We start from the raw sequence: 57,671 nt of genomic DNA, 5'->3' as shown, positions 1-57,671 counted from the left end.
CCTTGCGCATGCACGATTCGTGCAAGTAAGCAAGCCATCCGGAACAAGACTTCTCGTGCTTCCACCACTGGTATGCCATTGGCAAACCCCGTCTCCATAATACGTCGGACAATCTCTTCTCTTCGCTCCTCTTCGCTGCCCGCCTCGATCACCGCCTCAAACTCACGTTCGATCTCTTGCAGTTCATCCCAAGAATCCTCCTCAGGTGCATCGTCACGATACGGAATGGCAACGCCATTGCCAAGAATTAGCCTCTCTTGCAGTGCAAGACGGCACATCTTGTAAGCCCGGGGCAACGAAGCGCTCTCAGCCACAGGGGCACCGATTCCAGCGCTTGCAGTTAACTTCAGTGTGTCCTTGACCGTCTCAAGAAGCGCGAGAATCTGACCGTTCGCTACCCCTTTCATCGATTCGTCCCCTTCGTCCGTAGAAGCGAAGAAGATAGCTGCTGTCAGGCTGTCATCATCCTGCACGACAATGCAGTTCTCATTCTCCAGCATATCCCGAGCAATCGTAAACAGTGAGAACTGCACCAACTGGCGATCCTTCACCTCAAAACGCTCATTGCCCTCGGGGATCGGATCCATATCCAGAATAATGGGCAGCACCTTTCGATTCTCTAGTTTGATGGCAAAGTCACGGCCTCGCCGATCGATTTCCCAGGCGGAATATCGGCCGTTCAACCAATTTTTATAAAACAACTCCTTCAGATGAGGCAAATGTTCGTTCCACCGCATTTCAAGCAGCTTGGTATTATGCTTTTCGTTCAATTCTTTTTCCCTTAGCTGCTTTGCCTCCAACACAGCCTCTATAATCTGCTCATTCTCAGCCGGCTTGATTAAATATTTGAATACACCTTGCTCGATACTTTCCCGTGCATAGTCAAAGTCATCGTGACCAGTCAGAATCAGCAGTTTTACATGCGGGTACTGCTGTTTGACGATCTTCGCCAATTCCAGTCCATCCATCTCTGGCATCCGAATATCCGTCAGCACGATATCAATATGATCGTTCTGAAGGACGGACATCGCTTCTTTGCCCGTGGACACGGCAGCTGCCAGTTCAATTTGCACCTCTGCCCATTCGATGCCCTCTGCCAATCTCTCGCGAACATAACGCTCATCTTCCACAATTAACAACTTCATCACGTTTCATCCTTTCCGATTGGAATCTTAATTATGACCCGAGTTCGCTCATTAACCACGCTGTACACGTGCAAATCCGCCTGTTCGCCGTAGTACAGTTTGATCCGTGACTTAACATTCTTTAGTCCAAAATACAAATCCGGCGGGCTGCTTTTCGAAATCCGATACGTATGGCTTGTAATCGTGCTCAGCTCGCTGGTCAGGTGATTCATCTTCTCTGGTGAAATCCCCAAACCGGTGTCTTCCACCTGTATGAGCAGAAAACCGTCCTCCAAGTTTGAGCTAATCCTCAGTTCGCCCCCTGACGGATTGCGTTCTAATCCATGGATGATCGCATTTTCGACTATAGGCTGTAAGAGTAGCTTAAGGATTTGAATCGACTTGGTAGATTCCTCTAGTGTGATCCCAACTGTAAAATGATCTGAACGAATCTGCTGCACTCGGATATAGTACATCAGGTGTTGCACAGTCTCTTCCAGCGTAAATGTCTCACGTCCCTTACCGAGACTGACCCGGAAAAATCGAGCAAGATTGATCACCATTTCACTAATCTCGTGAATTTTATTCTTATAAGCAACGGAATAGATGGAATCTAACGTGTTATATAAAAAATGCGGGTTAATCTGCGATTGCAGGAGGCTGAATTCCGATTTGGCGAGTCGGAGCTCTTTCACGTAATCCTCCTCGATGAGTAGCCGTTGAGCTTCCGCCATTCGGTTAAAACCGTTCATGACAGCGCCGAATTTATCCTTGCGTCGGTGTACAATCTGCGTGTTCAGACTGCCGCCACTGAACTGCTTAAATGCTGCCAACAGCTTCGACAGAGGCTTAGAAATTTCCACATACACGAGCCACGCAATCCACACCGCCATGATGATACTGATAACGATAATCAAATACGTAAACTGTTGTAATCTATGCGTCAGCTTGAACAATTCCGCGCGCGGCTGCTCTAGTTCGATCGACCAGAAGTTACTCTCTTCTTTGATTGACATCACATCTTTCTCGCTGCCATTCCCGTGAATGGCATTCGAATTCGTTTCCAATACGAAACCGTTATTATAGGACAATTTAATGTTCATGTTGTCAGATGTCTGGAGGTGTTGGATAATTTTGCGAACGGAGATTTTGTCCACGGCAAGCACGAGCACGTTCGGCTCTTTGCTTGTGCTTTGCATATCGAGCAGCCGAGAATAATAAATCATATCGTTATTCAAATAGGCAGACGCGCCACCGATTTTCGCCGTCGGCACATGCACCACAAGTCCGCCATTCGAGTTCACGGTTTGGTTGAACCAGAACTCCTGTTTCACATCCGGCCATCTCAAACCGCCAGTCGTCGTGGATACACCATTCCCGCTTTCACCATGAATGATAAACGCCTCTTTGATGGAGCCATTCACATTGGTAAGTGCGCTTAGTTGCTGCTGGACTGTGTGCAGTCCGTACAGATGATCTGGACTGAGAGGGTTATCAATATTGTTCCAAATATCCACAATGGACGAATTCAGTGAGATAAGCAGCGTTTGTTGATCCATGTTTTTCGTCAGTTGATCCACGTACTCGAGAGTCGTCAATAACGCACCTCGGGTACGGTCATTAATCTGATCGTCCAGAATGGACTGGGAATAATTATTGGCAAAAACACTGACGCTAACGAGCGGCAGCAAGATAAGCAGAAAAGTAAGCGTTAGCTTGAATTGGATCGAATGCAGCCGATTAAGCAGCTTCATCGCAGGCCACCTCTTTGGACTTCCCGCTGCACAGCTGAGGGCGGGTGGCCCATTATTTTTTTGAACACACGGTTGAAATGAGCCTGATCGCTATAGCCCAAATACTCCGAAATCTCGCCGATTGTCATTCTTGTATTAAGGATCAAATCGCGTGACGCATGCACCCGAATGTGATGTAGATAAGTAATCGGTGTCATGCCCGTTACTTCCTTGAACGTTTGCGTCACATAGTTGGGAGCACGGTCTACAAGTTGGGACAGCTCCTCAATGCGGATGCGATCACGGTAATGAGCAGAGATATAGTCTTGCACCTCACGCATGAGCCTTAGCTTCGCATAACCAAATCGCTCTTCCGAGGTTTCTTGCACAAAATATCCGAACAGCTCGGTTGCAATCCCCGTGCAGATGATATCGGCATGCTCACGCTGGCCGAACCAATGCTGCGCAAGTGTACTAAACCGTTGCTTGATATAGTCGAATTGCTGGGCTTTCACCTTTCGATAAGGTTCAAGATTCGTGAACGCTTTCATTTCTTGTCCAGACTGCCCAGGGTGCAAATGAAAATGCGATGAATACTTCACATGCGGGCCGTCTGGTGCATTTGTTCCTGAGCGCATTACACCTTGTCGAATGTACAGAAAGTCACCTTTTTCCAAATACACCGGATCATTCTCCACCATATATGTCACTTTGCCGTGAGTCACCAGAATCAACATGTCCGTTAAGGTCGCTGATTCCTCCTTCTGCCAATCTACGTTCATATCATCAATAAACACAGAAACGAGCTGTATCATAGTAAGTACCCCTCCTTGCCTCTTACCTTAGAATTATACAAAAAACAGTTGTTTCCGCAATAGTTTTTTTTCGGCTATTCCCTTAAGATTGAACTAACAAAGCTTAAGGGGGCTGAACATTATGGCCATATATCCGGTCGCTTCCACAGAAGATATTCCAACCGGTTCATTTAAAATCGTACAAATCGAACAACGCTCCATCGGGGTCTACAACGTCAAAGGTGACTATTACGCTGTTCATAATTATTGCCCGCATCAAGGGGCAGAGTTATGCAAAGGCGTAGTCTGCGGAACAACGCTTGATTCTCAAGTGTATGAATTTATTTATGGGCGCGATCAAGAAATTTTACGTTGCCCATGGCATGGATGGGAATTCGATCTCAAGACGGGCAAATCATTGTTCAGTGATAAAGTGCGGACACGCACCTACCCCGTCGTCGTAGAAAATGGACAAATTGGCATTGTGATTGGCTAATAAGGAGGAGATATAAAATGAATCCCAACAAAGAGAAATTGCCTGTTATCGATTGTGATGTGCACAATCAGTTCCGTAGTAGAAACGACTTGATCCCTTACCTTGATGAGCCTTGGAAAAGCCATGCTGAGAGATTCGGTTTACCCGGAGCTGGGCTCCCCTACTCGTCGCCAATTGGCAGTAAGCGCAAAGATGCAGATCCACCTAGCGGACTGCCATTAGGATCCGATCCGCATTACATGCTCGAGCATCTGGTTGAACCCTTCAACCTTGATTATGCACTGCTGTGCTCCGATTCAATTATTGGCGTGTCTGGTTATGCGGACACCGATCACGTGGCAGCTGTATGCCGGGCCTACAACGATTATCTAATCGCCGAATGGCTGCCCGTTAGCCCGAAATTCAAAGGATACCTGTGCATCGGCACGCAAGATCCCGTGGAGGCTGCACGCGAGATTGACCGAGTCGGTCCACATCCAGACATTGTTGCTGTCAGTGTGATCGGCGGCGCTCGGATGCCATACGGTCAGCGTTTCTTCCATCCGATCTACGAAGCTTGCGAACGCAACGGTCTTCCACTAGTCATCCATCCGGGTGCCGAAGGTTCAGGTACCTTTAACCCTCCGACGGCGGTAGGGTACGTGTCGAACTACTTGCAGTGGCACACTTGCTTGCCACAAACCTTCATGGCGCATCTGGTAAGCTTCGTGTGCGAAGGTGTGTTTGAGAAGTATCCAGGGTTTAAAGTGGTGTTCTGTGAGGGCGGCGTCACGTGGCTACCTCCACTACTATGGCGCTTGGACAAAAACTTCAAAGCGTTACGCTCCTCCACACCATGGCTGAAGCGAATGCCAAGCGAATACGTGCGCGATCACTGCTTCATGACGACGCAGCCGATCGAGGAACCTGATGACTTCAAGCATCTCGAAGCCATGTTCAATATGTTCGATGCTGAGAATATGCTGCTCTTCTCCAGCGACTACCCACACTGGGATTTCGACGATCCCACGAAGATTCTGCAGCGGCTTCCAATTGAGAAGAAGAAGAAAATTTTCAGCGAAAATGCTCGACAGTTATTTAAACTGAAGTAAATGTATAAAACTCCCCTACTCCTCTTGCATTGAGGGGCAGGGGAGTCTTTGATTTCAACTTTAACTGGAAAATATACAGGTATTTACGAGATATTTCTCTGAAATGTGGATTTAACTGGAAAATATGTAGTTAAAAGCACCTCTTTCGATCAGATCGGGTAAAATCGTACATATTAACTGTATATTTTCCATCTATTCTACGTTTGGCCGGAAAACTAGCCATATTACCTGTATAAAATCCAGTTATTCGCCTGGGCGAGGGGGATGGGTGAGTTCAATCTATGGCGAATGGAGATGGGGGAGTTCCACCCAGGGCTAAGGGAGATGGGGGGAGTTTCATCTATGTCGAAGATGGTGGGGGGCGTTCCACTTAGGACGAAGGAAGATGGGGGAGCCACCCAGTAAATTCGGATCTGAGAGGTCCGGGGGCATCTCGGTACGATACATAGCCGCACGCGAAAGAGCAGTTCACCATTAAGGTGAACTGCCCTACTCTTTTTCCCGCTGCTATTTCTTGTTCAATTTGTCATAAATAGCTTTGCCGTCTTTGTTAAACCAATCCTGCGATGCTTTAATAACTTCTTGTCTGCCAGCTGCGTCCGCTTTTTTGAAATACTCATCCAATGCCGTCAGCGGTAATGCACCGTTGATGATTTTGGCAACATACTCATTTCTCAAGTCGATCAACGCTCTTCCTTTGGCAAGTTCAGCTTCCGTCTGCGGTCTGTATTGGTTGATATTGAATGCTGTCAACTGCGCGCCTGCTTGGGCAAAGCTCTTCATAGCTGGCTCATATCCGCCAAGCAATGCGTTAGGTAACCAAATGTCCGGTGTATTCCACATTCTGTAATACAGTTTATAAATGATTTGATCATAAGCAGGCTTCTTCGGAGTCAGGGCACCATTGACTATGTCATAGTGAACGCCTTCTTTCCCGAAATTCACAAACTTCTGCAAATCCTTATCTTTCAAATAAGTGTTCAGTAGATCCACAGCTTCATTCGCATTTTTCGAACTTTTCGGAATGATGTAGAAGTTGGATACAGGTGCAGGCATTGTATAGCCTTTCTGCCCATCTTTCCCTTCTACTGTAGGCAAGAAGCTCAACTTCGCATTAGCATCCGCTTTACTTAAGCCTGCTTGGTAAGTAGCTGGGTCCCAGTAACCTGCAAACACAGTAGCTGCTTTCCCTGACGACATCTTCTCCGTCACTTGCTGTGTTTTGTTGAATAAGTACTCGTTGTCAATCAAACCTTCTTTGTAGAGTTTATTCAAGTAGGTTAGCAAATCCTTCAGATTCACATCTTGTGCATCAACCAATTTGCCATCCCTTACGATGAAAGGAACAGCGAGGTTATTGATGCCGGACATTCCGAAAGCTGCCGTAATAACATCCAGTCCATCCAGCGGATTCCCGTTATTGCCAGCTGCTGCTACGTAAGGTATGGTTCCTTTGCCGCTTGGATCTTTATCCTTCAACGTCTTCAAGAACGTGTATAATTCATCCAAATTCTTAGGTGCCTTCAATCCCAATTTATCCATCCAATCTTGTCTAGCTAGAAATCCTGCACCAAGATCTACATTTTCAAATTTTTGAAAAGGAGGGACAGGGATGGCATATTTCTTCCCTTCCAGGGATACAGCCGTCCATGCATTCTCGGTCACTAATTTATCAACCTCGCTGCCGAATTGCTTGATCGTATCGTCCACTGGCAGGAGAGCTCCCTGTGCGCTGAACCGTTTGAAAATATTCAAATCACTCGTATAAATCAGATCATACACATCACCAGAGGCAAACATCAAATTGTAAGTATCCAATTGATTAGCAGCCGGAATGACATTCCATTCGATATTCGTGTAACCTGTCTTCTCTTTAATCATGTTCAGGAATTGATTATCGTTTGCGCTTGCCCCTTGCTCGTAGCCCTTGACTCCTGAGTTATCAGGAACAGCAATTCTGATCTTAGCTGCCTTATTCAGCTTTGGTCCCTGTGTAGCAGTAGCCACTTTCGTTTCCTTGCTTTCTGGTGTCGCCTCTTTACTACAACCAACAAGTGATACCGATGCTGCAACTGCGACTACTAATGTTGTCGTTGACCATTTTTTTAATTTTGTACGCATGTTACTTCCCCCTTTATAATAGTGAACTATTGTTTTACAGCTCCAAGCGTCAACCCTGTGACAAAATATTTTTGCAGGAATGGATACACGAGTAGAATCGGTATGGAAGAAACGAAAATGGCTGCGGCCCTGAATGTCTCAGAGGCAATATTGGCCAATTGTTCGGGATTCTCCATCCCGTTCTTGTTGGAAGCTGCCACGACATTTTGCAAGAATAAAGGCAAGACCTGAACTTCTTTTTTCGTTAAATACATTAAAGGGTCCATATAGTTGTTCCATATCCCTACCGCGCTAAAAATGGCGACTGTCGCAAGCAAAGGCTTGGAGATCGGAAGCATGATGCGGAACAGTATGGTCAGATTTCCAGCTCCGTCGATTCTCGCTGACTCCTCTAAACTGTGAGGCAACGACTCAAAGTAATTCCGTACTAGAATCAAATTGAAAGCGCTCACCATCCCCGGAATGACAAGCACCCACAGATGATTAATTAATCCTGTATTTTTAATAACCATATACGTAGGAATCATTCCCCCGTTGAACAACATCGTGAACACATACAGAATATTGATGGCCTTACGACCTACCAAATCCCTCTTCGCGATGGCGTACCCGACACAGGCTGTAAAAAACACTTGAACGGCTGTACCAATAACGGCGACAAACAAGCTGTTCGTAAACGCAGTGCGAAAATCAACGCCTGACAGCAACACTTTATAGGCTTGTAACTGAAAGCCCATTGGCCATAAGCCTACTTGACCGCTGACGACGTAAGCTTCTTCACTAACCGATTTTGCTAAAAGTGTGATGAACGGTAGGACGCAAATGAGACCTACTGTTATCAACAATGTGTAATTAACAACCGTAAAAACCTTTTCCCCGGTCTTCATCCTCTTGTCGAACAAAGCTATTTGCTCCTCTCTGCCTCTTATTTACCATATCCCTCGGTTCGAGTACTTCCGACTAATCTTATTGGCCGTAACCATCAATGTAAATCCGATAATGGATACGAACAAACCAACTGCCGTTGTATAGCTGTAACTACCATTCTGGATCCCTTCCCGGTACACGTAGGTTCCAATGACATCCCCAACACCGTAAACAAGAGGATTATACAGGAGTAATACCTGTTCCGTATCGCTGCCCAATAAGGTAGACACCCTTAGAATAATAATGAATACGATGGTACTGGCTATGCCTGGGAGCGTAATATGCCATGTTTGTCTGAGCTTACCCGCACCATCAACGCTGGACGCGGCGTACAGATCAGGATCGATAGACGTTAAAGCGGCCAAGTAAATGATGGCGCTCCAACCGGTTTCTTTCCAAGCTGTTGATGCAACGAGAACACTTCGGAAGTAACTATCATCACCAAGGAATGCTATCGGCGAGATATTAAATACCTTTAGCATCGCATTGATAATACCTGTACTTGGGGAGAGGATATCCACAAAGATTCCTGCGATAACAACCCATGACAGAAAATGCGGCAGATAGGTAAGCGTTTGCGTCATGCGTTTGACAAAGCCCGTCCTAACTTCATTCAATAACAGCGCCAAGATAATAGGCAATGGAAACTGAAAAATAAATTTGAACATATTAATCAGCATCGTATTGCTCAACACACTAAAAAACTTTGGATCCGATAACAATGTTCGAAAATGCGTTAATCCTACCCACTTACTATCCAGTATGCCATCAAATACCCGATAGTTCTTAAATGCGATGACGATCCCCAGCATCGGGACATAGCTGTAAATCAAAAGCACCAGTAAGGGGATCGAAATAATCAGATATAAATCTAGATTATGAACGATTCTTGCCTTCAGGCGATTTTTTGTCTTGGGGATCACACCTGCGTCTAGTGAATCTATCGTGTGGGAGGGTGTAATCTTTGCCATTTCATCACCTCAACTCCTTGTTGTATAGCTTTATTTTACGTAAATAAGCCTATCAACCACAACAGGACAGAAGTAAGATATCACTGACAAAAATACGGATTATACGCTCCCCGAAGCCTTTAGTTTAGCGACTACACGGCAGCCACTGCCAGGCTCGCTGTGAAACTGTAGGCCACATTCCTCACCATAATAGACTTGTATACGCTGATGCACATTCTTCACGCCATATCCTCTACTCTCGGTTTCAAAGAGTTGCTGCAGCCGCTCCTCCGTTATCCCCACGCCATCATCTATAACCTCTAAATACATATAGGCGTCTTCCCGATAAGCTCGGACGGCAACCATTCCAGCCTTCCCTTTTTTGGGCCTGATTCCATGAATAACTGCGTTTTCGACTAGCGGTTGCAGGATCATTTTGATCATAATCATCTGTTCCAGACCTTCCTCAACGTCCGTTATGAACTGGATAGCCCCTCTATAGCGGTAATTAATAATGTGCATATAGTTACTAACTTCCATTATTTCTTCGGCGACGCTAATATGTTCCTTGCCTTCATTCAGACTGAGCCTCAGAAACTTCGCAAGTGATTCCGTCAATTCCGCGATTTCCTTGGCGTCGATTCGCAGGGCACTCCATTGAATAATATCCAAGGTGTTATACAAAAAGTGAGGGTTAATTTGCGCATACAGCAGCTTCATTTCCGCTTCTTGCTTGCTGATTTGTGCTTGATAAACCTCTTCGATAAGAGCTTTAATTCGCGTACTCATCTTATTAAAAGAGCGCTGTAGTCGCGCATACTCATCATTTCCTCGAATGTTGTCCTCGGTCTCAAAGTTTCCTTTTTCGGCATGTTTGATGAGCTTAACTAGCTTTTTCAACCGTTTGGTAATACTTCCTGAAATGATGAAAGCCGTAATAATCGCTATAATCGAGACTACCCCTGCTAAGCCGAGCATGAAGTTCTGAATCCACCTGCTGTTCATCCCTAAATGCTTCTCCGTCATGAGTAAGGCAATTTGCCAATCTAAACCCTTCGCCTTGCTGAAAACAGCATAATTCGATCTCTCCGCAGGTCCGAAACTGGCAATCCCTTCTTCTTCTTCCGGCAAAGACTCCAAGAAGAGGTCGCTTACATCGCCGCCCCCTGCTAGTAATTGTTCCTGCCCAATTCGCTGGTTGGGGGACATAACCAGTGTTTCCGCCCCGTCTGGTAGCCGGATATCATTCAAAATAGCCCAAATAAATTTGGCATCCAGCTCGACCATCACATAGCCAAGAACGTACTGAAATCGGTTGATATCCTTGATTTCTTTAATAAAGAGAACCTCGTCCTTCTGAACGATGCTCAAATGTTCCACGTCACTGGCATAAAACCACTTTTCTTTGACTGTGCCTTCCAAAAGTGGCTGTAGACCACCTTCACGTTGAAGCTGGTCTATGCCAAAAAAATTAGAGCTTGCCGAAACGAATGTTGGATTCCCTTTCATAAAATAGCTAACCTTGAGCACATTGCTCTTCCCCACGTAATTGCTCACATTTTTGTTAAGCAGATTGAAAAAATCGATCACTTCCCCCGACGTCAAAGCCCGTTCAGATATCGTTCTAAGAATTTGTTGAATATCATAGTTACTTTGCGTCAGATCAGCAATGTTATAGGCAGTTTCGATGCCGAACGCGATGTTTTTCTCTGCCTGCTTCAAAGTTTCCAAATAGGCAGTGCCTGTCTGCTCAACCACAGATTTATGAATTGTAATATAGGAGAAATAGACCAGTACCATAACCGGAATAATGATCAGAATTAAATAGGAAATAACCAGCTTGGTTCGCAAGTTGATGTTATAGTACATGCCGCTAAGCTTATTTAGCACTATTCTCATAGCATTTTCTCCCGATATTCCATAGGGTTGACGCCTACGACTTTCTTGAATATTTTGGTAAAATAATGCGTATCTTGGTACCCAACCTGATTGGCTACTTCATATATTTTGATGGAGGCGTCCTTGAGCAGATCCTGCGCCTTCTTTAATCGTACATGCGTGATATAATCGTTAATCGTGTGGCCTGTTTCTTTCTTGAATAACGTCTGAAGATGTCCCGGAGACATGAATACTTCCGCCGCCAGCTGCCCAATGGTGAGATTCTGATAGTAAACTTTATGAATAATGCCCTCAACATCCCGAATGATTCTTCGGGACTTGCTGTTTCGCAACTCATTGGAAGCAGACTCCAAATAGGTTAGCTTCTCGATCACAAACATCTCGATTTGCTGCGGGCTCTGCATCGTTCTGAATTGGTGCAGGGACTCTTTCACTTCTTGTGCGATGGCAGAATCAATTTGCATGGATGCTTTGCGTATCGCTTTAATCAGAAGCTCAGAGCAGATGGTTGTTAGGAATAGCATGCTTTCCATTTTCAATTGCCGAATCGTAATAAAGAGTTGCTGGACTTCCTCAGTCAGTGCTTCTGTTTGCCCTGAGCTGCACAATCCTACGATCTTCTCTATGAAATCCACGATCACTGGCAACCCTGTAGATGAGATACTCCCTGAATAATATTGGCTGACGTCGTCTTTCAGCTGCTTCTCGGCTCTTTCTTTATCCAACTTCGTGACAACTTTGGCGACAACTTGCTTTAATTCCTCTCGATTAAACGGTTTCAAAATATAATCGATTGCATCCAATTTAATGGAAGCCTTCACATACTGAATATCTTGATGAGCGCTAATCATGATTACCATGACTGCAGGCTGTTCAAGTTTCAACTTGTCTATTAATGTAATACCATCCATGACTGGCATTACGACATCTGTAATTAAGATATCTGGTCTCAGATCACGAGCAACAATCAGCGCCTCTGCACCGTCTTCTGCTTCACCTACAATCTCGATACCTAGACGATCCCAGTCGATGAGATCTCGCAGGCCTTCCCTCGAAATATAATCGTCATCGACAAGCATCATTGTATACATGGGTAGGACCTCCTAGGTAATTTGAGAGCGTTCTCTTAATTGTAGCTTACCCCCTAGATTTGCTCAAGCCACTCTTATTGAAGGATCCGCTTACTCATTCATAAACGAAAGCTTCATCAACATACGTTTCAGCATAACAGCCGCTTCAGCACGTGTCGCAGGTTGAGAAGGGTGTATTTTCTGCTCCTGATCCCCCGTCATGATGCCGAGTCCGAGCATCTTTTCAATAGCGGCTTTAGACCAGTCGTTTAGTTGTTCCTTCTCTAAGGGTTGAACGAAATGGGTAGGTAAATCGTATTTATATCCCGTCAGGTGAATTGCACGATCCAGCATAACGGCAAGTTCCTCCCGTGTAACGAATGCATTTGGACGAAACAATCCTCCGTCATAGCCTTCAATTAGGCCGAAAGAAACCGCCGTACGAAGAGAAGGCGAATACCAAGCGGATGGGTCAACATCACTGAAGGTCGTGCGGGCATCTTTCTTCGGCAGGGCAAGCGCATCCGTTATCAGCTTCGCGAATTCGGCTCTAGTTATAGCAACATCCGGACGGAATCGGCCCTCCGAGTCCCCATTCACGAGCAAGCGACTTGCCATGGTTTCAATATCATGCTTAGACCAATGACCGCTCAAGTCCGCAAATGTTCGGCTACCTGTAATAAGCCCATACGTACTATTGCCCATTCGGTGAATAAGTGCCATATAAGAACCGTCTGGCTGCTTGACGAATAAGGTTGGAACCGGGGCCATAGTACCATCTGATCGAATTAGAACAGCTGCTGATTGCTCTGGATCCAGATGCCCAGCCGGTAATGTGCGAGCGGCAAAGGCGCTATCGTAGTCATGCAGCTCCGTTATTTGACCGGAGGAAAGTTGGATTGAAACAGAGAAGTCGACTGGCGTTCCTGTTAGTGTGAAACCTTCTTCCTCAACAAATGAACCTATCGCATGTGCTTGTTCTTCTGAAACGGTCGCCATCGTTATCGTTACTTTCGCATTCGCATCAAGTTTCATTTGATTAATTGGCAGTTTATACATCCCTACGGAGCTCGAAATGACGAGAGAGCCATTTCCACCGCTTGCAGATTGGATGGCTTGCAGTACTTCAGAAGGGATATCCACCGAAACGGACGAAGACTCCTGCGTTGGAATCCTGATAACGAACGTGGAGTTCTCCTTAGCAGCTCCCTGAATTTCTTGCAGAACTTGCGCCATGTCCAGGACGGCATGTACACGATTCCCAGATTCGGATGTGACCCTAACCGCTTGGTCAGACAATTGCATGGTTTGGGCAGGATTCGTGATTATAGCGACTTCCGGTGCTACCGTAGCGGGTTCTTTCCCCGTTCCGTCCCCTTTAGGCGCACTTACACCTCCCGTACTTCCTCCCGTACTTCCTCCTGTACTTCCTGCATCATCAAGACTGGATTTAGGGCGCACATGAACCTGAAATGAACTATTCGGCGTTCCGGCAACTTCCTGCAAACTACGGTTTGCAATCCTGAGCGATTGCCAGCTGACCTCCGTCTCCCCTTCTTTCAGCACTTCAAAAGTAAGCTGGCCCATTCTTACGTTACCATTAAGGGGCTCCTCGTTGCCTTCCTTTGACCACGCAAGAATGATCGTCCCCTCACCACCGTCAGGTTTCAGCAGATTTCCATTGGCAGCACCATCTGCACGAATCAGCTTAACTTTCAGTGGGTCATATCGGAATATGGCTTCGAAGGCAAAAAGCTCCGAAACCTGCGCTGTCGCAGTTACCGTAAAATTGCTCCCTACTTCAGGTAGACTTGTATTACCCAATAGGTTGTAATTGGATGCCGCTGGCAACGAATTGGCATGAGCTGAGAATGGAGCTATGAGCATACATAGCAGCGCAAATATAGATAAGGGAATCCTGTTTTTCCAACATTTCGGTTGATAAATTGCTGTCATTTCCATGCTCCTTTGCACAAAATAAACGGCTACTCCGTCCTTCACGGACGTCTGATAGGACTATTCGGCCCTTAGAGGGTTACTCGCACCCCTGTCTGATTAGATCAACAAGATTAACTGGATTTTCTACATCTAATTCTGAGGAAAACTAGCTTATTCGGAGTTTAGATGGATTTCCTACATCTAATTTTGCTCAAAATGACCCAGTTGACGCAATTCCCTATAAATAACGGGAGGAAATCCAGTTATTTCGCAAAATCGCGACAGTACGCTTCAATTAACTGTAGAAATTACAGGTAAATGACACCTCGCAGGCTTCATGAAACAAAAGATTCGGGAGATTGGGTATTCTCATACCCATCTCCCGAAATCTAGATAACTATTCCATTTTCATAGCAATTGCGGCCATATCAAGATAATCAATCTTCTGATCCTGATTAACATCGTACCTAAGAACAATCGACCAATCGGGGCTTGCTGATGTTTTGCCATAATGAATCAATACCCAGTACAGGTCGCTGACGCTAATCCGATTGTCACCATTCAAATCCTCAGGCTTCCGCTTATTCACGGTCAGTTTAAAGGCGTCTACAGCCCCTAAGAGTACGCTCGTTGCCGCATCAATCTGCGACTGAGTCACGGCAGTGTCCGCCTCTACGGCCTTCGCTGCGTTAATCGCCGATTGAAGCGTCGCTTTGGCACCTGCTGGATACTGTCCGATCAGCGTTCCCTCTACCGAAGCTGTATAAAGTGCCTCTGCGGCAACAATGGCTGCGGTTAAGTTTGTTTTGTTTGCATATTGCACGTTGACCGTAAGCTTGTGGGAAGCCAACGTGCTTTCAAGACCTGCGCCGACAACGGCAATGGAAGCGGCTTGAAGATCTACACTGCCATTCGTTCCATTCGCTTTGGATGTAAAGTTCAGTTCGAACACATTACTGTTCGCCTTAATGGCTTTGGCTGCACCTAAACTTGAAGCAATGATGCGCACTTGACCCGCAACTGGGGTTTTCGTTGAAAGTATATCGAAACCTTCCTTCAACGACGCAGCTGAGATGAAATCCAGTTTGGTTGCATCATACGTTACAGTCGCATCCAGCGCATATACGCTGTCCGTCACACTGTCCAAACTGTACGTGACCTTGAAGCTTTGACCTCCATCTACCGTTGCCGGACCTGTCAACTTATTGTTCAAGTTCTGATTCGGAATCGGTATTGGACCCGTGCGCGTAAAGCGAACGCCATCAGCTAGAATGAAGCTGCCTTGTGTATAAGCATTAGTGACAACTACGCTTCCTGATTCCCCTTTATGGAAAGGGTAGCTGCCAATTTTGTACCAACTCTTCCCATTTTGCGATTGATTCACCGGTACTGTTTCGGAACCGTTTGCATGATGAATGGTAAAAGGTGCGTTCTGCGTTGCAGTCGTAAAATGCTGCCATACATAAACATCATATATACCATCGATTGGAATGACTGGCTTGTAGCTCACGCTGGAGGCTCCGTCTTTGGTTGTATTTAAAGCGAAATTACCTTTGTTTGCATCTGCATTTGTTCTGCTTTCCCATTGGCCCAAGAGGGTTACGCCAGTCGAATCCGAATTATCCATGGAGATAGTAACGTTCTCTGGCACCAACTCAAAGCTAACGTTATCAAACACAACTTTACCTACTCCTGAAAGGATGCCCACATTAAGCACTAAGTTTATGGGCCCAGTGACTTCATAAGTTTGACTGTATTTGACATACTGATTCGTTAACGTAACAGGGGCAATCTGATGATCGACAGTCCCATCCCAAATGTTCAATTCAGGCTGCACATCGCTGCCTTCCAACTTTTTAATCTGCGCAGAGAGTACGTATGTACCAGGCTGGGTGATAGATACTTGCTGGTACAAAAACGTTCTATTACTCGGCGCTCCTGCCGAATTGAATTCAGCCGCGTTTTGTCCTGCGAATTGAGAAGTCTTCGTTACATAGGCATTAGTTCCATAAACACCTCTGTTCCAGCCCATCATCCAATCTGGTAATAACACTGCGGACGGGCCGCCTGCTGGGTCTCCGCTTACGCGTTCGAAGTCCCCATTCTTCACTATCGCAAGCGGAACATCTCCCGTAACTTTCGTGATTTGTAATGGAGCTTGAGAGACAATAAACAAGCTATTCTTTTTCAATAACCGTTTCGTTCCTTCGAAATCCGTAACCGGAACGGCATTGCCATAGGCATCCTGCGCGCTAACGATTTGCTCTGCGTTGGCTACTGTGGCATATAACGTTAAGTCATCCGCTGATAGTACACTTAGATATTTACCATCCGCACGTCTCAGATAGTGATTGACTTTCAGGAAATTTGCCCCTTCAAAGCCAGTATAAGAACCTAAATACTCGTCAGCTTTACGAATATGGTGCTGCAACGTCGCCATTGTCTGATACATTTCAGTTGGCGACTGGGAATGACGTGTAACGAATGTATCCTCGGCGGGTGTACCCATGTTGAAATATTTGCTTGTACCTGCAGCAAGAAAATCCATGTATTTCGACACGGTGTCGTAGATGCGCCAGGGTGTATGGGTGCTATTAAGTGCGTACACCTCTGACTGCCACAGCTGCAGATTCGGGTGCGTCGTTTTCGCTTGCCCATAAGCAGTAAGAATATCCGCTATTCCTTGTGTTCCGACATACCCATGCACATTGTAAATATCGTAGTAATTAACATTATCCCCCTTCAGCATATCAATCGCCAGTTGGCGATCCGCAGCTGGGTTAGGGGTTGCAAAACCGCTTGTAGTTACGTATAACTCAAGGTCATGACCTGTTGCTAGCTTATATTCAGATTTCACTCGCTGTGCTTGTTCATAGGCGATTTTTTGCATTAGGATATATTCTTCCTTCGTACCTGAGAAGGAAGCTGCGAGTGTATCCGGATTTGAAGTTGGATGGAAATTCACCTCGTTAATGACTTCCCAATACTTCACCTTCCCCGCATAACGCTTCATCGTCTGATACACATAATTGCTCCAATCGGTGCCAGTTCCAGGTATGCCATTCGCATACTTGATATCCTTAGGCACCCAACGTTCCGCTCGATACATAAGATCCTTCAAGCCTGCTGGAATATCCTGTTCAGAAGGTCTGCTGGATGCCCAATCGGAAGGGTAACCAAGCACGGCGAGCACATCCATTCCCGCTTCTTGTGCTTTCTCGACGTAAGCATCGCTTTTGTCCCAAACGAAATTGCCTTTGATGGGCTCTACGACATTCCACAAGAACACAAGTGCTGCTTCCCAACCGCGCGTTGCACTCGTATGAATTTTGGTCCATGCGGACATATCATAGTCGTAATTCGCGTGCTGCCCATAATAATTGGCATATTTACCATCAGCTACTCCCGATTCATCAGCGGGTACTTTCGATATCCCACTCTTATAGACAATGGGGGCGGAACCACTTGAACTTACCGTCGTTTCCAAATACCAGAAACCTACCTTATTCTTCAACATGGGAAGGGCCAGGTTTTCGATTTGATACGTACCTCCAACAGCTACTTGCACATTAGGGTAGGACTCGGTAAATTCCACCTTCCCGTAAGGATCAGTTGCTTTAATGCTTACGTCGAAGGTCTTGGTGCTATCCCCATAATTCACCGTCATCACCGGATAGACCGCATCTTCTCCCGCATAGTAAATTTGTTTCTCATTGCGAAATGCGGGCTTGACTACGCTATATTTGGAGGTGTTATGCCATGGTGTAATAAACTTTTGAGATTCAATGTCTTGACCATAGGTAATGTCAGCAAGAAGTGCTGTATCCGTCCCTCGGCTGAAAGTCTGTGCCGTATGCTCCAGTTCACTTGCGCTTAGCGCTTTGGTCGAAATCTTAACCTGACTGATATTGAACGGATTGCTTCGGTCCACCATGAATTCGTAAGGCATGAATTTCTCCATTACTGCTGCAACCGTTGTAGGCGATGGAGGTGTGATTGCAACACCATCTTTATAAATGGCGACATAACCACCTGTTCCCATTTTCCAGGAAAACGCCAGATTAAACGGCTGACCGACTTGATAATTAAGCTGATTCGGCTGCGCATAAGCCCAAGCTCCGTTGGTTCCTTCGCCGTTCTTGACAAAGAAGGTAATTGGTTGCTCATACACCGCGTTAGGGCCTGTCGGTTTGACCGTCGGCGGTGGAATATGAGCCTGAATCAACGTATTACCAGGACCGCTTTGTTCCGGAATTAATTTAAACAGGAAATCCCAATTGTTACCGAATTCCTCGTAAGGCTTATCCAGACGCACCCGAAGCTCAATCGTCCCCTCATTCGGATTGAATATTCCCGGTGCATAATCACGGTACCAAGTTGGTGTATCCGTGAAATTGCCTTCATCACCAACGTTCGTGACTGGACTTGGCGCAATCGTTACTGCGAGGTTAATCGTAGCTGATGCATTACCCATACTCAGTTTAATGACAGCGTTTTCATTTGCATCCGAAGTTGTCACATTCTTAGCTTTTAGTAAGAGCTTACCGTCTACCACTTTCAAATATGTACCATCGACAGGAGCTACTGCGGTAATTTGAACATTGGGATTACTTGTATTTCCCGTCTTCAATCGAAGAACCTGTTCATACACGCTCGAACCAACTGTCGTACTAGCCGCAATTGTGCCTGTCACTTCGTACTTCGCTTTTTCCAGATCAACTGCCCATTGGTCCGTGGATGCCGTCATGTCGGCATCACGCGCAACTTTGATTGCATCCAGTCCTGCTTGGTCTGGCAGCTCTCCGACTTTGATGAACTTAATGCCGTCAATGGCAATCGGAATCGTGCCATTCGCAGCAGGAGCTACTGGCGGGAACGACTGATACCCAGTTCCACCAGCTGTAACCGTATAAGTCTGTCCGCTTCGGAAAGGGTATACGCCGTATTGCACCCATGCATCTGTCCCATTGCCTGAATTCGGGTTGTTAATCACATGTTCGCCTGCGACATGTGTAATCTTATACGGGACGTTGCCGGCATACCAACGCGTCGTAGCAGGCTTCCTTACGTAGAATGCGTACATGCCATCCTGCGGAAACTGAGGTGCAAACATCATGCTTTGAGGCGTTGCCTTGTTCAAATTCGCATAAGTAAATCTGCTTTGATACGTTCCACTTGCTCCCTGTATGAAGTTCGCCACGCTTGGCGGAGCTGCAAGCCCTGTGTATGTTACACTTGGGTCTTGATCGTCAATGATTACACCAATCTCCTCAGCACCCAGCACATCACCTGTCGCTGCATAAGCAGCAGTCATGCCAATAGGTACGATACTAATTAGCAGCGAAGCAAGCATAATAAGGGCTACTACCTTTTTGCCAACACGACTTCTCCGTACTCTTGTGAACCTGTTCAACATTTCCTAACACACCTCCATGAATTATGATCTCACCAGGAATAAGACTTCAGTCACCTCAGCTCTTATGGGTATGTTCTTATTCTAAGAAATGGATGTATACGTTCACAACAGGACAGAAGTAAGATATCTATGACAAAAGGACGGACTATTTCACAGCTTGCCAATATTAGAATTCATCGCCATAAACTGGCTGGGCATAACGCCGACTGTAGCCTTGAATGATCGACTGAATAAATAAATGCTCGAAAAGCCCACCTGTTCAGCAATAGCGGTTAAGGTTTGTGTCCCTGCAATTATTCTTAACTTCGATTGTTCGATGCGAATATGCGTCAAATATTTATGAATCGTAATACCAAGCTGTTCTTTAAAAAGAAACGATAAATGATTGGTCGAAATTCCGACATGCTCACTTATCGTATGATTATCCAATTCAGGATCCCAATATCGTTCATTAATGAAGGAAATGGTGTTTTCAATAAACACCCAGCCCTTCGTCATCTTTCCCTCTCTATCGTGATGATCCGCTTGTCCCTCCATAAACAGGACTAACAATTCCAAACAAATCCCCTTAAGAATCAACGAATAACCGGATCTCCTGTCCAAGAACTCCTTCTGCATGATCAGGAATCTCTTCTTTAGCTCGATCCGGTTCGGTAAGGCTAGGTGGGATATTGGGTTTGTAGATGCGAACTGCATCTCTTTGGCTGGAATCGCTTTACGCTCTTCCGTGATCGCTTGGTCCTTCCAAGAGCTTCGTTCTTCTTCATAGTACAAATCAAAATGAACGATATACTGGATGAGTGGTACCTCTGACGTAGACCGAATAATATGCGCCATAAAGGGTGGCATAAGCAGAATGTCGCCTTCCTTCACTTTGTATTTGACACCATCCAAAAAAAACTCCGCTTCCCCCTGTTCGATATACGTAAATACATGGTCATAATCCATCCATTCACCCGCTATAGAGAAGGATTTGTGAATTTTGACCACTCTGACGAAAGGCGTTATGCTGTTCATCCAATTCTCCATGTACATCCCTCCTGCGTCGCATCTCCATACTCGAAACTTGGGGACGGATCGGTATAGGTTGAAATGGTTTGCATACACGCTTAGAACCCCGCTTACCGAATTCATCCTCGTCCAAGTATAACTGAAGGGCATTCCTATTTTCCATATCCCAGCGTAAAGAACCTTGCAGAACTCATGTCTCACTCCAGTCGAATAACACACCGCTATATTGATCCTTACTCAATCGGAGACCTTCATAAGCTGTCTTGGCTTCTTCTGGCTTCAGTACATGGCTAATTAAAGGTTCGATTTGCAGCCGTTTCTGTTTCATCAGCTCGAAGATAATACTTGAATTTCTGACCAAAGAATGTTTAACAAACTCGTTGGGTTCAATCGGATAACGCCACTCATGCGCTCCTTTGAAGGTGATACACCCTCTGTTATACAGATGACAGTAATTCAAAACCTCCGTCACGTCCGTGTTATATGCACCGCGAGGACTGCCTAAGAATATAATTTCGCCTAGTTTGGCAATATAGGGAAGGCTTTGGATGGCCACTTGCGGGACACCCGTTGCTTCAATGTGGGTTGAAACGCCTTTCCCATGGGTGATCTCGGCAATTTGTTCCTGTACGCTGCCAAGTCCACCATGCACACCATAGCTCAGACCACAATTCTCGGCAATGCGAAGTCGTTCCTCAGACAAATCTATACCAATCACAGTAGCGCCTTGAGCCTTCGCTAGCTGAGCCGCCATATTTCCGATGAGACCAAGCCCCGTTACGCTTACATAATCCCCGAATTCAATATTCGAAACACGAATCGCCGTTGTTGCAACGGTAGCCATACGAGTAAAAGGTACCCATTTCAAATCCAGATTCTCTGGAACTTGAAGAAAGGTTCCCCTGATCGAAACTACCTCATACTTACAGTGGCTTCCATAATGAAATACAATATCACCTGGTGAAAATCCCGCTACGCCTGCTCCAACTTCCACAATTTCACTTACTGCCGCATAGCCAGGAATGCCTGGCATCGGGAACCAAGCTTCGTTCCCTGACAGCATGGCCAGTTCCGTCCCTGGGCTGATTAAGGTATACAGTTTCTTAACTAGTACCTCTTCTACGCCAATTTGCGCAGCGAAGTTCTCTTCCACCGTTTCAACTTGCCATGGACTTTGGAACATTACTTTTTTGTTGATCATCGCATCGACACACTCCTTTTATATGGATCTCAGTTTCAATATAAATGTTTTTACTCGGAGCGTCTTTAATGGAAAGCATGATTTTTTATCTAAAAACACGATGGATGCCAATTGCTCACCTGCCCTGCCGAATAAGTGCCTATACGGTGGTAATATCGCCAGAACATCCTCTGACGTCTAGCCCTTACCGATCCTTGAGTTTAACTGGATTTCCTCCATCTAATTCCGAGTAAAAACAAGCTTGTAGAGAGTTTAACTGGATTTTCTACATCTAATTTGTACTGTGAGCGCCCCTTTTGCCGAAAATGTTCTGAAATAACGGGAGGAAATCCAGTTAATTTCCAAAATTACAAGATTTTACTTGAATTAACTAAAGAAAATCCAGTTATTTATTGAACAAGAATGTCTTGGGTTTGCCACCGCAACTGTACATGCACCTCATCCCATTTCAATTGAGAAACAGCCGTTGCATAAGAAAAAACCCGCTGCACTTGGCAACGGGGCATTAAGACAAATGTATCCGCTATGCATTGACCTTTAGCAGCTCCGCTCGGTACTCACCTGGCGTCTTCCCGGTTTCCATTTTAAATGCTTTCGTGAAAGATTGAACCGTCAAGTAACCAACTTGATCCGCAATTTCCTGGATTTTCAGTCGAGGGTCGCCGAGAAGCGTCCTGGCAGCTGCAAGTCGACGCTCCGATACTCTGTCTTTAATCGTCATGCCGGTTTCATCCTTATAGATTTTGCGCATATGGGATGTGCTAATTGTAAAAATTTCACTTAAGCGCTCAATCGTTAAGTCATCTGCCAGATGTGCATCGATATAAGCCGTAATCCCATCGGCCAATTCCTGATTTTTCAGGGACCGTTTCTGCTCTAGTTGATCAAGTACGAGCTCGTAGAGCTCCTGCATGTAAGCGACCATGCTCTGCATTGTTTCCATTTCCAACAGGTCAGTATGCCTTAACTGCTGAATAACCGGCTGAAAGCCGAGGTTGGCGTCGATATCATACACACAGCGCAGTGATGAAGAAAACAATTGCAGGAAGTAATGCCTGACTACTTCAATTTGCCTCGCGTGATGCTCAATCATATGGCTTTCAAATTCTTGTAAGCCAGCAATGACGCCTTCACGGTTTCCCGTTTTAAAATGCGTCAACAATTGCTTCTCCAGACCCAAAGGGTACATCACAATTCCTGTATCAGGACGGACGGCTTCGTAAAAGATGACCGTATTGCCGCCATAGATGAGCTTCTGACGAAGCGCTGATCCAGCCTCCTGATAGCAATCACTCAGCTCCTCGATCGTCATGTGTAACGCACTTACGCCGATTGTAAACGTCATCGTCGATTCCTTGCATAGAAGTTCCAGAAGCTGACGCAGCCAAGTTCGCAGACTGTCTGGCAGCATATCTGATGCACTCTCCTCTTGATCTAGATGGAGTACCAGCACCATTTCGTTCGGCTCAGTTTCCACCAAGAATCCTTGATACGCCTGTTTGCCAAAAGCCTCTTCCTGTAATCCTTCGGAAAGCTGTAGGAGTCTTGAATTTCGCTCGGACTCATGAATCCCCTGAGAGAACTTGGTATATTGATCCATGGAGACAAGTACAACAACGAAAGCCCCTCTCTCGGGCAAATTTAAGCCGTAATAAGCCAATCGTTCCATCGTTTGAGTCGTTATCTGCTCGTCACCACAAACCAAACGCTGCATAAATTTATTCCGACTTTGGATCTCATAGTCCTTTAACAACGTGGTCAAATCGCGATTCTGGTCCATCAGACGGCTAACGTTGCGCTCAATCTGGACGATCTCTTTGACATGCTCAATCTTCCTATCTTCAGGTTTCTGATCCGTGCCACGCATCATAATCAACAGCCGATTCATTGGATTGACGATTCGTTTGGACAACAGCAGTGAACCAATCAGACTCAGCACAACCGCCATCACGCTGATAATAATCGTCATTCGGCTCCATAAATGCAAACTGTGAGTCACCACAGACTTCGGAATCATATACGTGTACACCCAACCACTTGTGACGGATGTCACGTAACAGACCAAAGAGTCTACACCACGCACTTTGGTAAATAAGCTGCCCGATGAGCCGTTTAATTGGGAAATATCCAGATCGCTTACAAGTTCGCTAGTATCGAACATCTCTACCTCGGATGCCTTTTGCGAAAGAATATGCCCTTCCTTATCGGTTATGATCAATTGAACATCGGGGTTCGTATTCAACGACTGCATGATCTGTGCCAAATAGTCGCCTTTAATGTTAATGACCACATATGCGGATGGTGTGCCTGCGTGAATAATGGGCAGCGTCTTGACCATTGAGATAACCGTTTCTTCCTTAGCTGCGGAAATGCCCGGCAAAGATCTCGTGCGGACGAGTGATTTACTCGGCGTCTGTCCTGCCATGGAGCGGATGAAGTCCCTGTCCTGGAAACCGCTGAGCGGCACCGCTCCCTCTAATGAGGACAGAATTAACTGCGAGCTGGTATAATAAATGGAGACGGAATGAATATAGTCACTGGACAGAACGACATTCTCGAGACGCTGTCTCAATTGCAGCTGCATGTAAATATCGGCTTGCTCATAATAATCCATATAATGAAGAAAAGAGGAATCCAAGAATACCGATTCCATCGCTTTATCGACTTCAGCCAGCACAATTTCCTGTCCATTCTTGAGCAATTGAAGTGTGTTGCTGCTATTCTGGATAGCATCCCTCCAGAGTAAGGAGGAGGATGAATAATACAGCGCCCCCCCTGAAATTGCTGCCACAAGCAAAGAAAGCACTAGAAAGTAGTTGAAATATTCAAATAAGCTGCTCTTCATGAAACGCTTTTCTTTTCTCTCTTTCATTTTTGCAGCCCCCACACTAGATACCTGGGCTTACATTGCCCGATCTCAGTTCGTTATATGTTTTTATTTTGGAATCCATCAAGGCTTTACCGCCCTTCTTCTTCCATGTAGCCACATATTCGTCCCATTTGGACAACGGCTCTTTCCCCGTAACAAATTTGATAAACATCTCCTCTTCGTATTTGGCCACATCTGGGCCGTACGATTTCTGCTCATCGGTCAGTGGAATCCCATAGAATATATCCTGATACAAGGTGTATTGAGCTGCCGATTCGATGAAGCGATTATTATCAATTTGCACCGGATCCTTAGATGAATTGCTCACTTGCACCACTAGCTCTTGTCTCGAAATAATTTGACTAAGCGGGTCCAGCCATTTCTCATCGAACGCCTTCTGTCCAGCTTGTGTCCGTGCCTCCGTAATTTCACGATAGTGCTCGCCTTTAATCCCATAATGACTAAGCTCCCAGCCCTCATCTGTAGACAAATAATCGAGAAACCGTAGGACGGCTTCCGGATTTTTCGTCTTAGATGAAATGGCAATTACTCCGCCTAGATTACCAAAAGACAACATCCCGCTTTTCCCTTCTGGCCCCTTAATGCCCGGAAAAATAGGCTCCCATTGTGCATTCGGCACAATATCCTTCATTTTAAGCTGCTGTCCAAGTGTTTGCGGGGCGATGGACCACCAGGCATTGAAATAGCCGATTTTCCCTTGAGCCACCTTTTGCATCGCTTGATCCGCCTTAATCGTAAACATCTCCGGATCGATGACCTTAGCATCCCATAGGTTTTTGATATAGCTCAACGCAGACTTATATTCTGGTGAAACGGCAACGGGATAAATCTTGTTTTCCTTTAAATAACTATTCATAGGCACACTATTAGCAAACATGCCTGGTGAGATGCCAAATGCCCCGAAAATCGGCATAAAGCTTTCCGCATAAGTGTTCGCGTTGCCGATGCCGTACGTATCATTCTTGCCGTTCTTGTCAGGATCATTATAGGTAAACGCTTTCAGCATCTGCTCAAATTCATCCAGATTAGTGGGCATTTTCTTATTTAGAACATCCAGCCAATCTTGGCGGACGACCGGAACTTCCTTACCTGCCGCATTCTCATAGGGAATGGCGTATTGCTTTCCTTTGTGCTTCGTTAGCTCCCACAACTCAGGCTTAACATTCTTCATCAGATTAGGCGCATATTGAGCTAAATAAGGAGTTATGTCCAGGAACAAACCTTGATCCACAAATTTCTGATAGTCGAACGAGCCCAGCCTACTCATATCCGGAATTTCACCCGATGCGGCAAGCGCGTTGTACTTACTATTGAAATCATTATTGGGCAACATGTTCACGTTCAGCTTCACATGAGTCCTTTTCTCAATTTCTTTGGTTACCGGATTGTCGTCTCGCCAAACCCGACCCCCATCGGGCTGAATAAGCGAAAGGGTCACCGGAGTCTCAGATACTTGACCACCCTGATCACTGCCACTTGGAGGTTTCTTGGTTTCTGTGCTGCTGCAGGCCGCCGCCAGAGCTGCAGCTAACGAAACCATACATACCAAAGCGGTAGCGCGCTTAGTTGAGTTGGTTTTCATTAATGGCCATCTCCCCCTTTGTCATGTTTTTATTATAAGCCATAACTGCCAATGATCACAGACTTCCCCTTTATAAAACTAGTTCCACGATTCATCCTGCGTCACGCCACGATTTGTGCGAAGTAATTGATAACTCCATTTTTTCACGAAAGCGATTACATTTATAGATAACAATGTGCTTTTTTGTGCCCGTATTGCCGAATCGTCAGTTTGGATAAATAAAAGCATTTTTTTTCATTGCCAGCTCACGATTGGGGCGAGGAGCTACTTTTTGAAGGGTTTCTCTCATGTGATCGAGAGGGGAAGGGGGCGGCGCAATGGCGGGAGCGTGTGGCCAGTACAAGGGCAGGGGCGCGGTGAGAGCTGGCTACGATGGGGTGGGCGGGAGCGTGGTGAGAGCGGGCGGGCGACGGCGGAGCCCCAAAAGTGCAAAAATACAACCTTTTCCACTGATTTATAGCTAAAATTGGAAAATACGTGCAAATAGGCATCCTTTATGGGCATTTTCACAATAATCTCGTGAAATCCCTCCAAATTGATGCCTATTTGCATCAATTTCCAATAATAGAGGAGAGAACCCATTCGAAAAGTGCTTATTTGCACTTTTGATCAGGGGAGAGGACTTGAAACCTTACTCTATCGCGCAATACATTTGTTTCATCGACTATCTAGCTAGTTTACTTCTTACTACATACTCTACTCTACTCTACTCCTACTCCCACTCCTTCACAATACTTTACACGACTCCACTTACCAACACATTCCTCGTCTTCCCAACTATTCAATCCGACTCAATACTCTCCCATTGCTCACTACTCATACTAGTTGGAGCATCTGGGCAAAGTTGCGGGTACGGATGGGAAAAACAAATGATTGCCACACACCCAGCCTTTTTGACTAGGTGAGTGACAATCCTTGTAACTAGTTATTCAATAGCTGGTATCCCTTCTTTGCTTAGCCTCCGGAGCATTTGGGCTGCTTCCGCTCGCGTTGCATAGCCTAACGGTCTGACGGTACCGTCCTCATAACCGCTTAGCAAGCCCGCAAGAGCTGCTTGCTGCATTTCTTGCATCGCCCACTTCGAAATATCATGTTGATCGAGAAAAGTTGGTCGTTGGGCAGAATCCTCGAGTTTAGTGACTTGGCGGTCTGTATAGGCCAGCCCCCTCATCAACATGACGACCATTTCCTCCCGGGTAATTTTCGCTTCAGGCACGAATAATCCGTCCTCTTTCCCTGTTACAATCCCTGCTTGCTGCGCTATCGTTACTGCTTTTGCATAATACGCTGATGCTGCTACATCATGGAAGCTTGCTCCTTTTACGTAAGCCGAGTCCCGCTTCACTGACTCCAATCCCAATGCCCGTATGACCAGCGTAACAAATTCAGCTCTCGTAACCGACCGCTCAGGCACATAGAGGTCGGCACTGTCGCCATTTACGACATGGGCTGCTGTTAAGCCTCGGACTGCCGAATATGCCCAATGGTTTTTGGTAACATCCGTGTAGTTTTTCGTATACCCCAGCAGTGAGTAAGTGCTGAAATGGTTAAGGCTAGCTGTTATCGTATGTTTGGTCGCGTCATATGTGCTCCGCACATATTCTGGGGCTCCTGTGTCCGCATTCCAGTAATAAATACCCGCTACGTCCGGATTTGCCAGATGATCTGTATTGAAAATAAGCATGACTGGTGCCGCAAAAGAATTGACAGACACTTGCTCGCCACTCGCATCTACTGCGTGAAGCGTCAGCTCTATGGGCTTGCTTATCGAAGTCAAACTGCCGCCCCACTGGGCTTGTGTCCCCGATAATCCCGATAACTGCGCTGGCGTATAATCTCCCAGACCTTTGACGCCAATCCGAATACTTGTGTAAGCATGTTCTTGCCCAAATAGTGCTTGCAAGACAGTCTGTGGAATGATCAGACTACCCAGTTCCGTTTCGAGCTGTAACCCTTGGCCGTTCAACTTACCGAAGAGTTCCGACCCCATTTCCACCAAATTCGCTCCAGGTGGAATAGTTATAAGGAGTGTACTGCCATCCGTTGGCTTCAGATCGTTTGCCGTTAACTTTTTCACAGAATTGTCCGACGGACTTCCTTGTGTTCCCCCACTCGATGTGTTCACTGGTATAGATGGTGTTCCTGCAACAACGTTCACAGTGGATTTCACAGACATGAGTCGTCCAATCGCGTCGAACGCTTTCAATTTCAAGTTGTGAGTGCCGGGCAATAGCACCGTAGAAGCTGTAAGGGTTTGGCCGTTAATCTGATAAGGAACTACGGTTCCGTCTACTAGTAGCTCAGCCGTCCCCGCTGCGAAAGGAATCTCGCCTTGCACCAAGTCGGCGGAGATCGTAGCATTCCCTGACTGAAGCTCTTGATTATTTGCCGGAATCAGATTGTTGATTTTACTGTACAGACCTATATCAGGCTGCGTATAGACGCCGACATCCCCCACCTTGAAAGAAACATCGGTTGCCGTCCTGGAATTGATGCCGATACTGAATCTCTTAATCTGATCAGGATCCAGATGGAAATTGTCATCTGGCATTCCGAAAGCAGCGAAATCCGACCACGGTAATTTGACTTGCTGCCATCCACCTACAGGCGTAATCCCCGTTCCAGTGAAATACCCTGAACCATTACTTTCATAAATAAAACTTCGAACAACTACACCGTCTATAGGTGCTGGGAAATACACATTGAAGGTAACCCCTTCCGTCCCAACGAATGACAAATCACTTGGCAAATAATAATTCGGATACGTCCACTTGTCCCCAACACTAGCAAAATGATAATCAAACTGAATAATCCCAGGGCTCGGCTGAGTCACCGTAGCGGTGGCACCTGGCGAAATATTTTCCACCCACTTCGCAGGAATATCATATTCAGGAACCAACAAACTCGGCGTTACTGCCTTGTTTTCATTCGAAGCAATCAACGTCGTCGACTTGGAGGTAGCCTCTCCGCTGAACAATCCTTGGAATACGACTGGGAATTTCACATCTGCCGCAATATTCTGGCTTCCTGTTAAAGTAAACGTCAGTGTCTCTTTCGAATATGGCGCAATGGTCACGACCTTGGAAGGCGTTGACAAGTTCCAACCGCCAAATACGGATCCGTTAATAGTCCCACTCATCGGTGTCGCATTAAAATTATAAACTTCCACCTCAATCTCTGTTGCAGTGGTCTTATCCAATAAGTACCCTTTGGCTTTGGCCTTAGCCGCTGTAGATTCGGGGTACTTCTGCATAATGACGATCTTATCCGCACTCGAAAGCTCATCTGCCTTAGGCACAGGAGTTCCATAGAAGGAAGTGCTCAAGTTTTGGAAGCTGCCAGCAATCCTCAAATAATGGATATCAGGACCTGATGTCAATGCATAGTTGCCTGTGGCGGACGTCAACTGCAACTCTTTACCCATAATATCCGTTAAGCGTGCCGTGTTAGTGCCTGTCGACAAGGTTAGTGGCGTCTCATGCTCGCTCCAGTAAGCGACCACGCTGTCTGCTCCGTCTTTGAACACATAACCCTCCACTCCGTCAGGTAATCCAGTCGGCTTACCTAAATAAATGGCTTCACCTAGCGCATGCGTCATCGCTGCTTCCGCATTCACCGCCGCGTATGGCGTCCCTCTGGAGGTGAAGGTACCATAGTTCCCAATTGTCTCCTGGTAATTCGGGAATACGAACCAGAAGTGCTTATCCACACCAGTAGCGATAGACTGAATCGTGGAGGTGGTCAAATATCTTGCCTGCGTCCGCAACTGCTCGCCATACAGCGTCTGTGTGCTGTCAGTGAACGTTTGGGCTACCCCTGCTTCCGTCACATAAATAGGTTTCGTATCCAAATCGTAGCCCTGAATAAACTCCGTATGGGCCGCGAAGGATGGGGGCAAGTCCAATATCTTCTGATCCCCATTATCACTACGGTGACCATGATAGTTGTAGATGTCGATATAAGGAGCGATATCGTTCTCCATTAATAACTCTGTATAACCCCCTGGCGGATACGCAATTCCCCCCAGTGCGACACGAGTGTCTGCCCCGGAATCCCTCGCTGCTATCGTAGTTGCCTTCAAGAATGCGGCATATAGATCGGCAGGCTCACTATCCGCTGTATACGCGATATCCTCCTCGTTCCAAAACTCCCAATCCGATTGGCTTCCATAATGTTCAGCACTTTTTCTGGCCAGTTGATACGCATCCAACAGGTTGCGAGGCAGTTTTTTGTCGTCACTCTTCGTCCACGTCGGAGCAATGTGGTTGAGTTCCAACACGCGAATGCCATTCGCCGCATAGGCAGCGTTATAAGGATCATATTTGCTGAAATCATAGGTTCCGCTCGCACTGCTTATGGAATTCCAATGCATCCGCTCTCGCACATAATCGACGCCGGTCAGTTTGACCGCACGAGCGTAATTGGCAGCTTGAGCAGCAGGAATCAGAGAGCCTCCCGCCGCATCCACGGCAAAGGGGTTGCCCGGAGCTGGCCTCCGCTCAGACGTATTCATCACGACCGAGAAATATTCCTTGATCGGCTTGCCATTATGATCGGCTTCCGCGGTTATCGTATAGTGGCCCCGTTGCAGCTGCGATACAGCAACCGTGTAGGAAGGCTCATACACACTCATGGTCACACTATTCTGAAGAACGACATTGCCGTCATAATCTTCGACCTTGTAGTCAAGAACATGACCACCGCTGGCAGCATCGGTGAATTGAATGGAGATTTCCTTTGTATCCTGTTCTTCAAACAAGTTGTTAGGTGCGTTGGAAGTGATTTTGTTCAGTCCCCAAGGAAGCTTGGTAAACTGCATATAATCCAAGTAAAAATAGATGCGTCCGTCTGACGCTCTCCCGTTCGGAATACGAAAGGTTATTGTATTGCCCCCTGCTTGAAGCGTCACCGGACCTAGATTGAACTTATGGAGCACATTCGCCGGTGTGTCAATTTGCCCAATCTTCGTGGCTAACGTGCTATTTACAGCAACATAATTGCCGTCATTAATTTTCATTTCATAAAGAGGGAATGATGATAGGCTAATCGGGCTCGACATCACTTCCATCCCATAAATGCCGGGAACTTCAACGTTCACTTGATATTGAACCGTGTAATTTGAAACGGGTACACCACTTAAGCTTTTCATATACAGAAGGTCACCATTACTCAGCAAGCTCCGGTTGATGCCCAAATAATTTTCTTTTGTCCCAGTAATCTCGTTCCCAACTTTGGAGGTATAATTCTCCCCCTCTACTCGGATTACAGGTACCGTATCAGCGGAAGCTATTGATGGAACCGCTTGCAAGATAAGTGTGAGTACAAGAAAGAATACTAATAGGAATGACAACTGTTTCTTCACAGCTCGTTTCCTCCAATTCGATAGAATTCAATAGGATGAATCTCCATGATCGGGACCAACTCTTAACGCTCTTTGCTTGGCCAGTCCCAAGTTTCCAAGTCCTGGCTCCAAGCTATGCCAATCGATGCATGTGTATCAAACAACACACTCTCATCCTCGGGACCACTTCCGTGAAAAAACATCACAAATGCCTCTATGCCTTCCGTATGTCGGAGGTCCAAGACGAACCCAGCCGTCAATCGGCCTTGTGCCCATTCCCACTCCTGCTGGCCCAACGTTAGTAGAAGTTCATCTTCACGCCAATGAACCAAATCAGGCGACCTCATAACGCCAATGCCATTCTCAGGAGAATGGAACATCACATACGCCTCTTGATGCCGAATTATGCAAACGTTCTCTCCTGCCCTTGCGTTGCCGCAATAGGTCCAGAGCTGAAAATCGTCCGTTTTCGATACGCTCACGCCATTTTGCTTGTAGAAACAAAACCATTCCCCAGGCTTACTGGCGTTCTCTATGAAATAAGGATCGATCATTCGCCCCATCTCTTCCACAGCAACCTGGTCTCCCTTGACACGGAGCAGCTTCGGTGCCGTCCAGTTGATCAGGTCTTCACTTTCCATCATCCAAATGCGGCAATCACCATTCCCATATTTCTCACCATGGGGTCGCGGATAAGATTGCAAGCACATTCGCCAGCGGTTGTCGATCCGAATTAGATTACCAGGACTAGAGAAATTCAGGTGTTGATCCCTCGGGGTCAGAAGAAGAGGCTCGCTCCACTGGCGAAGATTCGTGCTCTGACTCATCGCCGTGTACATAAAGACGCGACCATCTTCCTCCGTCTCCACAAGGGTGTAATACAGCCACCAAATGCCGTCCTGATACAGCGCGCACGGGTCCCGGAAAGCTCTCCTTTGATCACCCTTCAAGAGAATAGGCGACGACATTTGGCTATAATCCATAATTAAATACCAGAGGCAACATTGCTTGATTTCAGTTCGTTATACTTTTTGACTTTGGAATCCAACAAGGATTTGCCGCCTTTCTTCTTCCATCCATCTACATACGCATCCCAGTTTGACAGCGGCTCAGCGCCAGTTACGAACTTCAAGAACATCTCAACTTCATATTTCGCAACATCTGGTCCTAGCGTATTTTGCTCATCCGTTGCCGGGATACCGTAGAAGATGTCAGAAATCAATGTATAACTAGCTGCTGCATCAATAAAGCGGTTGTTTTCAATGGCAATCGGATCCTTCGTAGCGGCATTAATTTTATTCTGGATATCTACGCGAGAAACGATCTGGCTCAGCGGATCTAACCATTTCTCGTCAAACGCTTTTTGACCTTCAGGTGTACGTGGCTCATTAATGCTTGTGTAATGCGTACCCTTAATACCGTAGTGGTTCAGCTCCCAACCTTCGTCCGTAGACATGTAATCGAGGAATCGCAATACAGCTTCAGGATTTTTCGTCTTAGCGGAAATGGCAATCGTTGCGCCTACATTACCGAAAGACAGCATGCCGCTCTTTCCTTCTGGCCCTTTGATGCCTGGAGCGATTGGTTCCCATTTTACATTTGGCACAATCTCTTTCATTTTAAGCTGCTGAATGAGCGTTTGCGGAGCAGTGGACCACCACGCAGCGAAATAGCCGATTTTCCCTTGCGCTATTTTCTGCTGTGCCTGATCCGGTTTAATCGTGAATAGTTCTGGGTCGATTACCTTCGCATCCCACAACTTTTTGATATAGGCTAATGCCTCCTTGTATTCAGGTGATACAGCAACCGGTACAATCTTATTGTCTTTCAAATAGCTGTTCATAGGCACACTGCTAGCGAACATACCAGGGGCAATGCCGTACGCGCCAAATATCGGCATGAACGTTTCCGCGAAGCTGTTGGCCATGCCCATACCGTACGTATCATTCTTGCCGTTTTTGTCAGGATCGTTGAACGTGAACGCTTTCAACATTTGCTCAAACTCATCCAAATTCGTAGGCATTTTAAGATTCATAGCATCTAACCAGTCTTTCCTAACTGCTGGAACTTCCTTACCTGCGCCGTTCTCATATGGAATGACGAATTGCTTGCCTTTGTGCTTCGTCAACTCCCACAGTTCTGGCTTTAGGTTCTTCTTCAAGTTCGGTGCATATTGATCAATCAGCTTGGTAATATCTAAGAACAAACCTTGATCCACATACTTCTGATAGTCGAATGCGCCGAGTCTGCTCATGTCGGGAATGTCGCCGGAAGCAGCAAGTACATTGAACTTGGCGTTAAAATCGTTATTAGGCATCATGTTTACGTTCAATTTGACATTGGCTTTCTTCTCAATTTCCTTGGTGACAACATTGTCATCTTTCCAGACACGTCCTCCATCGGGTTGTGCAAGAGAGATCGTTGCTGGGGCAGCGGGTGCGGTTGAACTTGCAGGTGCCTTAGTGCTTTCCCCTGTAACTGCTGGTGTACTAGTTTCCGTGCTGCTGCACGCAGCGGTCAAGGCTGTTGCGATCGAAACTGTAGCTAAGGATGCGATAACACGTTTGCTTGATTTGTTTTTCATAGATTTTGTGTCTCCCCTTTGAATAGTTTTGCGAAACGTTTTTTTATGATAAGTCAACTCTTTACCCCTTCACGGACCCGACCATGATCCCCTGCACAAAGTACTTCTGCAGGAATGGATAGACGATGATGATTGGCAAAGCTGACAGAATCACCGTAGCGGCACGAATCGTCTCTACAGGCGGTGGCAAGCTGTCCCCGTCAAGCTGTTCCAGCGAAACCGTATACATTTTACGCAGGATCATTTGCAGCGTCGAAAGCTTCGGATTGTTGATATAAATAACTACATTGAGATATTCATTCCAGTGCCCCACACCATAGAACAGAGCTAGCGTAGCTACGATCGGAAGGGACAACGGCAGCATGATGCGAACGAGTATCCCCAGCTCCGAGCAGCCGTCCAATCGAGCCGATTCGCTAAGACTAACTGGAATGCCCTGAAAGAAGTTGCGCATCAGGATCAACAACCAGGCGTTAATCGCAGTTGGAATCATCAACGCCCAGAGCGTATCGACCAGATGCAGCGAACGGACAACGAGATACGTAGGGATAAGACCGCCATTGAAAAGCATCGCAATGACGATAATCGTCATCAACGCATTGCGCCCCGGCAGCTCCCGGTTAGAGAGCACATAGGCTCCAAGAGCAGTCATGACCAGATTAATTAACGTGCCGACAACCGTAATAAGAATCGTGATACCATAAGCATCCAGCAGCCCGGAATGGCGTAGCACATACCGATAGCTGTCGAAGTGGATCGAACGTGGATAGAGTAATACGCCCCCTTGTAGCACGTAATCCTTCATATCAGCGAACGATACGATAATGACATTCACAAACGGATACAGGGTGCTCACGCAGAGTAGTGTCAGGATGAACCAGATGATATAGTCCACGAAGCTTGGCTTAGATAAGGACTTGGATTTTGCGTTCACCATATTGCCCCCTCCTCGTCAAGTTTCTTGGATACAAAGTTAGCAATCAACACGAGTACAAGTGCGATAGCCGATCGGAATAAACCTACTGCAGTGGCGTAGCTATAGTTGTTTGTATTCAGCAAGCCGATACGATAAATATAGAAATCAATGACCTCGGCTACTGGAGCTACCTGAGGATTATACATAACCAACGTCTGCTCAAAACTTACACTGAGAATACCGCCAAGGCTCAGTACAAACATAATGCTAATTGTGCTTCTAATACTTGGCAGTGTAACATGCCACAAGCGATGCCAGCGGTTCGCACCGTCAATGGCTGAAGCTTCGATCATATCGGGGTCAACCCTCGTTAGGGCAGCCAAAAAGATAATGGCACCCCATCCGATTTCCTTCCAAATAGCGCTTCCTACAAACATCATCCGGTAGTACTCCGTGGAGGATAGAAATTCAAATGTGTGACCAACGAGCGATTTAAGCGCGATATTGATCAGTCCGCTTTCCGAGAACAAATTGTACATTAAAGCGTACACGACAACCCAGGACACAAAATGCGGCAAATAGGAGACCGTTTGGAAGAAGCGCTTCCATTTGGTGAATCGCATCTCGTTAACCAGCAGCGCGAACAGAATAGGTGCCGGAAATCCGAATAAAATGCGGTAGAAAGCTAGTACCAGTGTATTTTGGAAGATCTCCCAGAAGTCACCACTATCAATAAAGCGTTTGAAATGCGTGAGCCCCGCCCATCGACTTCCGAAGATGCCATCCATGAAGTTGTATTGCTTGAACGCAATCACCACGCCGGTCATTGGCGCATAATGGAAGATTACATAATAGGCCAGTACCGGCAAGAATAAGAGGTAAAGCGGTAGGAATCGCTTCATCTTCTTCCAATTTTTTCGCCGCTTGGCCGATGCCGTTGGCTCCCTGATCAGCGTATGGGGTATGGCGTGATTCGTTGCAGGTTTCATCTTGTTATTCCCCTTTCCGATATGTAGCTAGGCGTTTAAGATCTTTTAACGTCATCATGTAAGCGATTCCGTTTTTCAATTCCCTGCTGTGACCCCATTGTTACATGAGGTTCGCTGGTAAATATAGAAACCAAATTGCTTTTTATTGCCGATAACGCTAATTCAGCAGTTCGGATAAAAAAAAGCAGTGAGCTTGGAAGTGCTGACGACGCTAGGTTACAGCGAAAACATAAAAAGATTGCCACTCAGCTAGCCTTCATGGCTTGGTGAGTGGCAATCTTTATTTATTAGACATCTATTTCCTATGATTAAGGCGAGTCTACTAGTATGAGGGTGCTAGCTTGAAGTCCCCCCTCCATTGTCGTTACTGTAATTGTAGCCGACCCATTGCTTAATGCTGTCACATTACCGGACTGATCCACTGTCGCAACCGCTGGATTACTCGTCGTCCACACCACTCTTTTATTGTTCGCTTCAAGAGGAAATACCGTTGCTTGTAAATGGTAGACATTATTCGTCACCGTATCGAGTGTGAGATTCATGGCAGAGACCGTTACTCCAGTGACTGGTACATACATCGTCACAAGCATATCGTCGAATAAAGCGGATGTGTTGTAGGATCTAAAGCCGATTGCTCCGTTACCTAATGTGCTATCTGTCAGCGAAATCTTCTCCTCCCCGTTTAGGTAACCCTTTATTGAAGAACCATTTACCAAAATCTTAGCTTGGTACCAAGTATCTAAGCTCAGCAGCTGGGAAACAGTCCCTAGTGTCGTCCATGTCCCACTTTGCTTTTTTAATATTTTTAATTGATTACTTGCACGGTTTAGCTGAAAATAGTACATGTTGTTGCCGTTCTGATAGCGGAACACAAGGCCCGCTCCCGAGCTGCCCGAACTCTCCGAAGTCATTCTAATTCTTGACTGAACGGCATAGTTGCTCCAACTCGTATTCCCCGCTGATATTAAATTTTCTCCTGAATTCGAATTGGCAGCCAATAACTTGTTAATCCCATCTGTCGTAACCGTCCAAGTTCCGATTACTTGGGTCCATCCCTCAGAATCCCCATCATCGAAGTTATCACTGAACAGATTCGTGCCTACAAGATCTTTGACACTTACATCGTCATAAACGGACGCGATGTTGTAGGCCTTAAAACCAATTTTCCCCGTGCTGAATGTTGTATCTGTCATATGAATCAACTCAACGCCATCTAGATAGCAGATGATGGAGGATCCATTGACAACGACCTTAACGGTGTACCATTGATTCCATTCAAACGGCTGCGTAACCGGTGTACCTACCGTGGTCCATGTGCCCGCTTGTTTTTTCAAGACTTTTATTTGACCATCCGCTTTATTCAATTGAACCGCATACATATTATTGGCATCTTGGTAACGGAAAATGAGACTAGCGCCCGTCCCCCCATATCCTTGCTCCGTCATCTTAACCTTCGCTTGGAACGAATAGTTCGCCCACGATGAGGTGCCTGCTGCTATCTGACCGTCTGTTGATGGAATACTTAGCACTTTAGAACCTTCCGGCACCACATTCCATGTGCCTAGGGAGGAGGTCCATCCCGTGGAATTCCCATCTTGGAATTGATCCCTATACAAGTTGCGATCATAATACTTATCATATTCGTATACCCAAGTACCTGAAGATGTTCCTACATATACCCTTGGCAAATTAGGATGAAAGGCGACCTTCCATATATCCTTGGTGCCTTTAAGGCCTTCGACGACCCGCCAGTTCTGACCGCCGTCCAATGTTTCGAATAATCCTGCACTAGGTGTTAATCCCTGATTATCGGTTCCTCCTGCTACGAGATGCAGTTGATTATTAGGATCCTGTGCGATATCAAAAACAGGTATAGTACCGCTTAAGCTTTTGACTAAGCCATTCGATTCATTGATACTCTTTAGCGTACTTCCATCAAGACGGTATAGCCCGGATACATAGCTGCCTATCCAGAGTCGATCTGCAACAAACAGATCCGGTACGATATTCTGAATACCGCTGATTGAGGAAGTCATCGTTACCCATGAAGAGGGGGAACCGCCATTCGTTGACTTTGAAATAACTCCTCCATCGGCTGACCATACAACATCTCCATCCAAAGGAGACACAGCGGCAACACCTTTATCTAATTGACTCCAAGTGAGGCCACCGTCTATGCTTTTATTTTTACCTGCATAAATAATGTTATTGTTCTGCGGATGATACATGATTATGCGAGCTTTTGAAGTCATCTCTGTTCCTGGAATCTGTGTGAAATTCAGTCCGCCGTCATGGCTTTCTGATAGGATTGTATGCGAGCCCCAATCCCCTATATTGATGAATAAATGCTCAGAATCCTGAGGATCGCGTGCGATCGCATGTACAGTCCTGTGCCCGCCATACCTTGGTTCGTAGCGATCATCCATCAAATATTGAAACATCGGATACTGTTCTGTCCCATATACGTTTGATCTTACTAGCCCGCGATCGATGGCTGTGATATGGATATTATGATTATCCGTAGGATCAAATAGGAATCCACTTGCACGTAGCCCTGAGAAACCACTGCTGGACGGGTGTAAATTTTCTCCGCCATCCTTGGACTTGTAAATCTCGTTATCCAACGGCACCCATACAATATTTGGATTTGTAGGGTGCGTAGTAAAAGCTTCACTAAACCATCCCCAGTTATCTTTCATGAAAGCGATGCCATTATTAACCGTCGAAGCTTGCCAAGTTACTCCCCAATCTGTGCTGTACCTCAAACTATACTGCGAATTTCTAATGGAGAGATATAATCTGGCATGACCATAGGCATCCGGTGCTCCAAACAGAAGTTTGGTAAACTTCCCGTCTGTTGGAACATCGATTCTCGGCACCTGTAAGTCAGTCCAGGAACTCCCTGCGTCAGTACTGGTATATACCTTCCCATCTGCAATAGCAAACCATTGATTGGCATTGGTCGGATTTTCCGAAATGCTGGCAGCTTCTAATCCGGAGAATCCCGTATTTCTTGCCACCCACGTCGCACCGTCATTCAAACTGACTTGAATGCCACTTCCGTATGTCGCCGCCATGACCGTTCCGCTCGTAGAATCTACAAATAAGTCATTGATGGCTTGGTCGATTAGACCGATATTAGTCCAAGTCTCTTTCTCTCCATTACCAATAGATTTAAAAACTCCCTTACTATGTGAGGCCACATAGATCGCTCTGTTGCCATTACTCTCGATCCCTCCGAAACGAATCAGCTTATTGGATGATTTCCTATAGAAGGACGTGCTTAACACTTGCTTCCAACTAGTGCCGCCATCTGTACTTTTCCATATTCCGGCCAAATTGGACTCCTGCATTATGTTATTAGCCGCATGTGGTGAAGCCGCTACATAAGCAATTTGTTCATTATCAGGATCAAAGGCGATATCCATCGTCCCCATCAAACCAAAGCCATCATTACTGGATTTCCATGTTACGCCTCCGTCCTCGCTCTTCCAAATCCCTGAGGTATCTGTTCCCATGAGTAGATGTTGTGGATTCGCCTGCGAAACAGCCATGGCATACACCATCTGCGAGGCCTCTCCACCTTTATACCCAATAGCTGCTTGCTCTTGGGGCGTCATATGGTATTGCACCCACCAAGGCGTATCATAGCGGGTTGTTGTCAACGCATCAATATCGGTTCCAGCAGGAAGAGATATGGGGAGTACAGGTAATTGTGTCAACGCTTCTGCCCGCTCCGTGAAAGGATTACCCATGAATATCAACATGATGATTAACAGGCCAGCCAACTTTTTTTTCATTTTCTTTCCTCCTTGTACGTTTATCGAGTATGATCTCTATTCATCCCATCCTTTAGTTCGATATCTGTCTAGCTTCTTTACTAATCACCTCCTTTCCAGTCTGCCGTTCATTAGATAACAATAGAGCCTCCACTTTTCAACTGATGACGCAATGATTTCACATCCACATTGGCAAATCCCTTCTCTTCGGTAAGGGCAATGTAAGCCGCAACACCCGCCGCTTCGCCTAATTGATTCATATTGACCATGACTCGCACACCACCGAAAGCTTCCTCATCAATGTCCAACATCCGGCCTGCCACAATCACATTCTTGTATGGACCCTCAGGGAGTAAACTACGATACGGAATCTGATAAAAAGTAGGATTATGCTGGGTCGGCTCCCGCCATCTTCCAACCTCTTTCGGATAACCAGGCCGGATATAGGCTTGCTCACCGTCTAAATATTTGAAGGTAATACCTGGCTTATCCTGATGATGAATATCGATACGGTAACTCCCATTTGCAATTGCGTCATCGAATCTTCGACCATAGAGAACGTCTTGCCCCGTCAATTGATAGTGACATGAGATATGGCGGGTTTCACGTGTCCCTATATAGGAAGGAAGTGATACGAGTGACATCCTGTCACCCTGGCCATACGTATGGACGAGATCCATAATCGCCCTCACTTGCCGACGCCCCTCCATTTCGCTATAGGTCAATGCATCACCATCTGCACTGTTGGCATGGTATACACGCGTACCTGCATACATGTGGACATCCTGAGACCCCGGGACCTGGGTCCCCCATCCGAAACCTTCAGGAATCCCAAATTCATCTTTATATTTTAGCAACAAGTACGGTAAGTCGATCCCTTCTGTCCCTTGCTCCCATCCGCTAATCTTTGCACAAGCTGTGGAAGGTTGAAAATGAGGTGAAAGCCGCTGTGCGATTCCTAATCGGTCACATAGATCTCCATCCCCAGTCGCATCAATAAATAATTGAGCTTTAATCGCCCCGCGACCTGACTTATTCTCAACAATAGCTCCCTGAAGTTCGCCATTCACCACATGGGGAGATACGAACATCGTGTGTAAATATGCCTTCACATTGGATTCCTGAATAAGGCGATCTAATTCAATCTTCAGCTCTTCCGTGTTAAGTACATACCCCGCTGAGTGATTCTTCCTCTCCTCAATGACCCCACCTACTCGGTCCAACCGCTCGATGGTTTCTAGCGTCAAACCGGCAATGATCTGTTGATCAAATTCCGTATTTTGCAGTGAATGCCAAATGTTAACCAAGCCCGATGTCGCTACACCACCAAAAGCGTTCTGTTTTTCAATAATAACGACACGGGCTCCCAGACGAGCAGTTCGCACAGCAGCAAATACTCCCGTACAGCTTCCCCCTAATACACATATATCCGCTTCATAAAAAATAGGAATTTCCCTGGCTTCCTCACGTAATAGCATTCTCTTCATCTCCAAGCCCTATTTGTATTGGTGAAAATGGATAAGCAAAAGAAGTAAACCAAGCAAATAACCGCTTGGCTCAATTCCCTATTTGTTACTTCTTTTTAGTAGCGAGAAACTCATCAAATTGCTTCTGCTTCTCAGTAAGAATTTTATCAACACCAGCTGCCTTCAATTTTTCAAGGTATTTTGGAAGAATCGTATTCGGATCAACAGCACCGGTATTTAAAGCGCCAGAAAACTCAACTTTTACAGAAGTCGTTGCAGCAATTTCAGTTTTAACGGCAGCCGTATCAAACGTAAATCCTACAGCAACTGAAACAGCGGCTTTCTTATTGAATTCGCGGAATTTATTCCACTTCTCGGGATCTTCGTTCTTCCATAAGTAATTCAAAAACTGACTACCGAACATCCAAGCTGCACCAGGCAAGTATTTATTGGCCTTTGGATCGTTACCAGGTGCGATATCAATGACATTATCGTTTACCTTCACATAGTGCACGCCCTCGATACCAAAATCGAGTAAATTCAGTAAGTATTTATCTGTATGGAGCAAATTAATAAACATCATGGCGCGCTCAGGGTCTTTACTGGTTTTTGAAATTGCGAGCATCGAGCCAGATGCCGTTGATGAGCTGGTCCATGTCTTCATCGTCTCAGCCTGCACAAACGGATAGCCTGAAGATAAACTAACTTCCCCATCCTTACCTGGTTTAAGCGGCGTAACAATGGCAAATACATTGCCTGCTTTTACTTGTGTTTCTGGTGCATTTTTCGTCGTTGGCGCGTCTTTGTTGATGTATCCTTTCATGAACCAGTCGTGAGTCAAATCTATAAGTTCTTTATCTTTTTGCTGTTCTTGTGTGAGGACAACCTTCGTACTCGTCTGTGTTCCATCAATAGCACCGAAGGAAGTCGCCCCCCCCATGTAATCCCATGTGTTTAGATGCTGAACAAGATTGTTGCCGCCGTCGAGATACAACGGAGTCATGTTCGGTTCGCTTTCTTTAATAATCTTGAGAAATGGCTCCAGATCCTTCTCTGATTTAAGCGTAGACAGGTCCATTTTATATTTCTCTACCAAGTCTTTTCTCAGTAAAAATCCACCTGAAGTAGCCATTTCTTTATTTGTGGGAACAGCGTAGATTTTCCCTTTGATTCTCGCACCATCAAGTGCACTTTGACCCAGTGTTTCCTTAATGCCTTTACCATATTTGTCGAGTAAATTCTTCTCTTCCAGGTCAATGAAAGCTCCTTTGGTTACGTTCGTGGCGTATGAGTTCCAATTGGCTGCGAACAGAATGTCCATCGGTTCACTAGATGCAATCATCAGATTAACCTTATCCCCCCAAGAGCCTGAGGAAATCGGAATAATATCAACCGTTGCATTGATTTTTTTAGTTAAATATTTGTTCATTTCTGCTACAACCAGGGCTTGATCTTTTTGAACCTCACCAGGATAAATCAATTTAATTGTGTAAGGTGAGAGTTGAGTTGCATCTGTAGGGCTGGATGAGGATGGAGCAGCCGAAGATGCCATTTCCTTATTCGTGCTGCACCCCGTCAAAAAAATCGCGAGAACCATACTAACCGATACGGCCAACAGACTTGCTTTTTGAATTCCTTTCATGCGAATCCTCCCTTTTGTTTGTATACAATTTGATATAAATTACGTAGCCAAGACTAGATTCAGCCTTTTACAGAGCCTACGGTCAAGCCTTTGATGAAAAACCTTTGAAAGAAGGGATACGCAAATACAATCGGACCTACGCCTATGACACACATGGCCATTCTCACGCTTTCGGTTGGTAGATTCATGCTTCCACCTGCTTGTGCAAATCCTTGCTGTGCTTGGATATTGGTCGTCATAAACTGAATATTCAGCATGGCTTTATACATTAAGTACTGGATGCTTATCGTTGTATTATCCGTAATAAAAACGAGACTTAGAAACCAATCATTCCAATAATTCAGCGTACTGAACAAAGCAACAGTGGCTAGTACTGGCAAAGAAAGCGGCATCACGATGCGGCTAAATATCGTCGCTTCACCAGCCCCATCTATCCTAGCTGATTCAATCAAAGCAGGAGGGATTGTCGTTTGAAAGAACGTACGAATCACCAGTACAAAAAAGGGTGAAATCAGCAAAGGAATAATTAACGCCCAGATGCTATTCTTTAGATCAAGGAACTGCGTGTAAACAAGGTACCAGGGTACCAGACCACCGTTAAAGAGCATGGTAAAAAACATGAAAAACGTAAATATTCTTTTATGCGGAAAATCTTGACGTGAAATGGGATATGCGAACAATGACATAATAATGACACTAATAGCAGTACCTGCCACGGTAACAAGGATCGATATACCGTAGGATTTCACAATCTGATTGATGTCCAGAAACATAAATCTATAAGCCTCTAAACTGAAGTGTACAGGTAGAAATCGATACCCTTCCGTCAGGACTGACTTTTCTTCTGAAAAGGATACGGAGAGAACAAGGATAATGGGCAATAAACAACAAATGCTGTACACCCCAAAAAACAAGCTAATGATCATATTCGCCTTACGAGATATTGCGTTAATGGGATTAAATGACGGATCCCTATGGGGCTTAACCGTTTCTATCAAGCATGCCACCTCCTGCATTTAAAATAGTGCGTTCTCTTTATTAATTTTCCTAACAATGTAGTTAGAAAAGAATACCATGACGAAACCGACAAGAGATTGATAGAGTCCTGCTGCAGTGGACATTCCTATGTCTCCCAGCGTAATAAACGTGCGATATACATAGGTGTCGATGACATTCGTCGTGGAGAATAAAGAGCCTGAATTCAGGGGCACCTGAAAGAATAACCCGAAGTCCGTATAAAAAATTCTGCCAATTGCTAGCAATGCTAGAATAACAATGATTGGAACGAGCGATGGAAGCGTAATATGGATCATCTGTTTCCATTTACTAGCTCCATCGAGTGTAGCCGCTTCGTAATACTCGTGATCGATGCCAATGATGACAGCTAAGTACATAACTGTTGAATAACCAATCGTTTTCCACGTGTGAACAAATGACAAGATATATGGCCAGTACTGAGGCTCGCTATACCATGAAATCGGTTTCAGACCGATGAGCGGTAGAAGCGTGTTATTAATGAATCCGTGCTCCGTGCCCAAGTAGCCAAAAACTAAATAACTCGTCACAATAGCAGATAAAAAATAAGGGAGAAACATCGTACTTTGGAAAAACTTCGAAAGAAGACGGTTTCTTAATTCATTCAACATAATGGCGAACGAAACCCCGATTACGATATTAAGAACAATAAATAGCGCATTATAAAGCAAAGTATTACGCGTAATAATCCATGCATCGTTCGTTTTAAACAGATACGTGAAATTATCCAATCCTATCCATGGACTTCCTAGAATACCATCCGTCAAATTAATGTTCTTAAAAGCAATGATAATGCCGAACATGGGGAGATAGTTGTTGATGAGTAGGACTACCGATGCTGGCAGTAGCATCAAATAAAATACCCAATAGGTTCGTATTGTTTTCACTGGCATGCCTCCTGTGTTGCTGGTTGATAGCTTAATTATAGGAGGCGCTCCCTTGTGAAACTATCCAATACGTGACCTGTTAGCTAACACTTTCATGACATGCCTGTTAGTCTATGTCAACTGATGATTTAACCATTTTGCGATAATCTTGCGGAGTGAGAGAGGTCAATTTTTTAAACATTTTTCCAAAGTGGGAGAAGTGCGAGTAACCGACTGCTTCCGCCACAGTAGAGATTTTCAGACTTGTTTCTTCTAAAAGCCTTTTAGCTTTATCGATGCGGATCTGCAAAATATAGTCGGCTAGTGATAACCCTGTTTCTTTTTTAAACAGCCGCGATAAATAGGCCGGATTCAAATGAACATATTGTGCAATGTCTTCTCGCGTGAATTCCAAACTCATATTTAATTCCATATATTGCTTAACGGATGCAATGACTCCGCCACTGTCGCTATGGCTCTCTCGATTGAAGTAATCCATTCCGATTGCCGCGATACGTTTCGCCCAAAGACTGAAATGAACCATCGAGCGAATGGCTTGGGATTCGCTGCTCAGATCCTTTAGGGAATAGATATTGTGTATGGAATACCCTTGACTATGAACCGTGTTATAGATCATATGAATGTATCCGTGATAGAACGCTTCTAACGATTCAGGTGGGATCACATCATGTTTCCATCGTTCCACAACTTGATCCAGCTTGATGTACAGCTCGGTCTTCCTCCCTGTTTCAAATAACAATGACCATTCACCAAAATCAAGCAGCGGTATGACCGTAACCACATCACGGCGCATGTGTTCAAATTTGAATACGACACAGCCCACTGTCATAATATTATTGCGTTCCAACTTCAGTAAATCACGATACTCTGTTGCCAACTTATTTAAAGCTACGGCATTGCCGACATAACAGGACATACTGCATTCAAAGTATTGTGAGCACGCATCCAAATAAAGCTGACAGATCCTCTGCAGCTCATCATGTGATAATCCTACTTGACCACGATCGTAAAGCAATACCACATTGCTGCCGTTGCCATCCTGAATGACATGGCCATTTCGATGACTCAGTAAAATTTCCGCAGCAATATTACGCACGGCGTATCCCATAATTTCTTCATCACGTACACTCATCTCTTCTTTCCAGTATTCAATATTAATGATAATCGGAATTATTCTATCTGCCTGGGAAAGCGGGAGCTGATATAGCTCAAATGCAGCTGTTAAACGTTCTGGAAATAAGGGAATACGCTCGTTCAGCACATCTTGCCAGAATCGCTCAACCATTAACGGCAGTTGAACAAACCATTCTTTATAATACTTTTCCAATACTTTGCCGTATTGCCTCTGCTCATTGCTCTCGCGAACTACGCCTAGAGCCGCAGATACAACCCGCTCCAAGTGTTCATTATCGACAGGCTTAAGCAAATATTCAAAGCTGCCAAGATGCACCGCCTGTTGAGCAAATTGAAAGTTGGCATGACCGGATAAGAAAATCGTTTTGGTCACTGGCGAGTGTTCTTTCACCCATTTGAGTAATTCTAAACCACTCCTTCCAGGCATATCGATATCAGATATCATGATATGAATGGGGTGCTGACTCAATATGTCAATCGCTGTTTCAACATCATATGCTTCAAACACGGCCTCAAAGGACCCCGACCAATCGATCGACTGTGTAATGCCTTTCACCGTATACATCTCGTCATCCACTACCAGAAGGTTATACACGTTCATCTTCCCCTTTATTTAGACTTTCCTTTGTGAAAGGAAACCTTATTTGCACCGTTGCGCCACCATCCGAGCCATTAAACAACTTGATTTGAGCCTGCCCTTTGTAAACAATCTTCAATCGACGAAATACGTTCCATATCCCAATATGGTTCTCGTCTCCAGCATCTATACTGGAATCATTCGCCATGAAATAGGTCAGCGTCTCTTCACGGAATCCGACCCCATTATCTTGGATACGTACTTCAAAAAATTGCTCTGGATGTACAGGGTCCGGAGCCGCCGTAATATGGATACGAAACATTTCTCCTCTTTTCTGAAACCCGTGAATAATCGCATTCTCAACAAATGGTTGAATAATAAGGGCAGGAATTTCAAAGCTGCTATACCTTTCTGGGATGTGAACGTTTGTCGCCAACACATCTGGAAACCGCATCTGCTGAATTTCCAAATAGTTACGGATATGCTTGACTTCCTCCTCGAGCGTAATGAAGTTCCGATTGTTCCGCATGATAAAACGAAAATATTCGGCTAAATGCATCGTCATTTTCTGCACCGTTTTATAATCTTTCAGTGCTGCCAAATAATAAATGATATTCAATGTGTTCAAATAGAAGTGAGGATTAATCTGCATTTGCAGATGCTTCATTTCTGCAGTTTGAGCTCGCAGTTTTTCCTCGTATACATGAATCTTTAGATGTTTAATTTGCGAAATCATATCATTGAAGGATCCAATTAATGAGACAAACTCATCAACCCGGCTCTCCTTCAATCGAAATTCAAGGTCACCCTGCGCGATTTTCCGCATACCATTCATTAAGTTGGCCATCGGCACAAAAAAGGCTCTGCGAAGAAACAATAAATAAACGGAAAGAATGAGAAGACTTCCAATAGGAATAAAGTAAAGAGCTGTTTGAAAAAAGGGAAGGTTTTGAAGTAGGGATTTCTCTGGAATGACAGAAATAAAGGAAATCGGTACCCAGGCCGACTTGCTGCCAATAACAAGGTAATTCTGTTTGTTTCCTGTATCTTTCATGATCTGGTACGATTTATCGGCCAGTTCTACCATCATTTTAGGAAGCGTTTCTTTCTTGGAAATAAGCCACTCCTTGTCAGAGAGAATTTGTCCCTCGTCGGATACAATGTAATACCTTTCGTCAACGTTCCCTTTGTTGTCTTGCAATGGCGCCATCATCGTACCTACATTAATCCAGGACCCCATGTAAATGTCCTCATTCACACTCACGATTTTAACGATGGCATACCCAGTCGCCGTTTGAACCACCTGCCAACTCTTCAATTGCTCTGGAGAGATATTTTGAACGAAGCGAGGGATCTCCTGATTAATCATTCTCGTTATTTCCATCGAGGTATCTTGTACAGCGAATAATAAGTCTTGGTTTTTCTGGCTATACACAAAGAAAGCATCGATTGTATTGTAAAATCCAATATCTTTCGTAAGCTTGTTGGTAATACTAACTTGGTTCAGGACATATTCATCGCTATCTTTCGCGTAATCTTTCAATAAATAAATATCTTGTTCTTTATCAAGATACTTATAGATATAATTACTAGCTTCCTTCATGGCTCTATCTGCTTGCGAAACAAACGTGTACAGCACACTGCTTTTCGAATTGGAGATTTGATTATGCAAAACGGTCATAGAGTAATAATTGCTATAGATCAGAAAGATAACTAGCGGAGTTGTAGTTCCAATAAACCAAACGATAATCTTTGTTCTCAATGAATTTCTCATCATCATTCCACTCCTGCCCACACATAAGCCGAAAAGGCACCAACCAGTCCGACACAGGAATCGCGCGTTCTGGCATAGTGCCTCCAAGTCACCCTATCATTTCTCATCGTACAAGACGTTACTTAATCAATCCTTTTTCCTTAAAAGCCTTATCGGCCTCATCCACATACTTCTGTAGTTGGTACGTTGTATTCAACGTTTTCACAAAATCGTCGAACTGGTCGATCGGGCGTTTCCCGTAAATGAATTTAATGATCTCTTCATTCTCGAAACGATCCTTATCTGATTTGTTTAAGCCGTCAGGAATCTTGGAGAAATTGTTATACACTTTGATGTACGGCAGGTTAATAGCAAAATCGATGTACTCTTTCTGTTTCGGGAATTTGGTATACAAGTAGGGCAGCTCATCACGGCCGGTCAACTGTAATTGGAATGTCGTACCAAGCTCAGACACGGCTGGGAGCGGCTTGATGGCATCGCCTTCTTTGGTATAGTGCGTGCCTTCAAAACCGAACATCACCAAGTTCTGTCCTTCGCCTGCCCCTGTAATGTAGTCTAAGTATGCCAGCGCTTTTTCTAATTTGTCAGGCGTTTTCTCAAGTGCTTTCGGAAGGGCAATACGCCAATCCGCTCCACTATTGTCAAACGCTCCGTTAAACTTACCTCCAGGTCCAACTGGCGGCTCTATCGTTATGAATTTGGCGTTGGGATTCGTATCTGTCGTAAGCTTCACAAACTCATCTTTGAACATATCCGACCAGTTTGAGTAAATAACGCCCACTTGACCTTTTTGCGCTTTGGTTGGCGCCGCAGTCCCTTTGTTGGTAAGAATATCAGGATCGATAGCGCCAGAATTATAAAGATCATTGATAAATTTGAGTGCTTGCTTCATTTCCGGCTGGGTAGTGGAATACACCACTTTATTGTCTTTAACCGTTAAATTCCCTTCCGCCAATGAAGCTGTACCATAGCTAGCGCCAAAAGCTCCGAAAATTGGCGCGAATACATCCAGTCCCGTACCCGTCAGTCCGTAGGTGTCTTGCTTGCCGTTCCCATCTGGATCCTTATCGTGAAAAGCTTTAATGACTGTCGCCAATTCGTCCAGCGTCTTCGGTACGGGCAAATTAAGCTTATCCAGCCAATCTTTTCTTAACATAAGAGTCCGATATGGAACCGCTGCCCGCTTAGGAAGCGTCATTTGTTTGCCATCGACTTTTCCTTTGGTTAAATCGGCTGCACTATAGGCCTTTTTGACATTCGGCATTTTATCCATGTAATTCGTTAAGTCTAGAATGGCCCCTTGCTTGGAAAATTGCTGCATTTGATCATTGCTGACGGTGAAAATATCCGGCACATTGCCAGCGGCAACTCGGACGTTGATTTGATTGGCATATTCATTGTTATTGCTGGTTTGCATCACGTTGAAATCGAAATCCACACCGATTTTTTTACCGATTTCAGCTTGGATTTTCTTATCGACATCACTTAACCCCGTTCCACCAATCAGCACACTAAGTTTTACCGGCGTCGTTGATTTGGGGGATGCAGCTGGTGTAGCTGCGGTTGAAGTGCTAGGTGTTGCTGTACCGCCATCTGTCACAGACTCCGTCTTTCCACAGCCACTTGCTACGATACTGAACGACAATCCGATTACTGCACACAGCTTGAATGAAACTTTCATAGAAACATCTCCCCTTTTGATCTTAAATATATGTTAACTGTTATCCCTTCACTGCGCCAATAAGCATTCCTTTAGTGAAATACTTTTGGATGAAAGGATAGACAATTACAATCGGAAGTGCTGTTAGGATAACGCCTGCCATTTGCAAGGTTGTGGAAGGAACGGTATTCTCCAAATTAATTTCAGCTGACATGGATGAGGTTAAAATGCTTCGCAAGACAACTTGCAGCGGATATAACGATTCATCCGTAATATATAAGATTGAGCTGAAAAACTCATTCCAATGCATCACACCGTAGAAGGTACTGATTGTAGCAACCACGGGTACGGACATTGGCAATAGAACACTAACCAGAACTCGGCTTTCCGAAGCCCCGTCTATTCTTGCCGCTTCCATAATCTCCTCAGGAATATTCTCAAAGAAGGTTTTTGTGATGAGGAGAGAAAAGGTCCCTACAGCTGAAGGGATAATCATCGACCATACGGAATTCAACAATCCAGTCTCTTTGACGATAAGATAGGTAGGAATAATCCCCCCATTGAACATCATCGTAAATAAGATTAGGAAGAGAATAATGGATCTCCCAGGCAATGTTTTCTTGCTTAGGGGATACGCCATGAGCACCGTAAGCAAGACGTTCAATGCAGTTCCGACGATCGTGACAAATAGGGAAACACCAAAAGCTCTAGGAATTGTAGCATCCTTTAGAAATAGTGCATACGCCTCAAACGAGATATGCTTCGGAATGATGAGGAAGCCGCCATTTTTCATAACCTCGCTAAAGGGGGTTAGTGACATGGATAACACGTATAACAATGGAAATATAAAGCAGACAGCCATAAGTAAGAGAATGACATAAATAATGCCCTCAAATAATCGTTCTCTCCAATCCATCACCATATGCTTCCACCTACTCGCTTCGCTAAAGTGTTCGCACCGAGAACTAAGATCAGTGCAATGATTGATTTATAAAGTCCTACGGCTGCTCCCAAGCTAAAATTAAACTGCTCTAAGCCAGTCCGGAAAACCCAAGTATCAATAATATCCACTTTCTCATACACTTGAATATTGTACATGACGTAGATTTGTTCAAATCCAGCATCCAAAATCGTGCCAAGACGAAGGATTAGCATCAGAATAATCACATTACGGATCCCAGGTAAAGTGATATGCCAAATCATTCGAATTCGGCCAGCTCCATCCACCCTAGCCGCTTCATACAAGGTAGAATCAATGCCAGCAATAGCAGCTAGATAAACGATAGTGCCCCACCCTAGATTTTGCCAAATATCCGTCCCTACAATTAACGATCGAATCCATTCATTCGACGTTAGAAAAGGAATCGTTTTCAGACCGGAGTTTTTCAGTATCATATTAATTAGTCCATCTGCTTCCGAGAATAAGGCCAAGGAGATTCCGAAAATAATCACCCAGGAAATAAAATGGGGCATATACATAATGGATTGAATGACGTTCCGGAACGCCTTCCAGCGGATCTCCGATAATAGAATGGCTAATATAATGGAAGGTGGTACAAGCCAGAAGAGCTTGTATACACTAATGAGCATGGTATTGACCATAATTTGCGTAAAGTAAGGTGAATCATAGAAATATTTAAAATGCTTGAACCATGGGTCAGCCCAAGGACTATTCCAAATCCCACCCGAGATGTTGAAATCTTTGAACGCGATGATGGCGCCCCCCATCGGTACATACTTGAAGATGAAATAATATAGAAGGCCAGGAAACAACATGAGATAATGTGCTTTGTGAATAATAATTCGCTTGTATATAGAACTCACCTTTCTTTCTGGATCTCAGTTGCGTGCTTCAAATCCGTTGATACGACTTACTCTATTCGCTTGATTAAACGTTGTATAGTTCTTAGTTTGAAGACGGTTCTGTGATTCACAGAACGTCAAGTTCTCCTTTTCACACAAGGTTTTCAATCTCATGAACCCCTCTTAGATGATTGCTTTCTAATAAGACTGCTGAGACAATGGAAGTGACACATTACGTAGGTTCTTTTCAATTTTCATAAACTTGGGGGTTGGCAGCTTTGCTAAGATGGATTCATTTCAAAGAACTGTACATGCGCATTTTTTTCATCATAGGGATGGTCTTTGTCGGTATGGCGTTGCTCTATTCGCTTTTCCTCTCCCAACAAATTTCAAAATATGCGATCAATGAAGTGAATGGAAGTACGGCCGTTAAGCTTAATCATTTCAAAAATACGATGGAAATTACGCTACGCAAGTTAAAGGTAAGTTCTATCCAGCTGTATCAGGAGCGAAATATTGGCTACTGGCTCACGGCTGCTACGAAGGATTCATATTTGAATCATCTCGTTGATTTAAAGATTGGTGAATTTCTAAGTACGGAAAGACTCATTCAGGATGTATATTTATTCAATCTATCTTCTCGCGAAGTCTTCTCGGCAAAAAGCGGACCGATCCCTTTCGATAACTTTCCCGATCAAGCCATGCTTCAGCAAGTTGTCAATCAACCGATGCAACCACTTAATTTCTCTAAAGTGACCTTCATGGGGCAGACGGAGTTGACACTATCTCTTCCCAATGGTGGCATAGACCAAACGCCAAATGGCCGCCTTATGATTGTTCTAGATAAAACTTTTCTCGCTGAGGATCTTCTGCTAAGCAATAATGAGTTCGAAGGAAAGTGGTTCGTGGTCGATAAAGACCAGAACATGCTTATGGGAGATGTTAGCGCATCTAGCGCAGGTGACATCATACATGCAGGAAATCAATGGAGATCAGACGGGCAAGATTGGGGCGTTCAGTCTATTACCTTCTCAGATGAAAGCTGGCAATTGTTCCTGCTGTCACCTCAGGGTATATGGAAAAATAAACTCCTGGTGCTGAACTTCAAGGTATTAGGCTCTTTCTTTCTCATGATTGCTCTACTGCTAGTCATTCTTTATTTCTTATCCAAGCACAATTACAAACCATTAACAGAGATTCTGGGTAAAATTCGTATGTACACCACAGGAGCGAAACTGTCAGAGAATGCACTATCGATTTCGTCCTTACATACGGAATTCAAGTTAGGAATTGATACGTTGGTTCATCGGATTGAGGAACAGAATCGCTCGCTTAAAAACAATGATTCCATTGTCAAAGATGAACTGCTCAGACAGTGGATCTTAAGCGATACGGTTGGCCCCTCCTTACGTGAAGACCTTCAACAAAAGCTAACCATTCGGTTAAATAAGCCGATTCGGTTAGCCGTCTGTCGCATTGAGGATTATACCGCCTTCTGTCAAACTTACAACTTTCAATCTCGGAAATTGTTGAAATTTGCTATACAGAACGTGATTGAGGAAGTCCTCCGATCTTATGGACTCAATGCAGAGACCTCCGATCTCGGGAGTGATCATATCGTCATTGTACTCTCCGTTCCTGATACACAGAAACACAGTGAGCAAGAACTTCTAGCTATCCTTGGAGATGCTAAACATCACGTCCTGCAATGGATTAAATTCGCCATATCCGTTGGTTGTAGTGATCCCATCGAGCCAACTGAAAATATCCATCATATTTATCGAATGACGTATGAATTAACTGAAATCTCCTTTATTACAGGAGAGAATGCCATCTATACACCACAAGATCGAAAAGCGACGTACATGAACACCCCATTCACTGGGTTGGATACCGAGCAAATAACCGCATTTATACAATCGATTCGTATTCGGGATACGGATGCCCTGCAACGACAACTCCAACAATTGTTCAATCAGTTGCAAGACTTACCCGCTGATGAGAGCAAACTCCAGCTCATACAGCTTCTGTATGTGCTACAGAAATCTTTTAAACAATTGAATACACCTGGAGGTATGGTCGGCATACGCAGCCAATTGGAACCATTCAACAATTTGAAAGAAGTTCATGTTTGGGTTGAAGAAACACTTATGAATCTCATTGAGCAAATGTCCAATCGACGTACACAGAAGGAAGATATTTTCCCTGAAATTGTTGAATACATATCCAATCATCTTCACGATGCCATGCTAACCATTGATGATATCGCAAATCATGTGAATTTCTCAGTCAATTATCTTCGTGTGATATTCAAAGAGCAGAATGATATCTCGATTTCCGATTTCATTTTGGAGCGACGCATTGAGAAAGTGAAGGAATTGCTGATCAAGACCAAATGGTCGATTGCCGAAATCTCCTCGCAGTCAGGCTTCCAGTCCAAAAGCCATTTCTTTACGGCTTTCAAGAAAGGCACGGGGATGACGCCTAGCCAGTATCGTGATGAGCACACGCAATCTTAACATAAATAAAGTCCAAGGAGTCCTGCATGTAACAGGACTCCTTGGACTTTATTCATACACCCTGACTTCGTAAACAGCCGCGCTCGGATCACCATTGGTCTCATGAATGAGAATTCGTATCTGTGTTGTATGAACGGCTTGAGCAAGACGATGAATTCGTTTGCGATTGTAATTATTATCCACCCGGTCCAAAGTAGCCCAACCATTTGCTATCCATGCTTGTAGCTCATAAGCTTTCACGCACTGTGGGTCCTGGTTAAGTGGCGAGTAAAAACGATAATCACGCAATAAATTACCTGCGAAAGTTACTTCTACCTGTGAAATAACTTGTTCCTCACCCCACGTTAATTCTATCCACTGGGGCATCAATTCGTAAGGGGACGAACGCCACAGATTCGTACTCCTATAAGGTCTTGTAACGCCGCTTAGTACATGTTTAACCGGATAGCTGCTTTGTTCAGGTTCAATCTGGAAAGCCAACGTTTCGCCGTTTCCATATCTTCGCATAAGCCCATTGCCCATATCCGCTGCGGCTACCATGCCTGGTACCATATCGGCAGCTTTATGCCAGTAAAGATGCCGATGTGCTCCGATGTCTAGACGAATATAACTTGCAGTTTGATTTGCTTTCAATTCCATATTCATTTCCCAGCGAATCCAATGGTGCTTGCCAGGTGGAACCGCAAGTTTAGTTTGAGCAAGCTTAGGCTCAATATCCGTTGCATAGTCCCAAATGTGTCGAACTGCTATTAGCGAAGCCTCGACCCACTGTATCTGATCCGTAGAATTACTTAAACAAACGGCGAGCGCCTCCACGTGCTCAGTGCTTGTTGCAATCCACTGACCACGCTTCTCACTTAGCAGCTCGCCTTCATCTAGGGTGTCATCCTCGTTGACTACTTGTCTCGGTTCAACTCGACGCAGCCCGGCTTCACTACTTGCCGTAGGTGTTGCCATTCTAGCCAAATCCATCTCATCTTGATTTGATTCATGCAGCAAGAAGCAATCGTCTCGTATTAGCCTTTGTTTAAGCGCCGTGATTGCACTTGCCGACAAGTTCGATACGCTCTCCCCTCGACTGAGTGCAACCGCAGCAGCGGTCCCTGCTGCTTGACCTAGCAAAGCAGTTGTCCCCATCACTCGGCTGCTTCCTAAAACCACATGCGATGCGCTAATATTGCGCCCCGCCATCAACAGATTGGATACGTCCTTAGCTATTAAGCTTCTTAGTGGTATGCCATAAGGAGGGAGATAGCTCTTCTTCATATAATCCGAATTCTCACCATCTGCGACAGATTGCTCACTGTATTCAGCAAGTAATCCTCCAGATTTATGTAAATCAATATACCAGCCACCGAAGGCAACTTCATCTTCAAACACAGGCTGATTGACTAGATCTGCTTCTGTTAAAAGGTAGTGCCCCATAATTCGACGACTCTCACGTTTGCCCGGAACTTGCCCGATCCAGTCAAGTGCATACTGTTTAGTCTTTTCCATCAAATCAGGATCTTTATTCTTCATAAAATCCCATATGCCCAGTACATGCCGCGTTAACTCATGCCGAATCGTCTCATTTTCAGTGATCGTATGCCAGGGTACACCTAGCTCAATCCACCAAAACCCACCCTCCGGATCATGCGGAACGCGGCCCCCCTTATAGAATACATCGGGGTTATCATAGTGATATGCCCAGGCAGGTGCCTGAAATGGTACAGGCTTCCCCATATCCTTGGCACGAAAATGAATCGAGCTTCCCATCACGTCAGAGCTTGCTGTTAGAGGCGCATGCTGCTCACCGAATTCCGCTTGTGCCTCAGTTCCCATTCGCCATTCACAACCAGATAATGCAGCTAAGATGCCATCCCCAGTACAGTCAATGAATACATTGGCATACAGGGTTAGGTTAGTCTCCGCGTTTCCAATTCTCGCGTGAATCGCCTTGATCTCCTTGGTTTCCCCCATTTCCAATGCATACACGGATGTGTTCAGATAATGTGATAAATTGGGGGTACTTATAATTTTGTCATATAAGATCAGATCCCAAACGCTATTTGTTCTGCCATTCTCACTATTGGGCTCATGATTCACCGCTCGTTCTTCTATCAACAATTCCGAGATAATACCTGTCTCTCGTGCATAAGCATTGTAATTCGCTGCTCCCTGAGGAAATACACGAATTTCAGATGAACTGTTTCCGCCGAATACAGGACGATCCTGTACAAGGCATGTTCGTGCACCATTTCTTGCTGCTGCAATTGCAGCACATATCCCCGCTAATCCTCCGCCACATACGATCACATCATAAGAATCATGTATCTGTTGCATCCTTTATCCCCCTGTCCCTTTCATTCAGTCACTCATTGAATCCACAACATACTTCAATAATGAATCCGTTGATAAGCGATACTCTAAGCCTTCATTCCTAAAATGTATAGTTCTCAGTTTTATGTTGGTTCTGATAGCAACGAAAATCTGGTGTGGTTTCACTCAGACCCCTAACCAACACGAAGAGGCTCCCTCCAAGGAGCCTCTCTACAACTACTTATGTATGTGACACTACCTACTATCCTGTTTCTCAATTCTTGCAAGCCTTTGATCCAAACGTTCCAACAGGACCTTGATCTCCATATTTTCCTGCTCAGCATGATAATTAATGGCGAAGTCAAGGATCGCTTCCTGCTTATCTTTAGAAGCTTGTCGATTCTGACTCATGAGAATGACTGGAGCTTGAAAGGCCGAAATACAAGAAAGGATAAGGTTTAACAGGATGAACGGGGGTTTATCGAAGGCGAAGCTCATGAAATTAATGGACATCCAAAGGATCAAGAACAAGCTGAATAACAAGATAAATGCCCAACTTCCACCGAAACTGGCAATGCCATCAGCAAGCCGGTCCGCCCAAGAAGTCTTCTTCTCCTGCTGCTCAATTAGATGGGACTTAATGTTCCCTTTATACGCATTTACAATGGAGGCTATGCGTTCTAATTGATCGTTATCCAACTTAAAGTTAGGATCATTATCTAATTCATGAAACAACTTCTCCGATGTGACGTCACCTGTCGTTTGTGCACCTTCCGTCGTTTTTCCTATCTCTTTTTCCATACTCCTGTCCCTTCTTCCCTAAGCCAAACTTATTGCAATGTAGCAAGGAGCTTCTCATCAAATTCCTGATCCGATTCCGGATACGTCAACTCCATGCTTTCTAACGTTGCCACGGCAATTTGCAATACTGCCCAATCCCGATACCAGCGATGGTTGGCAGGAACGATATACCAAGGTGCTGAATCGGAGCTGCAATGTTTAATTACATCCTCATAGGCCG

General features: G+C 45.1%; 35 protein-coding genes (2 of these 35 cut by a window edge). 3 read left to right on the top strand and 32 right to left on the bottom strand.

Features of this window, described 5'->3' with window-relative positions; translation table 11 throughout:
• The 3 genes in view from AC58PV_RS19180 to AC58PV_RS19170 are tightly spaced (each overlapping or abutting the next) and all read right to left on the bottom strand, a layout consistent with a single transcriptional unit that may run on beyond the window.
• Nucleotides 1-1,145 carry the 5' portion of a response regulator gene (locus tag AC58PV_RS19180; RefSeq protein WP_497433917.1) on the bottom strand. 457 nt of this gene lie to the left of the window's left edge, so 1,145 of the gene's 1,602 nt are visible here — the first part of the coding sequence; its start codon is at nt 1,143-1,145; its stop codon lies off the left edge, out of view.
• Entirely contained in the window at nt 1,145-2,878 is a 1,734-nt protein-coding gene (locus tag AC58PV_RS19175; protein ID WP_497433916.1) for a sensor histidine kinase, read from the bottom strand. Before AC58PV_RS19175 ends, AC58PV_RS19180 begins: the two co-directional genes overlap by 1 nt.
• Complete coding sequence (locus tag AC58PV_RS19170; RefSeq protein ID WP_497433914.1) at nt 2,875-3,672, bottom strand: helix-turn-helix domain-containing protein; 798 nt, start codon at nt 3,670-3,672, stop codon at nt 2,875-2,877. The genes AC58PV_RS19175 and AC58PV_RS19170 overlap by 4 nt, the downstream gene beginning before the upstream one ends.
• A 121-nt stretch (nt 3,673-3,793) precedes the next feature.
• Between AC58PV_RS19170 and AC58PV_RS19165 the strand changes: the two genes are divergently transcribed.
• Together AC58PV_RS19165 and AC58PV_RS19160 are read left to right on the top strand one after the other, a co-directional pair.
• Nucleotides 3,794-4,147: a Rieske (2Fe-2S) protein gene (locus AC58PV_RS19165; RefSeq protein WP_497433913.1), complete on the top strand. Its 354-nt coding sequence runs from the start codon at nt 3,794-3,796 to the stop codon at nt 4,145-4,147.
• A 17-nt stretch (nt 4,148-4,164) separates the two neighbouring features.
• On the top strand, nt 4,165-5,238 hold the full coding sequence (locus AC58PV_RS19160; RefSeq protein WP_497433912.1) for an amidohydrolase family protein: 1,074 nt from the start codon (nt 4,165-4,167) through the stop codon (nt 5,236-5,238).
• Between the two features lie 507 nt (nt 5,239-5,745).
• Here AC58PV_RS19160 and AC58PV_RS19155 read toward each other — a convergent pair.
• The 26 genes from AC58PV_RS19155 to AC58PV_RS19030 form a co-directional block, all read right to left on the bottom strand.
• Nucleotides 5,746-7,359, bottom strand: a complete 1,614-nt coding sequence (locus tag AC58PV_RS19155) for an extracellular solute-binding protein (RefSeq protein WP_497433910.1) — start codon at nt 7,357-7,359, stop codon at nt 5,746-5,748.
• Nucleotides 7,360-7,385: 26 nt separating this feature from the next.
• Complete coding sequence (locus AC58PV_RS19150) at nt 7,386-8,261, bottom strand: carbohydrate ABC transporter permease (protein WP_082927311.1); 876 nt, start codon at nt 8,259-8,261, stop codon at nt 7,386-7,388.
• A gap of 27 nt (nt 8,262-8,288) precedes the next feature.
• Nucleotides 8,289-9,257: an ABC transporter permease gene (locus AC58PV_RS19145; RefSeq protein WP_497433909.1), complete on the bottom strand. Its 969-nt coding sequence runs from the start codon at nt 9,255-9,257 to the stop codon at nt 8,289-8,291.
• Nucleotides 9,258-9,356: 99 nt separating this feature from the next.
• Nucleotides 9,357-11,135, bottom strand: coding sequence for a cache domain-containing sensor histidine kinase (locus tag AC58PV_RS19140; RefSeq protein ID WP_497433907.1), 1,779 nt, complete (start codon nt 11,133-11,135; stop codon nt 9,357-9,359).
• The gene (locus AC58PV_RS19135) at nt 11,132-12,226 is read right to left on the bottom strand and encodes a response regulator transcription factor (RefSeq protein ID WP_497433906.1); all 1,095 of its coding nucleotides are present in this window, start codon (nt 12,224-12,226) and stop codon (nt 11,132-11,134) included. The genes AC58PV_RS19140 and AC58PV_RS19135 overlap by 4 nt, the downstream gene beginning before the upstream one ends.
• 90 nt (nt 12,227-12,316) lie before the next feature.
• Nucleotides 12,317-14,161, bottom strand: a complete 1,845-nt coding sequence (locus tag AC58PV_RS19130) for an S-layer homology domain-containing protein (protein ID WP_497433904.1) — start codon at nt 14,159-14,161, stop codon at nt 12,317-12,319.
• Nucleotides 14,162-14,540: 379 nt separating this feature from the next.
• Nucleotides 14,541-19,559, bottom strand: coding sequence for a golvesin C-terminal-like domain-containing protein (locus AC58PV_RS19125; protein ID WP_497433903.1), 5,019 nt, complete (start codon nt 19,557-19,559; stop codon nt 14,541-14,543).
• A 150-nt stretch (nt 19,560-19,709) separates the two neighbouring features.
• Nucleotides 19,710-20,588: a helix-turn-helix domain-containing protein gene (locus AC58PV_RS19120; protein WP_497433901.1), complete on the bottom strand. Its 879-nt coding sequence runs from the start codon at nt 20,586-20,588 to the stop codon at nt 19,710-19,712.
• A 172-nt stretch (nt 20,589-20,760) separates the two neighbouring features.
• Complete coding sequence (locus tag AC58PV_RS19115) at nt 20,761-21,771, bottom strand: zinc-dependent alcohol dehydrogenase (RefSeq protein ID WP_497433899.1); 1,011 nt, start codon at nt 21,769-21,771, stop codon at nt 20,761-20,763.
• Nucleotides 21,772-22,294: 523 nt separating this feature from the next.
• Nucleotides 22,295-24,643 (bottom strand): helix-turn-helix domain-containing protein, encoded by a 2,349-nt coding sequence (locus tag AC58PV_RS19110; RefSeq protein WP_497433897.1) that lies wholly within the window; start codon nt 24,641-24,643, stop codon nt 22,295-22,297.
• 16 nt (nt 24,644-24,659) lie between these two features.
• On the bottom strand, nt 24,660-26,243 hold the full coding sequence (locus tag AC58PV_RS19105; protein WP_497433896.1) for an extracellular solute-binding protein: 1,584 nt from the start codon (nt 26,241-26,243) through the stop codon (nt 24,660-24,662).
• A gap of 925 nt (nt 26,244-27,168) precedes the next feature.
• Nucleotides 27,169-31,605 carry an S-layer homology domain-containing protein gene (locus AC58PV_RS19100; protein WP_497433894.1) on the bottom strand — a complete coding sequence of 1,479 codons (4,437 nt, stop codon included), beginning with the start codon at nt 31,603-31,605 and terminating at the stop codon, nt 27,169-27,171.
• A 62-nt stretch (nt 31,606-31,667) separates the two neighbouring features.
• On the bottom strand, nt 31,668-32,552 hold the full coding sequence (locus AC58PV_RS19095; protein WP_497433893.1) for a glycoside hydrolase family protein: 885 nt from the start codon (nt 32,550-32,552) through the stop codon (nt 31,668-31,670).
• A 17-nt stretch (nt 32,553-32,569) separates the two neighbouring features.
• Entirely contained in the window at nt 32,570-34,168 is a 1,599-nt protein-coding gene (locus AC58PV_RS19090) for an extracellular solute-binding protein (protein ID WP_497433891.1), read from the bottom strand.
• Between the two features lie 61 nt (nt 34,169-34,229).
• The gene (locus AC58PV_RS19085) at nt 34,230-35,105 is read right to left on the bottom strand and encodes a carbohydrate ABC transporter permease (RefSeq protein ID WP_497433890.1); all 876 of its coding nucleotides are present in this window, start codon (nt 35,103-35,105) and stop codon (nt 34,230-34,232) included.
• Nucleotides 35,099-36,073, bottom strand: coding sequence for an ABC transporter permease (locus AC58PV_RS19080; RefSeq protein ID WP_497433889.1), 975 nt, complete (start codon nt 36,071-36,073; stop codon nt 35,099-35,101). The genes AC58PV_RS19085 and AC58PV_RS19080 overlap by 7 nt, the downstream gene beginning before the upstream one ends.
• 308 nt (nt 36,074-36,381) lie before the next feature.
• Nucleotides 36,382-39,873, bottom strand: coding sequence for a 3-keto-alpha-glucoside-1,2-lyase-like domain-containing protein (locus AC58PV_RS19075; protein ID WP_497433887.1), 3,492 nt, complete (start codon nt 39,871-39,873; stop codon nt 36,382-36,384).
• A gap of 110 nt (nt 39,874-39,983) precedes the next feature.
• The gene (locus AC58PV_RS19070) at nt 39,984-41,330 is read right to left on the bottom strand and encodes an FAD-dependent oxidoreductase (protein ID WP_497433886.1); all 1,347 of its coding nucleotides are present in this window, start codon (nt 41,328-41,330) and stop codon (nt 39,984-39,986) included.
• 94 nt (nt 41,331-41,424) lie between these two features.
• Nucleotides 41,425-42,960, bottom strand: coding sequence for an ABC transporter substrate-binding protein (locus AC58PV_RS19065; protein WP_497433884.1), 1,536 nt, complete (start codon nt 42,958-42,960; stop codon nt 41,425-41,427).
• Nucleotides 42,961-43,019: 59 nt separating this feature from the next.
• A complete protein-coding gene (locus AC58PV_RS19060; RefSeq protein ID WP_497433883.1) occupies nt 43,020-43,958 on the bottom strand; it encodes a carbohydrate ABC transporter permease in 939 nt (312 codons plus the stop codon).
• A gap of 18 nt (nt 43,959-43,976) precedes the next feature.
• On the bottom strand, nt 43,977-44,888 hold the full coding sequence (locus AC58PV_RS19055) for an ABC transporter permease (RefSeq protein WP_497433881.1): 912 nt from the start codon (nt 44,886-44,888) through the stop codon (nt 43,977-43,979).
• 100 nt (nt 44,889-44,988) lie between these two features.
• Nucleotides 44,989-46,611, bottom strand: coding sequence for a response regulator transcription factor (locus tag AC58PV_RS19050; protein WP_497433880.1), 1,623 nt, complete (start codon nt 46,609-46,611; stop codon nt 44,989-44,991).
• On the bottom strand, nt 46,604-48,355 hold the full coding sequence (locus AC58PV_RS19045) for a sensor histidine kinase (RefSeq protein WP_497433879.1): 1,752 nt from the start codon (nt 48,353-48,355) through the stop codon (nt 46,604-46,606). Before AC58PV_RS19045 ends, AC58PV_RS19050 begins: the two co-directional genes overlap by 8 nt.
• Nucleotides 48,356-48,485: 130 nt before the next feature.
• Nucleotides 48,486-50,048 (bottom strand): extracellular solute-binding protein, encoded by a 1,563-nt coding sequence (locus AC58PV_RS19040; protein ID WP_497433877.1) that lies wholly within the window; start codon nt 50,046-50,048, stop codon nt 48,486-48,488.
• Between the two features lie 40 nt (nt 50,049-50,088).
• The gene (locus AC58PV_RS19035; RefSeq protein WP_497433876.1) at nt 50,089-50,949 is read right to left on the bottom strand and encodes a carbohydrate ABC transporter permease; all 861 of its coding nucleotides are present in this window, start codon (nt 50,947-50,949) and stop codon (nt 50,089-50,091) included.
• Entirely contained in the window at nt 50,943-51,803 is an 861-nt protein-coding gene (locus tag AC58PV_RS19030; protein ID WP_497434064.1) for an ABC transporter permease, read from the bottom strand. The genes AC58PV_RS19035 and AC58PV_RS19030 overlap by 7 nt, the downstream gene beginning before the upstream one ends.
• Before the next feature lie 305 nt (nt 51,804-52,108).
• Between AC58PV_RS19030 and AC58PV_RS19025 the strand changes: the two genes are divergently transcribed.
• Entirely contained in the window at nt 52,109-54,349 is a 2,241-nt protein-coding gene (locus tag AC58PV_RS19025) for a helix-turn-helix domain-containing protein (RefSeq protein WP_497433875.1), read from the top strand.
• A 48-nt stretch (nt 54,350-54,397) separates the two neighbouring features.
• On the opposite strand, the gene AC58PV_RS19020 is transcribed toward AC58PV_RS19025, so the two are convergent.
• The 3 genes from AC58PV_RS19020 to AC58PV_RS19010 all read right to left on the bottom strand — a co-directional run.
• On the bottom strand, nt 54,398-56,674 hold the full coding sequence (locus tag AC58PV_RS19020; protein WP_497433873.1) for an FAD-dependent oxidoreductase: 2,277 nt from the start codon (nt 56,672-56,674) through the stop codon (nt 54,398-54,400).
• A 231-nt stretch (nt 56,675-56,905) separates the two neighbouring features.
• On the bottom strand, nt 56,906-57,451 hold the full coding sequence (locus AC58PV_RS19015) for a DUF1003 domain-containing protein (RefSeq protein ID WP_497433872.1): 546 nt from the start codon (nt 57,449-57,451) through the stop codon (nt 56,906-56,908).
• A 29-nt stretch (nt 57,452-57,480) separates the two neighbouring features.
• A protein-coding gene (locus tag AC58PV_RS19010; RefSeq protein ID WP_497433871.1) for a PPK2 family polyphosphate kinase crosses the window boundary here: on the bottom strand, nt 57,481-57,671 show its end. The gene runs 625 nt beyond the window's last position; the window shows 191 of its 816 coding nt (coding positions 626-816); its start codon lies beyond the right edge, outside the window — the gene reads right to left on this strand; it ends in the stop codon at nt 57,481-57,483.

Source organism: Paenibacillus sp. J22FR83, assembly GCF_059691955.1.
This window is presented reverse-complemented; position numbering and strand designations above follow the sequence as displayed.

Excerpts from the sequence above, each read along its gene's own strand:
- AC58PV_RS19170 (WP_497433914.1), bottom strand. The coding sequence starts at position 3,672 with ATGATACAGCTCGTTTCTGTGTTTATTGATGATATGAACGTAGATTGG.
- AC58PV_RS19175 (WP_497433916.1), bottom strand. The coding sequence starts at position 2,878 with ATGAAGCTGCTTAATCGGCTGCATTCGATCCAATTCAAGCTAACGCTT.
- AC58PV_RS19090 (WP_497433891.1), bottom strand. The coding sequence starts at position 34,168 with ATGAAAAACAAATCAAGCAAACGTGTTATCGCATCCTTAGCTACAGTT.
- AC58PV_RS19085 (WP_497433890.1), bottom strand. The coding sequence starts at position 35,105 with ATGGTGAACGCAAAATCCAAGTCCTTATCTAAGCCAAGCTTCGTGGAC.
- AC58PV_RS19125 (WP_497433903.1), bottom strand. The coding sequence starts at position 19,559 with ATGTTGAACAGGTTCACAAGAGTACGGAGAAGTCGTGTTGGCAAAAAG.
- AC58PV_RS19165 (WP_497433913.1), top strand. The coding sequence starts at position 3,794 with ATGGCCATATATCCGGTCGCTTCCACAGAAGATATTCCAACCGGTTCA.
- AC58PV_RS19110 (WP_497433897.1), bottom strand. The coding sequence starts at position 24,643 with ATGAAAGAGAGAAAAGAAAAGCGTTTCATGAAGAGCAGCTTATTTGAA.
- AC58PV_RS19105 (WP_497433896.1), bottom strand. The coding sequence starts at position 26,243 with ATGAAAACCAACTCAACTAAGCGCGCTACCGCTTTGGTATGTATGGTT.
- AC58PV_RS19075 (WP_497433887.1), bottom strand. The coding sequence starts at position 39,873 with ATGAAAAAAAAGTTGGCTGGCCTGTTAATCATCATGTTGATATTCATG.
- AC58PV_RS19155 (WP_497433910.1), bottom strand. The coding sequence starts at position 7,359 with ATGCGTACAAAATTAAAAAAATGGTCAACGACAACATTAGTAGTCGCA.
- AC58PV_RS19030 (WP_497434064.1), bottom strand. The coding sequence starts at position 51,803 with ATGTTGTTTCCTGGCCTTCTATATTATTTCATCTTCAAGTATGTACCG.
- AC58PV_RS19130 (WP_497433904.1), bottom strand. The coding sequence starts at position 14,161 with ATGACAGCAATTTATCAACCGAAATGTTGGAAAAACAGGATTCCCTTA.
- AC58PV_RS19115 (WP_497433899.1), bottom strand. The coding sequence starts at position 21,771 with ATGATCAACAAAAAAGTAATGTTCCAAAGTCCATGGCAAGTTGAAACG.
- AC58PV_RS19135 (WP_497433906.1), bottom strand. The coding sequence starts at position 12,226 with ATGTATACAATGATGCTTGTCGATGACGATTATATTTCGAGGGAAGGC.
- AC58PV_RS19015 (WP_497433872.1), bottom strand. The coding sequence starts at position 57,451 with ATGGAAAAAGAGATAGGAAAAACGACGGAAGGTGCACAAACGACAGGT.
- AC58PV_RS19065 (WP_497433884.1), bottom strand. The coding sequence starts at position 42,960 with ATGAAAGGAATTCAAAAAGCAAGTCTGTTGGCCGTATCGGTTAGTATG.
- AC58PV_RS19120 (WP_497433901.1), bottom strand. The coding sequence starts at position 20,588 with ATGGAGAATTGGATGAACAGCATAACGCCTTTCGTCAGAGTGGTCAAA.
- AC58PV_RS19095 (WP_497433893.1), bottom strand. The coding sequence starts at position 32,552 with ATGTCGTCGCCTATTCTCTTGAAGGGTGATCAAAGGAGAGCTTTCCGG.
- AC58PV_RS19055 (WP_497433881.1), bottom strand. The coding sequence starts at position 44,888 with ATGCCAGTGAAAACAATACGAACCTATTGGGTATTTTATTTGATGCTA.
- AC58PV_RS19140 (WP_497433907.1), bottom strand. The coding sequence starts at position 11,135 with ATGAGAATAGTGCTAAATAAGCTTAGCGGCATGTACTATAACATCAAC.
- AC58PV_RS19145 (WP_497433909.1), bottom strand. The coding sequence starts at position 9,257 with ATGGCAAAGATTACACCCTCCCACACGATAGATTCACTAGACGCAGGT.
- AC58PV_RS19160 (WP_497433912.1), top strand. The coding sequence starts at position 4,165 with ATGAATCCCAACAAAGAGAAATTGCCTGTTATCGATTGTGATGTGCAC.
- AC58PV_RS19070 (WP_497433886.1), bottom strand. The coding sequence starts at position 41,330 with ATGCTATTACGTGAGGAAGCCAGGGAAATTCCTATTTTTTATGAAGCG.
- AC58PV_RS19020 (WP_497433873.1), bottom strand. The coding sequence starts at position 56,674 with ATGCAACAGATACATGATTCTTATGATGTGATCGTATGTGGCGGAGGA.
- AC58PV_RS19040 (WP_497433877.1), bottom strand. The coding sequence starts at position 50,048 with ATGAAAGTTTCATTCAAGCTGTGTGCAGTAATCGGATTGTCGTTCAGT.
- AC58PV_RS19080 (WP_497433889.1), bottom strand. The coding sequence starts at position 36,073 with ATGAAACCTGCAACGAATCACGCCATACCCCATACGCTGATCAGGGAG.
- AC58PV_RS19035 (WP_497433876.1), bottom strand. The coding sequence starts at position 50,949 with ATGGTGATGGATTGGAGAGAACGATTATTTGAGGGCATTATTTATGTC.